The organism is Gulosibacter chungangensis, from assembly GCF_008831155.1.
GTDB lineage: Bacteria > Actinomycetota > Actinomycetes > Actinomycetales > Microbacteriaceae > Gulosibacter > Gulosibacter chungangensis.
On record NZ_WBKB01000002.1, the window covers coordinates 344,883 to 402,553 of the forward strand.

The 57,671-nt window shown below is 60.3% G+C and carries 52 protein-coding genes, 1 tRNA gene and 1 pseudogene (2 of these 54 cut by a window edge); 34 read left to right on the forward strand and 20 right to left on the reverse strand.

The window, feature by feature from the left end; genetic code table 11:
• Positions 1-633, forward strand: the 3' portion of a protein-coding gene (locus tag F8O05_RS04990) for an ABC transporter ATP-binding protein (RefSeq protein WP_158051643.1). 153 nt of this gene lie to the left of the window's left edge; the window shows 633 of its 786 coding nt (coding positions 154-786); its start codon lies beyond the left edge, outside the window; its stop codon occupies positions 631-633.
• Positions 634-794: 161 nt separating this feature from the next.
• Positions 795-1,052, forward strand: a complete 258-nt coding sequence (locus F8O05_RS04995; RefSeq protein ID WP_158051644.1) for a type B 50S ribosomal protein L31 — start codon at positions 795-797, stop codon at positions 1,050-1,052.
• Positions 1,053-1,130: 78 nt separating this feature from the next.
• On the opposite strand, the gene F8O05_RS05000 is transcribed toward F8O05_RS04995, so the two are convergent.
• Positions 1,131-1,817: an exonuclease domain-containing protein gene (locus tag F8O05_RS05000; RefSeq protein ID WP_158051645.1), complete on the reverse strand. Its 687-nt coding sequence runs from the start codon at positions 1,815-1,817 to the stop codon at positions 1,131-1,133.
• A gap of 83 nt (positions 1,818-1,900) precedes the next feature.
• On the opposite strand from F8O05_RS05000, the gene F8O05_RS05005 reads away from it, so the two are divergent.
• A complete protein-coding gene (locus F8O05_RS05005; RefSeq protein ID WP_158051646.1) occupies positions 1,901-2,809 on the forward strand; it encodes an alpha/beta fold hydrolase in 909 nt (302 codons plus the stop codon).
• On the forward strand, positions 2,802-3,521 hold the full coding sequence (locus F8O05_RS05010) for an NAD(P)H-binding protein (protein WP_158051647.1): 720 nt from the start codon (positions 2,802-2,804) through the stop codon (positions 3,519-3,521). Before F8O05_RS05005 ends, F8O05_RS05010 begins: the two co-directional genes overlap by 8 nt.
• A 28-nt stretch (positions 3,522-3,549) precedes the next feature.
• Here the strand turns inward: F8O05_RS05010 and F8O05_RS05015 are convergent, their stop codons facing one another.
• A complete protein-coding gene (locus F8O05_RS05015) occupies positions 3,550-4,392 on the reverse strand; it encodes a Sir2 family NAD-dependent protein deacetylase (protein ID WP_225735740.1) in 843 nt (280 codons plus the stop codon).
• Between the two features lie 84 nt (positions 4,393-4,476).
• Between F8O05_RS05015 and F8O05_RS05020 the strand changes: the two genes are divergently transcribed.
• Together F8O05_RS05020 and F8O05_RS05025 are read left to right on the forward strand one after the other, a co-directional pair.
• Positions 4,477-5,343, forward strand: a complete 867-nt coding sequence (locus F8O05_RS05020; protein ID WP_158051649.1) for a TrmH family RNA methyltransferase — start codon at positions 4,477-4,479, stop codon at positions 5,341-5,343.
• A gap of 50 nt (positions 5,344-5,393) precedes the next feature.
• The gene (locus F8O05_RS05025) at positions 5,394-7,193 is read left to right on the forward strand and encodes a DEAD/DEAH box helicase (protein ID WP_158051650.1); all 1,800 of its coding nucleotides are present in this window, start codon (positions 5,394-5,396) and stop codon (positions 7,191-7,193) included.
• Positions 7,194-7,274: 81 nt separating this feature from the next.
• Here the strand turns inward: F8O05_RS05025 and F8O05_RS05030 are convergent, their stop codons facing one another.
• The 3 genes from F8O05_RS05030 to F8O05_RS05040 all read right to left on the reverse strand — a co-directional run bounded on the left by F8O05_RS05030 (position 7,275) and on the right by F8O05_RS05040 (position 9,728).
• Entirely contained in the window at positions 7,275-7,955 is a 681-nt protein-coding gene (locus F8O05_RS05030; protein WP_225735741.1) for a DedA family protein, read from the reverse strand.
• A gap of 9 nt (positions 7,956-7,964) precedes the next feature.
• Positions 7,965-9,533 carry an RNB domain-containing ribonuclease gene (locus F8O05_RS05035; protein WP_225735742.1) on the reverse strand — a complete coding sequence of 523 codons (1,569 nt, stop codon included), beginning with the start codon at positions 9,531-9,533 and terminating at the stop codon, positions 7,965-7,967.
• Between the two features lie 109 nt (positions 9,534-9,642).
• A tRNA-Leu gene (locus F8O05_RS05040) sits at positions 9,643-9,728 on the reverse strand.
• A gap of 144 nt (positions 9,729-9,872) precedes the next feature.
• Here F8O05_RS05040 and F8O05_RS05045 point away from each other — a divergent pair.
• From F8O05_RS05045 to mshC, 3 genes are read left to right on the forward strand one after another with little or no spacing between them, the layout of a single operon-like run.
• Positions 9,873-11,189: a M20/M25/M40 family metallo-hydrolase gene (locus F8O05_RS05045; protein ID WP_158051651.1), complete on the forward strand. Its 1,317-nt coding sequence runs from the start codon at positions 9,873-9,875 to the stop codon at positions 11,187-11,189.
• 49 nt (positions 11,190-11,238) lie between these two features.
• Entirely contained in the window at positions 11,239-12,084 is an 846-nt protein-coding gene (locus F8O05_RS05050) for an undecaprenyl-diphosphate phosphatase (RefSeq protein ID WP_158051652.1), read from the forward strand.
• 20 nt (positions 12,085-12,104) lie between these two features.
• A complete protein-coding gene (mshC, locus tag F8O05_RS05055; RefSeq protein WP_225735743.1) occupies positions 12,105-13,358 on the forward strand; it encodes a cysteine--1-D-myo-inosityl 2-amino-2-deoxy-alpha-D-glucopyranoside ligase in 1,254 nt (417 codons plus the stop codon).
• Between the two features lie 102 nt (positions 13,359-13,460).
• Here mshC and F8O05_RS05060 read toward each other — a convergent pair whose 3' ends face one another.
• A complete protein-coding gene (locus tag F8O05_RS05060) occupies positions 13,461-14,381 on the reverse strand; it encodes a PAC2 family protein (protein WP_158051653.1) in 921 nt (306 codons plus the stop codon).
• A gap of 75 nt (positions 14,382-14,456) precedes the next feature.
• On the opposite strand from F8O05_RS05060, the gene F8O05_RS05065 reads away from it, so the two are divergent.
• The 11 genes from F8O05_RS05065 to lnt are packed head-to-tail and all read left to right on the forward strand — an operon-like array spanning position 14,457 to position 25,949.
• On the forward strand, positions 14,457-15,140 hold the full coding sequence (locus tag F8O05_RS05065; RefSeq protein WP_158051654.1) for an HAD family hydrolase: 684 nt from the start codon (positions 14,457-14,459) through the stop codon (positions 15,138-15,140).
• 51 nt (positions 15,141-15,191) lie between these two features.
• Complete coding sequence (locus tag F8O05_RS05070; RefSeq protein ID WP_158051655.1) at positions 15,192-16,286, forward strand: tRNA (adenine-N1)-methyltransferase; 1,095 nt, start codon at positions 15,192-15,194, stop codon at positions 16,284-16,286.
• Positions 16,283-17,224, forward strand: coding sequence for a hypothetical protein (locus F8O05_RS05075; RefSeq protein ID WP_158051656.1), 942 nt, complete (start codon positions 16,283-16,285; stop codon positions 17,222-17,224). The genes F8O05_RS05070 and F8O05_RS05075 overlap by 4 nt, the downstream gene beginning before the upstream one ends.
• 44 nt (positions 17,225-17,268) lie before the next feature.
• Complete coding sequence (locus F8O05_RS05080) at positions 17,269-18,240, forward strand: FKBP-type peptidyl-prolyl cis-trans isomerase (RefSeq protein WP_158051657.1); 972 nt, start codon at positions 17,269-17,271, stop codon at positions 18,238-18,240.
• A gap of 21 nt (positions 18,241-18,261) precedes the next feature.
• Positions 18,262-19,362, forward strand: coding sequence for a helix-turn-helix transcriptional regulator (locus tag F8O05_RS05085; protein ID WP_158051658.1), 1,101 nt, complete (start codon positions 18,262-18,264; stop codon positions 19,360-19,362).
• Complete coding sequence (locus F8O05_RS05090; protein ID WP_192497037.1) at positions 19,355-20,329, forward strand: WYL domain-containing protein; 975 nt, start codon at positions 19,355-19,357, stop codon at positions 20,327-20,329. Before F8O05_RS05085 ends, F8O05_RS05090 begins: the two co-directional genes overlap by 8 nt.
• Positions 20,330-20,340: 11 nt before the next feature.
• Positions 20,341-20,706 (forward strand): hypothetical protein, encoded by a 366-nt coding sequence (locus F8O05_RS05095; RefSeq protein ID WP_158051660.1) that lies wholly within the window; start codon positions 20,341-20,343, stop codon positions 20,704-20,706.
• Between the two features lie 3 nt (positions 20,707-20,709).
• Positions 20,710-21,033 (forward strand): Sec-independent protein translocase subunit TatA, encoded by a 324-nt coding sequence (gene tatA / locus F8O05_RS05100; protein WP_158051661.1) that lies wholly within the window; start codon positions 20,710-20,712, stop codon positions 21,031-21,033.
• 5 nt (positions 21,034-21,038) lie between these two features.
• Positions 21,039-21,875: a twin-arginine translocase subunit TatC gene (tatC, locus tag F8O05_RS05105; protein ID WP_225735744.1), complete on the forward strand. Its 837-nt coding sequence runs from the start codon at positions 21,039-21,041 to the stop codon at positions 21,873-21,875.
• 1 nt (position 21,876) lies between these two features.
• Positions 21,877-24,309, forward strand: coding sequence for a DEAD/DEAH box helicase (locus tag F8O05_RS05110; protein ID WP_158051662.1), 2,433 nt, complete (start codon positions 21,877-21,879; stop codon positions 24,307-24,309).
• Between the two features lie 5 nt (positions 24,310-24,314).
• On the forward strand, positions 24,315-25,949 hold the full coding sequence (gene lnt, locus F8O05_RS05115; RefSeq protein WP_158051663.1) for an apolipoprotein N-acyltransferase: 1,635 nt from the start codon (positions 24,315-24,317) through the stop codon (positions 25,947-25,949).
• A gap of 241 nt (positions 25,950-26,190) precedes the next feature.
• On the opposite strand, the pseudogene F8O05_RS05120 reads toward lnt, so the two are convergent.
• Positions 26,191-26,544, reverse strand: a pseudogene (locus F8O05_RS05120) (RNA polymerase-binding protein RbpA); the annotation flags it as partial.
• A 128-nt stretch (positions 26,545-26,672) separates the two neighbouring features.
• The gene (locus tag F8O05_RS05125) at positions 26,673-27,431 is read right to left on the reverse strand and encodes a glycerophosphodiester phosphodiesterase family protein (RefSeq protein ID WP_158051665.1); all 759 of its coding nucleotides are present in this window, start codon (positions 27,429-27,431) and stop codon (positions 26,673-26,675) included.
• Positions 27,432-27,515: 84 nt separating this feature from the next.
• Between F8O05_RS05125 and F8O05_RS05130 the strand changes: the two genes are divergently transcribed.
• Positions 27,516-28,292, forward strand: a complete 777-nt coding sequence (locus tag F8O05_RS05130) for an SDR family oxidoreductase (protein ID WP_225735745.1) — start codon at positions 27,516-27,518, stop codon at positions 28,290-28,292.
• 119 nt (positions 28,293-28,411) lie between these two features.
• Here the strand turns inward: F8O05_RS05130 and F8O05_RS05135 are convergent, their stop codons facing one another.
• Together F8O05_RS05135 and F8O05_RS05140 are read right to left on the reverse strand one after the other, a co-directional pair.
• Entirely contained in the window at positions 28,412-28,852 is a 441-nt protein-coding gene (locus tag F8O05_RS05135; protein WP_158051666.1) for an SRPBCC family protein, read from the reverse strand.
• A gap of 93 nt (positions 28,853-28,945) precedes the next feature.
• Positions 28,946-29,125: a hypothetical protein gene (locus F8O05_RS05140; protein WP_158051667.1), complete on the reverse strand. Its 180-nt coding sequence runs from the start codon at positions 29,123-29,125 to the stop codon at positions 28,946-28,948.
• Positions 29,126-29,419: 294 nt separating this feature from the next.
• Here F8O05_RS05140 and F8O05_RS05145 point away from each other — a divergent pair, with 294 nt between their 5' ends.
• Positions 29,420-31,534 (forward strand): acyltransferase family protein, encoded by a 2,115-nt coding sequence (locus F8O05_RS05145; RefSeq protein WP_158051668.1) that lies wholly within the window; start codon positions 29,420-29,422, stop codon positions 31,532-31,534.
• A gap of 41 nt (positions 31,535-31,575) precedes the next feature.
• Here the strand turns inward: F8O05_RS05145 and F8O05_RS05150 are convergent, their stop codons facing one another.
• On the reverse strand, positions 31,576-32,298 hold the full coding sequence (locus tag F8O05_RS05150; protein ID WP_158051669.1) for a M50 family metallopeptidase: 723 nt from the start codon (positions 32,296-32,298) through the stop codon (positions 31,576-31,578).
• Positions 32,299-32,330: 32 nt separating this feature from the next.
• Between F8O05_RS05150 and F8O05_RS05155 the strand changes: the two genes are divergently transcribed.
• Complete coding sequence (locus tag F8O05_RS05155) at positions 32,331-33,257, forward strand: DUF4031 domain-containing protein (RefSeq protein WP_158051670.1); 927 nt, start codon at positions 32,331-32,333, stop codon at positions 33,255-33,257.
• Between the two features lie 114 nt (positions 33,258-33,371).
• Here the strand turns inward: F8O05_RS05155 and F8O05_RS14755 are convergent, their stop codons facing one another.
• Positions 33,372-33,623: a hypothetical protein gene (locus F8O05_RS14755; RefSeq protein WP_192497038.1), complete on the reverse strand. Its 252-nt coding sequence runs from the start codon at positions 33,621-33,623 to the stop codon at positions 33,372-33,374.
• Between the two features lie 98 nt (positions 33,624-33,721).
• On the opposite strand from F8O05_RS14755, the gene F8O05_RS05160 reads away from it, so the two are divergent.
• From F8O05_RS05160 to F8O05_RS05175, 4 genes are all read left to right on the forward strand, one after another.
• Entirely contained in the window at positions 33,722-34,006 is a 285-nt protein-coding gene (locus tag F8O05_RS05160; RefSeq protein WP_158051671.1) for a hypothetical protein, read from the forward strand.
• Between the two features lie 47 nt (positions 34,007-34,053).
• Positions 34,054-35,391: a S1C family serine protease gene (locus F8O05_RS05165; RefSeq protein ID WP_225735746.1), complete on the forward strand. Its 1,338-nt coding sequence runs from the start codon at positions 34,054-34,056 to the stop codon at positions 35,389-35,391.
• An 87-nt stretch (positions 35,392-35,478) separates the two neighbouring features.
• Positions 35,479-36,405: a cation diffusion facilitator family transporter gene (locus F8O05_RS05170; protein WP_158051672.1), complete on the forward strand. Its 927-nt coding sequence runs from the start codon at positions 35,479-35,481 to the stop codon at positions 36,403-36,405.
• Positions 36,406-36,459: 54 nt separating this feature from the next.
• Positions 36,460-37,086, forward strand: a complete 627-nt coding sequence (locus tag F8O05_RS05175) for an HAD family hydrolase (protein ID WP_158051673.1) — start codon at positions 36,460-36,462, stop codon at positions 37,084-37,086.
• Positions 37,087-37,158: 72 nt separating this feature from the next.
• Here F8O05_RS05175 and F8O05_RS05180 read toward each other — a convergent pair whose 3' ends face one another.
• Complete coding sequence (locus F8O05_RS05180; RefSeq protein ID WP_158051770.1) at positions 37,159-39,246, reverse strand: DNA gyrase/topoisomerase IV subunit B; 2,088 nt, start codon at positions 39,244-39,246, stop codon at positions 37,159-37,161.
• A gap of 124 nt (positions 39,247-39,370) precedes the next feature.
• Here F8O05_RS05180 and F8O05_RS05185 point away from each other — a divergent pair, with 124 nt between their 5' ends.
• Genes F8O05_RS05185 through F8O05_RS05195 form a run of 3 tightly spaced genes read left to right on the forward strand, consistent with a single transcriptional unit; the run spans position 39,371 to position 42,177 of the window.
• On the forward strand, positions 39,371-40,048 hold the full coding sequence (locus F8O05_RS05185; protein WP_192497040.1) for an alanine racemase: 678 nt from the start codon (positions 39,371-39,373) through the stop codon (positions 40,046-40,048).
• Positions 40,045-41,163, forward strand: coding sequence for an alanine racemase (locus tag F8O05_RS05190; protein WP_158051675.1), 1,119 nt, complete (start codon positions 40,045-40,047; stop codon positions 41,161-41,163). Before F8O05_RS05185 ends, F8O05_RS05190 begins: the two co-directional genes overlap by 4 nt.
• A complete protein-coding gene (locus F8O05_RS05195) occupies positions 41,164-42,177 on the forward strand; it encodes a sugar-transfer associated ATP-grasp domain-containing protein (RefSeq protein ID WP_158051676.1) in 1,014 nt (337 codons plus the stop codon). It abuts the gene before it with no gap.
• A gap of 82 nt (positions 42,178-42,259) precedes the next feature.
• On the opposite strand, the gene ectB is transcribed toward F8O05_RS05195, so the two are convergent.
• The 5 genes from ectB to F8O05_RS05220 form a co-directional block, all read right to left on the reverse strand.
• Positions 42,260-43,522, reverse strand: coding sequence for a diaminobutyrate--2-oxoglutarate transaminase (gene ectB / locus F8O05_RS05200; protein ID WP_158051677.1), 1,263 nt, complete (start codon positions 43,520-43,522; stop codon positions 42,260-42,262).
• Positions 43,523-43,632: 110 nt separating this feature from the next.
• Positions 43,633-44,337 carry a coenzyme F420-0:L-glutamate ligase gene (locus tag F8O05_RS05205; protein ID WP_158051678.1) on the reverse strand — a complete coding sequence of 235 codons (705 nt, stop codon included), beginning with the start codon at positions 44,335-44,337 and terminating at the stop codon, positions 43,633-43,635.
• A gap of 48 nt (positions 44,338-44,385) precedes the next feature.
• Positions 44,386-45,837 (reverse strand): RNA polymerase sigma factor, encoded by a 1,452-nt coding sequence (locus F8O05_RS05210; RefSeq protein WP_158051679.1) that lies wholly within the window; start codon positions 45,835-45,837, stop codon positions 44,386-44,388.
• 151 nt (positions 45,838-45,988) lie between these two features.
• Positions 45,989-47,332, reverse strand: a complete 1,344-nt coding sequence (locus F8O05_RS05215; protein WP_158051680.1) for an MFS transporter — start codon at positions 47,330-47,332, stop codon at positions 45,989-45,991.
• A gap of 57 nt (positions 47,333-47,389) precedes the next feature.
• On the reverse strand, positions 47,390-48,319 hold the full coding sequence (locus tag F8O05_RS05220; RefSeq protein ID WP_158051681.1) for a proteasome assembly chaperone family protein: 930 nt from the start codon (positions 48,317-48,319) through the stop codon (positions 47,390-47,392).
• A gap of 103 nt (positions 48,320-48,422) precedes the next feature.
• Between F8O05_RS05220 and F8O05_RS05225 the strand changes: the two genes are divergently transcribed.
• The 3 genes from F8O05_RS05225 (at position 48,423) to sucB (ending at position 53,212) form a co-directional block, all read left to right on the forward strand.
• Entirely contained in the window at positions 48,423-49,901 is a 1,479-nt protein-coding gene (locus F8O05_RS05225) for a leucyl aminopeptidase (RefSeq protein WP_158051682.1), read from the forward strand.
• 186 nt (positions 49,902-50,087) lie between these two features.
• Positions 50,088-51,461, forward strand: a complete 1,374-nt coding sequence (lpdA, locus tag F8O05_RS05230; RefSeq protein ID WP_158051683.1) for a dihydrolipoyl dehydrogenase — start codon at positions 50,088-50,090, stop codon at positions 51,459-51,461.
• Between the two features lie 38 nt (positions 51,462-51,499).
• Positions 51,500-53,212 carry a 2-oxoglutarate dehydrogenase, E2 component, dihydrolipoamide succinyltransferase gene (gene sucB, locus F8O05_RS05235; RefSeq protein ID WP_158051684.1) on the forward strand — a complete coding sequence of 571 codons (1,713 nt, stop codon included), beginning with the start codon at positions 51,500-51,502 and terminating at the stop codon, positions 53,210-53,212.
• 141 nt (positions 53,213-53,353) lie between these two features.
• Here sucB and F8O05_RS05240 read toward each other — a convergent pair whose 3' ends face one another.
• Together F8O05_RS05240 and F8O05_RS05245 are read right to left on the reverse strand one after the other, a co-directional pair.
• Entirely contained in the window at positions 53,354-55,279 is a 1,926-nt protein-coding gene (locus F8O05_RS05240; protein ID WP_158051771.1) for an FAD-dependent monooxygenase, read from the reverse strand.
• Between the two features lie 157 nt (positions 55,280-55,436).
• Entirely contained in the window at positions 55,437-56,984 is a 1,548-nt protein-coding gene (locus F8O05_RS05245; protein ID WP_158051685.1) for a hypothetical protein, read from the reverse strand.
• A gap of 115 nt (positions 56,985-57,099) precedes the next feature.
• Here F8O05_RS05245 and F8O05_RS05250 point away from each other — a divergent pair, with 115 nt between their 5' ends.
• Positions 57,100-57,671, forward strand: partial view of a DUF4191 domain-containing protein gene (locus F8O05_RS05250; protein ID WP_192497041.1) — the 5' portion only. 136 nt of this gene lie beyond the right edge of the window; the window shows 572 of its 708 coding nt (coding positions 1-572); the start codon lies at positions 57,100-57,102; its stop codon lies off the right edge, out of view.

Sequence of the window (57,671 nt, forward strand, 5' to 3'; positions counted from 1 at the left end):
GCGCAGCTGCACCCAACTACGGGCACCGTGTCCGTTCTTGATGAAACGTTTGGCCGCACCGACCTTCGAGAACTCCGCCCGCGGATTGGTTTCGCTTCAAGTGCCATGGCTCGGTTGATTCCTGCCGATGAGACGGTGCGAAACGCAGTGCTTACGGCCAGCTACGCGGTGGCCGGTCGGTGGAACGAGCGCTATGACGAAATTGATCTTGAGCAGACCAATAGGGTGCTGGCTGAATGGCAGCTCGAGGGCCTTGCCGACCGCACATTTGGGACGCTTTCGGATGGTGAGCGTAAGCGCACGCTGATCGCTCGCGCGGTGATGACTGATCCGGAAATGCTCCTCCTGGACGAGCCCAGCGCATCCCTCGACCTCGGGGCGCGCGAAAACCTCTTGGCCTCGCTGACCACCTATGCCGCGAGCGAATTTGCACCCGCGATTGTGATGGTCACGCACCACGTGGAAGAAATCCCACTGGGAATCACCCACGCACTGCTGATTCGCGATGGCAGAATTGTTGCTGCCGGACCGCTCGATGACACGCTCACCGCAGCGAGCTTGACCGCTACCTTTGGCATTCCGCTGGAACTGGACTTCCACAATGGCCGTTATGCGGCTCGGGCGGCGCGCTAATCGCGACACGCCGGGCTGGCTAGGCAGACAGCTACTTCGCAATGAAGTTCTTGCGTGCTAGACTCTCTCCTTGGTTTGCCCTGGGTAATGACTAGCGCTTTAGCGCAGTATTTGCCCTGGCACTTGTATTTGTAACCCGACTTTTCGCAGAAGGAAACCCGATGAAGGCAGACATCCACCCCAACTATGACTACGTGGTGTTCAATGACCTCGCTTCGGGTGAGAAGTTCCTCACCCGTTCGACGGTGAAGTCCGAGAAGACCATCGAGTGGGAAGACGGCAACACCTACCCGGTGCTTGACGTTGAAATCTCGAGCGCCTCGCACCCGTTCTACACCGGTAAGCAGCGCATCATGGACTCGGCCGGTCGTGTCGAGAAGTTCAAGAACCGCTACGCAAAGTTCGGCAAGAAGAACTAGTTCTTTTCAGCAACGATGGCCCGGTGCTCAGCACTGGGCCATCCTTGCTTTCCAGGATTATTTCTGGCGCGGCCGGTTCTAGCCTCGTACCGGCCAGCGCCCGTCCGCGGTGAAGTTCGGGTCCTTAGTGCGCCGCATATATGCCTCGAAATCTTCCGCCGAGGCCTTCGCCCAGGCCACTTGCTTCGTGTGCAACTCGGCGAGGTCAATATCTACTTCCGCGGGATACTTGCGGGCAATAGCCTGTGCCAGGTGCCCGGCGGCAATGGCATCGGCTGCCGCATCGTGTGCGTCCAAGAGCTCGACGGCGTACACGGCGGCTGAGTCTCCGAGGGTGCGCTTGCCCTTCCGATAGCGGTCAACGGCTCGATCAATAACGAGTGGATCCACCACCTGCGGCCCAAGCTGTGGGGGAGTGATCCCGTGTCGACGACACTCCGAGGCAATCAGGGTGAGGTCAAATGGCGCGTTGTACACCACGAGTGCGAGGTTGTTTCGCGCGATCCAATTTAGGGATGCGACGACCTTTTCCAGCACATCCTTAATGGGTTCACCCTCGGCACGCGCAATTTCCGTGGTGATGCCATGCACAGCGGATGCTTGCTCCGGGATGTCGACGCCGGGGTCCGCGAGCCAGTCGGTGCCGCGCTCCAAATCGCCATTTGCATCCAGCATCCCAACAAAGGCGGTCACAAGCCTCGCCTCCGCGGGGTCAACGCCAGTGGTTTCAGTATCGAATACGGCGATTCTCTCGGTCCAGCTCACGGGGCCTCCTCGGGTCCTTCTACAGTGGTGACGTTCACGCAATGAGCAGGTCTCATACGGTTCGTCGCATACACTCTTCCACGATGCGTGCTTTGAACCCACTGCAAGCGCGGCTTGCCGAAATACCCGTCACGACTCGAGTGCATTCCATTCGCGGTAGCGCCACGAAAGTTTGGGAGTACGGTCCTGCCACAGCGCCACACACGGTGGTGCTCGTTCACGGTTTTCGGGGTACGCATCACGGGCTTGCTAATCTCATTGCCCTGCTTCCGGAAGTCCGCTTCTTGGCGCCGGACCTGCCAGGATTTGGCGAATCCACACCCCTAAACGCGGAACACTCGGTATCCGAGTACGCGAACTGGCTGCTGGAGTTTCTCGCAATCGAGGATCCCGCGGCGACGAGCACCGTGCTCGGTCACTCATTTGGTTCTATGCTCGTCGCGAGCGCCGCCTCGTGTTTGGACGGCCGGGATGTCATCTTGGTGAATCCCATCGCCGAAAACGCCCTCCACGGGCCGGAACGTCTGCTGACGAATCTCGGTGTGTTCTACTACTGGGCGGGCGCGGTGCTCCCGAAGCCGATCGGTAAAACAATACTTTCTTCGCCGGTGATCACCAGGGTGATGAGCGAAGTGATGGCCGTGACGAAAGACCGCGCATTGCGGCAGTGGATTCATGAAGAACACGATGAACACTTTTCGGAATTCGCCGATCGCGACGTCCTCTTGGAAGCTTTTCGCGCATCCGTTTCCACGGATGTGCGCGCATTCGCCAATGCCTTACCGTCCGACACAACGTTAATTGCGGGTGAGCGGGACCTCATCGCGCCGCTGGATGCGACCAAGCGCCTGCACGCGGCAATGCCCGGAGCAAAACTGCATGTGATTCAGGGCGTCGGGCACCTGATCCACTACGAAACACCGAAACCTCTCGCCCGTCTGGTTCGCCAGCATCTCAATGAACAAGCTATCGAAGGAGCGTCTCATGACTGAACTCTCACTCTCCCTGGCAGGAAAGCTTCCTGCCGAAGTCGCAATTGTCGGCGGTAGCGGCAAGATCGCCAGGATCCTCACCGAATTACTGGTCGCCGACGGGGTCGACGTGCGCTCGATCGTGCGCAGCGAAAAGCACGCAGAAGGACTGCGGGCACTCGGCGCCACACCCGTGCTCTGTGACATTGAGGCGACGCACGCCGATGAACTCGCGAATGCCTTCGGGGATGCTGAGGCCGTGGTCTTTGCTGCCGGTGCGGGGCCGGGCTCGGGGGCCGCGCGCAAGCTGACGGTTGACCTCGAAGGGTCCAAGAAATCGGCGGATGCGGCGCTCCTTTCCGGTGCCATGCGCTTCGTGCAGATCAGCTTTATTGGTGCGCAGGAGCCGACCCCCGAGATCGAGGATGCGGTGTTCGCGGCCTATTGGGACGCAAAGCGGGAAGCCGATGAGTATCTTCGCAGCGTTGCCCTGGACTGGACCATTGTGAAGCCGGGCGGGTTGACCGATGATCCGGCAACCGGTCGTGGCGAGGTGACCTTTGCGGAGATGGACCGTGGCGTGAAGACGCGACGGGCTGACGTAGCCGAACTCATCCGCCTTACGCTCGCGGATCAGCGCACGGTGTGGCGGGACTTGAGCGTCGCCGAAGGGGACACTCCGCTTGACGAAGCCATTACCGCGGCTGTGCAGGCAGCGCCGCAGTCGCACTAGCGCGGCGGGACGCCTGCGCGAGCAACCCTTAGGCGGCCAAGAGCTTGGCCGCACCGGCGAGGACTTCGCTGATCCCTGCATCCACCCGAAAGGCTGCGAGGTGATCCAGCGGGGTCGCGCCGCGGTTGACCATCGCAATCGGTTTGCCCTGTCGATGCGCTCGATGCAGCAATCTCACGGCGGTGTTTACCGCTAGGGATGAGCCAACCACCAGTATCGAATCGGATTCGTTCACGAGGTGCTCTGCGGCTCGGGAATCCTCGGGGCGAACGAACTGACCGAACATCACCACATTCGGGGCGAGCATCCCACCGCAGACCGCGCAGGTCGGGATCACGAAGTTCGCCACTACCGCCTCGTCGACCTGTGCGTCGCCGTCGGGGTTCTCTGTGGCAGTCTGCGCAAGGGAAGCGAGATCGGGGTTGTCGGCAAGGATGCGGGTCACAATGTCTTGCCGCGACACTTCCGTGCCGCAGTCGAGGCAGCGCACAGTGCGCAGATGACCGTGGAGCTCGATTACTCGCTGGGAGCCGGCCCTCTGGTGCAGCCCATCCACGTTCTGCGTGGCGATCCCCGAAATTCTGCCGACGGATTCCAAGTCGGCAAGCGCGAAGTGGCCGGGATTCGGGGCGAACCGATCAAATCTCGGCCAGCCGAGTGCGGCTCCGGACCAGTACCGGCGGCGGCGCTCAGCGGATGCCTGAAACGCGTCCCAGGTCATCGGGGTGCGTATCGGTGCACCGGGGGAGCGATAGTCAGGGATGCCCGAATCGGTCGAAAGCCCGGCGCCGGTGATGACCGCGGCAGTGCGGGCTGCAAGAAAATCAGCCAGCTCTTCGGCGCCTGCGCGTACATATCCGCTGTGATCCACGCTGGACTCCTTTCGGCGTATCGGCACCATCTGTCTACAAACATACGTGTGACCCTGAGACGAGCCTCGTGAGAAGATGCTCGGATGCGCATTATCCCGATTAGCTCGCTCGAGCATCCCGGACTTGAAGATTACGCGAGCCTCACCGATGTTGCGCTGCGTCGCAAACTCGAGCCGGCGGGTGGTCTGTATATGGCCGAGTCGGAGAAGGTCATTCGACGCGCACTCGAGGCGGGGCATCAGCCTCGGTCACTGCTCATTCAGGAGAAGTTTCTGCCGCAAGCGGAGTCGCTCTTCGCGGAGTTTCCGGAAGTGCCGGTGTTCCTTGGTAGTGCGGAGCTGCTTGAACAGCTCACTGGCTATCGGATGCATCGGGGTGTGATGGCGGCCATGCACCGCCCGGCAATGCCCGATCCCGCAGCTATCCTCCGCAGCGCGAAGACGGTGCTCGTACTTGAAGATATTGTCGATCACACCAACGTAGGGGCCGCGTTTCGCAATGCTGCCGGGATCGGTGCGGATGCGGTGTTCGTGACGCCGGAATGCGCTGATCCGCTCTATCGTCGCAGCGTGCGGGTGTCTATGGGTACGGTGCTGCAGGTGCCCTGGACCAGGCTCCCCAAGTGGTCCGAGGCGGGGCCGCTGTTTCGCGAGTACGGTTTTGAGATCGCAGCATTGGCGCTGGATGAGGATGCGGTGACGCTGCGGAATTTTGCGGCGAAACGCCCGGAAAAAGTCGCGCTGCTATTGGGAACAGAAGGCCACGGGCTCAGCCGTGCCGCGCTCGCCGAATCCGGGCATAAGATTGTCATTCCCATGCACCACGAGGTGGACTCGCTCAATGTCGCGGCTACCTCCGCCGTTGCCCTCTATGCGCTGCTTGACGATGATCCCACGGCATTCAAGACCGAAACGGACCTGTCGGTGGGTATGGATACGGTTGAAAAGTAAGTTCTTAGTTCACGAAAGCGAGGCCGAGTTTCTGCATGAGTAGCGTTCCGATGGCATCGAATCGTACAGCTCATCAGGTTGGTACCTACGCCGCCGAACACCTCTCGCCGGCGTTTCCAAACCGCGCACCCCGTGGCACCGCCGGAAGCCTGCGTGCCTGGCAACAGGAGGCGCTGGACCTCTACCTGCAGAAGAAGCCGCGCGACTTTCTCGCAACCGCGACGCCCGGCGCCGGTAAGACGACCTTCGCGCTTCGCATCGCGACAGAACTACTTGCCGACGCGACGGTCAATCGGGTGATTGTGGTAGCGCCGACCGACCACCTCAAGACGCAGTGGGCGGAGGCGGCCGCCCGCGTCGGTATTCGGCTCGATCCGAAGTTCAGCAATAACCAGGGTGGTGTCTCACGTGAGTACCACGGGGTGGCCGTGACCTACGCCCAAGTTGCGATGAAGCCCTATCTGCACGAACACCTGTGCGGTTCCGCCCGGACGCTGGTGATCATGGATGAGATTCACCACGGCGGTGACAGCCTCACCTGGGGTGATGCGCTGCACGATGCCTATGAGCACGCCGATCGGCGGCTGTCTCTGACCGGAACTCCGTTTCGTTCGGACACGGCACCGATTCCTTTCGTGCGCTACGAACGAGACGGTGAAGGTATCCGCGTCTCGCAGGCGGATTACACATACGGGTATGGAAATGCTCTTGCGGACGGTGTCGTGCGTCCGGTCATGTTCATGGCGTATTCCGGGAACGTGCGCTGGCGGGATACCTACGGTGAAGAGATGGCGGCGGGGCTCGCCGACGACAACACCAAAGACATCGTTTCGCAGGCCTGGCGCACGGCGCTTGACCCGAATGGTGACTGGATCCAGCAGGTCATTCAGGCAGCTGATCAACGGTTAACCGAAATTCGCCAGGACGTGCCGGATGCCGGTGGGCTCGTGATTGCCACCGATCACGAAGCGGCGCGTGGTTATGCGGCGCTGATCGAACACCTCACCGGTACCAAACCCGCGCTTATTTTGAGTGATGATCCCGGCGCCTCGGATCGTATTTCGAGTTTTGCCGCCTCGAACGAACGCTGGATGGTCGCGGTGCGGATGGTTTCCGAGGGTGTTGACGTGCCACGCTTGTGCGTGGGCGTCTATGCCACGAGCTCATCCACGCCGCTGTTCTTTGCGCAGGCAATTGGTCGATTCGTGCGGGCCCGGCGCAAGGGTGAAACCGCAACAGTGTTCATCCCTTCGGTCCCCAAGCTTGCGGCGCTCGCTCACGAGCTCGAACTCGAACGGGATCACGCGCTTGACCGGCGCACCAAAGAGGAAGAAAACCTCGGCGCGGGGATGACCGAAGAGGAGAGGGAACTCGCCGAAGCCCAAAAGGAAGATCAGGCTTCGAGTGAATTGACGACTTATAAGTTCGAGGCGCTCTCTTCAGAAGCGCAGTTTGAACGGGTGCTCTATGACGGCGGTGATTTTGGCTACGCGGCCGAAGTCGGCTCGCTTGAAGAGCTCGAGTACCTGGGCCTGCCGGGCATCCTGGAGGCAGAAGAAGTCTCTGCGGTTCTCGAGGCGAGGGCGAAAAAGCAGGAGAGCATCCAAGACGCCCGTGCCAATCGGAAGCTTCACGATGGGCACCAGACGGTGCAGCCGCTGCACCGCACCCTCAAGGAACAGCGCACGCTGCTGAATTCACTGGTGGGTCTCTATGCCCGGCAAAAAGAACTGCCGCACGGGAAGGTGCACGGTTGGTTGCGAGCCACCTGCGGAGGGCCGGCGGTGGCGCAGGCCACCTCGCACCAGATTCAACAGCGCATCGATCTGCTGCGCAAGAAGCTGCACTGAGTAGTAGCGAACGGGAAGCGGTGCCGAGAAGTTGCGCCGAGAGGCTGCAATACGCCCGGTGCTTGACCGCAGTGCTTCGGGCTACCGTTCAGCTTGATGTTCCCGTCGAGCCTTGCGGATCTTATGCACGATGTACCAGAGGATGACCGACGCCACGACGGCGATCACGATGTATTGGAACCAGCCCGCGGCTTGCTCGAGGACCTCCCAATTCGATCCGAGTGCGAATCCGCCGTACACGAAAATGGTGTTCCAGATTGCCGAGCCACAGAGGGTGAGGAGCCCAAACTTCCACCAGGACATTCGCTCCACACCGGCTGGAATCGAGATCAGCGAGCGAAAGATGGGCACCATGCGTCCGAAGAAGACGGTCCAATAGCCATGCTTATTGAACCAGCCGATGGTCTTATCAATGTCATCCCGATCGACCAGCGGCAACATACTGAGGAGCTTTACCGTACGGTCGTGGCCCAACCAGGCACCGAGCCCGTACAGCGCGTAAGCGCCTAATACCGAGCCCGCAGTTGCCCAGATGAGCGCAGCCACCCAGGTGAACTGCCCGGCGGCACTGCCAGCGGTAAAACCTGCGAGCGGCAAGATTATTTCCGAGGGGATGGGCGGGAACAGATTCTCGAGAAACACCAGTAATGCGACACCGGGTGCCCCGAGGAAGTTCATCAGGGACACCGCCCAATCGCCGATGGCTCCAAACGCTGAGGGCTCGGTGGCGGATTGGCTGAGCACGGTGGTTAGGGAAGTCACTCGGCAAGCCTAGCCACGGGGAGTGTCTTGCACCCGGGGGTTTTCCGGAACCTTTGCTTCCGTCGTTGTTGCCGGGGGAGTGTCCGCGGGATAAGCAAATCGAACCCGTCTTTCGGCCACATTGGCTTCGACGAGCCGAACGCGGATGCGCTTGCCGTGTGGAACATCGCCGCGGCACTGTGCAATTACCGGCGGCTGATAGACGAAGATTTCAGCATGGTGATCACCATCGCCGCCGCGGAGTAGACCCGCGTCAAACACTTCGTTCACGGAGTCTCGTAGGGCCACTGCCTCGGCGAGATTGATGGCTTCATTCTCCACTGCAGCGGAGCGCTGTCCGGAGGACTGCAGCAGACCGGGTAGCTCCGGTAACGCTTCGAGTATCTCCGGCGGCACACTACCGGTGATTGAGAGATCTTTCTCGCGCAGATCTACCCAGTGCTCGCCGTAGCTAAGGCACGCTTCGCTGACAAAGCGGTCGCCAAGCCTGCGGATGGGTGCAGTGGCATGCGCGTATTCACTTGCGACCCCGGCATGCCAGGTGGATTCGGCCGTTGGACGTTCAGTGAAGGCTAGGTATCCTGATCCACGCAATAGTCTTGTCGCCGCCGAATTGAGCGCGAGGGTAGCCGGATCCGTCGGGTCAAGGCTTGCCAAAAGCATGCCGGGGGAGTCGGCTGAATTTACGCGGATGCCGAGAGCCCGAGCAGCGCGAAAGAATCGCGCCACGGTTTCGTCATCGGGGGCCGGTAGCGTCCGCAACAGGCCTACGCCACCGGCGAGCATGATGCGCGCGGCAGCGAATCCCGTTGCGAGCGAGCACTCGGCATTCCACGCATCCATCCGTGTGCGTGGCTCGAGCCGCAACTGCCACGCGGTGCCATCGAATTCCAGATCCTGCTCGGGCAATTGCAATTCAATTGCGCCGCGGGCACGGCCCCGTTCCTCGCGCAGGGCACCAAATTCGGGAAGCAGAGCTATCGGCTCGGGAAGACGCTCACCGAGGTCATACTGCCCCTGCAGCGTGGGGTAGTCGAGACGTTCGCGCACGTGGATGAGCGCGCGGCGTACGCGAGCACGTGTGAGCGCCGCGGTGCTGTCAAACTCGAGTTGCCACAGTACGGCGGGCCGATCTTCACTGGCAACCAGGCTGGCGATTGATTCGCTCAGGATGCGCGGATGCAGTGGCACGTTGCCATCGGGAAGATAGACGGTTTCACCGCGCCGACGAGCCTCAACATCAACCGGATCACCGGGGCGGACAAACGCGCCCACATCAGCGATAGCGTAGTAGAGCGTGAACCCCTCGGACGCTACTTCGGTACCGCGGCGAATCAGCACCGCCTGGTCGAGGTCCTTGGAACCCGGTGGATCAATGGTGACAAAGGGCAGATCGCGTGCATCCACGCGGGCATCGGCGAACGCATCCTGAGCCCGCGCAGCGGCAGTCTCCACTGCCTCCGGGAACTCTGTGGCGAGGTCGTATTTCTCACGAATCGGCCCAAAGTCAAGGTCGGCAATGGTCATTGTTGCTGACGACTGACTATTCTCAGGGTGTGCGCTTGAGGTCTCACTCATGTCGCGAGGCTAGCGCAACCGAATCTCGCCGCACTGGCAATGCCGTCCACGGAGGAAATGGAATTGGCCCCGGAGAGATTCTCATCTCTCCGGGGCCAACTGCTCCGCGTGCGCGAAGGGGGACTTGAACCCCCACGACCTAATACGGTCACTAGCACCTCAAGCTAGCGCGTCTACCAATTCCGCCACCCGCGCGAAGTGTGTTTCCATTTGCTTTTCAACTCCTGGGCACGAAGGAATACATTAGCAATACTTTTCGGGAGCACGCAAATCGAAGTTTCCGTGTCGGCGTGTTGCGTTGTAAATATGGGAAACACGCCGATTCATTAGGCTAGGGCCATGACCTCGGAAAACGCACTTCTTCAGGACCCAACAGTGGTCGCTACCCGCGACCTGATTCGTATCAACACCACCAACTGGGGTGGTGGCAAGAGCGAGGGGGAGCGGGAAGCCGCCGAGTATTTGGAAGCCCGACTGAAGGGCATGGGGCTCGAGACCACGGTCTTCGAGTCCGAGCCGCGACGCACCTCCGTGGTTGCGCGGGTTGCAGGGCGGAATCCAGACAAGCCCGCCTTGGTCGTGCACGGGCACACGGATGTGGTGCCGAGTAACGCGGCCGACTGGAGCGTTGATCCCTTCCGTGCCGAGGTAAAGGACGGTTGCATCTGGGGCCGCGGCGCCGTGGACATGAAAAATATGGATGCCATGATCGTCACGGCTCTCGAGCAGATTCAGGCGCAGGGCCAGCAGCCCGAGCGGGATCTCATCATCGCGTTCTTCGCCGATGAAGAAGACGGCGGCAAGCTTGGGGCTCACTATGCGGTAACCGAATTCCCCGAGCTCTTTGCCGGAGCCACCGAAGCGATTAGCGAGGTGGGCGGTTATTCCGTCGCGGTGGATGGCAAGCGCGCATATCTCCTGCAGACCGGCGAAAAGGGGATGCTGTGGTTCCGGCTGCGATCGAAGCGGCTCGCCGGACACGGCTCGCGGTTTATCGCCCGCGAGGACAATGCCGTCACCGCTCTCGCTGAGGCGCTGGTGCGACTCACCAAGCATGACTGGTCCATGCGTCTTACGGAGACCACCCGGGGCACCATCGAAGCGTTGTGTGTGCTCACCGGTGAGGACCCTACGCAAATTTCCCCGGATGAAATTGTGCTGCGCACGGGTTCCGCATCCAGTTGGCTGACCGCATCCCTGCGAACCACCGTGAACCCGACCATGCTCGATGCCGGCTACAAGGTCAACGTGATTCCCGCTGAGGCGATGGTGGCGATTGACGCGCGACCCCTGCCAGGGGAGGAAGGCGCGTTTCTCGAGCAGGTACGCGAGATCGTCGGTCCGGACATCGAGGTGGAAATCGATTGGGAGTTCCTCGGTACCGAGGCACCGTCCTCGGGGCCGCTGGTGGATGCCGCGCTCGGCGCGCTGGACCGTCACGATCCGGGAGCGATCATCATTCCGTATCTGCTGCCAGCCGGCACCGACAATAAGTCCCTGGCGCGGCTGGGGATCAACGGCTACGGCTTTGCGCCGCTGAAGCTCCCGCTCGACTTGGACTTCCCAGCGATGTTCCACGGTGTCGACGAACGTGTGCCGCTCGAATCGCTCGTCTTCGGTCGTGAGGTGCTGGCAGACTTTTTGCTGAGCTACTAGGGGCGTACACTTACCCGCTGGTGTTGAAGCAATCGAAAAGGTCGGGTGCATGAGCTGGTTTGATGCAATCGTGTTGGCGATCGTCCAGGGACTCACGGAGTTCCTTCCGATCTCATCCAGCGCCCACGTGCGCATTGTTGGTGAGTGGATCGGTAATGCTGATCCCGGCGCGACGTTTACGGCCATCATCCAGATCGGTACCGAACTCGCGGTGCTCGTGTTCTTCTGGCAAGACATCGTGCGGGTGATTCGCCATTGGTGGGGTTCGCTGCGCGGCAAGGTGCCGAAAAACGATCCGGATGCACGGATGGGGTGGCTCATCATCATCGGTTCGATCCCGATCGTGCTGCTCGGAGTGCTGCTGCAGGACTTCATCCGCTCACAGTTCCGCTCGCTGTGGATCGTGGCGACCACGCTGATCGTCTTCGGGATCATCTTGGGAATCGCGGATGTGCTCGGCAAACGAGAGAAGCAACTCGACAAGCTCGATGTGAAAGACGGCATCATTTACGGGTTCGCTCAAGCACTCTCGCTGATCCCCGGGGTATCTCGTTCTGGCGGCACGATTACCGCGGGCCGACTCATGGGCTACGACCGTCCCTCAGCGGCACGATATTCCTTCCTGCTGGCGATTCCAGCCGTCCTCGGCTCCGGAGGTTACGAGCTCTACAACGCCTTGACGGAGTCATCGGATGCCACCGCAATCGCGTGGGGTCCCACGATCCTGGCCACGATCATCGCGTTCATAGTGGGCTGGGTGGTCATTAAGTTCCTCATGAAGTGGGTGGAAACCAGAAGCTTCATGCCGTTTGTGATCTATCGAATCGCGCTGGGAACGCTGCTGTTCGTGCTGCTCGCGTTCGGGGCAATTGACCCGCTTTCAGGAGCCGCCTAACAACTGCGTAAACTGGGCGCGTGATTCTCGCAAAAACATGGACTTCGCCCGAAGTGCCGACGCTTACCGGCACCCCCATCCCAGTGACACTGTTCAACACCGCAACCGAACAAGTTGAGGTGGTGAAGACTCAGGATGGAGTTGCGCGGCTCTATGTTTGTGGCATCACGCCCTATGACGCCACGCACTTGGGCCACGCCGCCACCTACCTGGCGTTCGACACGCTGGTCCGTGCCTTGAAGCAGGCAGGCGTACCGGTGGAGTACTCGCAGAACATCACGGATGTGGATGACCCGCTGTTCGAGCGCGCTGACGCCACGAACGTGGACTGGCGACAGCTCGCGGCTGACCAGACCGACCTTTTCCGAAGTGACATGGCTGCGCTTCGGGTGATCGCCCCGAACTCCTATGTGCGGGTGCAGGATGTCATCGCCGAGATCGCGGCGGGCGTGGGGGTACTCCTCGAGAGCGGTATCGGGTATACCGTCCCCACCGAGGATGCCGAGGGTGAAGACGTGTACTTCGACCTCAGCGCGAGCCAAAATAGCGATCTGTACACGCTTGGTGGCATGAGCCATTTCTCACCACAGCAACTTGATGAAGCCTTTGTTGAGTTCGGCGGAGACCCGAACCGCCCCGGCAAGCGCTCACCGCTAGACCCGCTGCTGTGGCGGGCACGCCGTGATGGTGAGCCGAGTTGGCCTTCCCCCGCGGGCGAGGGTCGACCCGGCTGGCACGTCGAATGTGCGGTCATCGCGACCGGCACGCTGGGCAACACCGTCAGCGTGCAGGCCGGAGGGCGTGACCTGCGTTTTCCGCACCATGAAATGACGGCGGCGCACGCTTCGGCCATCACCAATGAGCCCTTCACCGAGCACTATGCCCATGCTGGGCTTGTTGCCTACGAGGGCACCAAGATGTCCAAATCGTTGGGGAACCTCGTACTCGTGTCGAAGCTCATCGAAGCCGGTCACGACCCCGCTGCGGTGCGCCTCACTGTGCTGGCTCACCACTACCGGGAAAATTGGGAGTGGTTTGACGCCGAACTCGACGCGGCCACGGAGCGACTGCGCACGTGGCGTGAGGCAGCCGACCGAGCGGAGGCATCGCATCCCGCCTCGGACTACCCGCAGCAAATTCGCGAGGCAGTTGCCTCCGATCTCAACACCCCAAAGGCAATCGAGCTTGTGGATGCTTGGGCACTCGAAACGCAGCCTGACTCGGCAGTTCTTGACGTAGTCGACGCGCTTTTGGGTATTTCGCTTACAGCGTAGGGAGCTTGAAGCGGCGCATCCTGTCCCGAGGAATCGGGGTCGGGTTGCGCCGCTTTGCTGTCTACCAGATCGCTGTCTGGCGAATCGCTGTCCGCCGAACCGCTAACTGCGGGGTCGGTTGTCGCGGTCGCCATCCTCGTCAGAGTCCTGATCTTTCGCCAGGAAACGCTCAAACTCCGCCGCAATGGCCTCGCCGGTGGCGGCCTCAGAATCGACCACATCACGGGCCTCTTCTAGGTACCGGACATAGGTTTTCAGATCCTCATCCGCATCCACCGCATCGGTAATCTGCTGTTCCCAGGTGATCGCTTCCGCGAGCAGTTCGCTGCGGTCATAGTCGAACCCGAGTAGCTCGGTGAGCTTGTCCATGATCGCGAGCTGCGCCTTCGGCGAAGAATGGTCGGCATTGCTCGTGTAATGGGGGACGGATGCCCACATCGAGACCACCTGTACGCCAGCTTCGCGCGCGGCGTGCGCAAGGACTCCGGGAATTCCAGTCGGGCCTTCATATTTGGAGGCCTCGATGTGGAGGCTATTGCGCACCTGGGCGTCATCGCTCGTGAGGAACACCTGAATGTCCCGCGTGTGTGGAGTGTCGGCCAGCAGTGCCCCGACAATCACCACGCGCGTGATGGACTCGCGCTCGATGACCTCGATGATTTCTTGCGCATAGCTGCGCCACCGCAGTGAGGGTTCACTGCCGGTGAGGGTGTAAATCCGGTGCACATCGGGGTTCGTTTCGGCTTCATCAATTGGCTGAGGAATGATTGGGCCGGTAATCGTCGATGCCGGCCAGCGGATGACGCGGTCCCCATTCACGTCGAACTCGGACCGCGGCCGCATTGCCGAGAAGTCGTAGTAGTCCTCATCATCGATTCTTCGGACCACTCGGTTCACGCCAATGTGGCGTTGCAGCTCATTTACCGCCTCGCTTGCAGCCTCACCGGCATCGCTCCATCCGAGCATCGCCAGCACCAGGGTCCGGCCAGCACGAAATGGGGTAGGGCGCGAGGAATCCGTCACGATGTGTACTCCTGAAAATTGGGAACGCTTCTATCAAGCCTACGATGCGAACCAAGCCACGTAGACTAGAAGGATATGACCGCGAACACTCCCGCGGCCGTTCTTTGGGATATGGACGGCACGCTTGTCGAAACCGAACGCTATTGGATCATGGCCCAGTCCGGCTTGATGGTGCGTCACGGCTTACCGCCCCTGACCCCTGAACAAGACGAAGCCCTCGTGGGTTCATCGCTGCAGAGTGCGGCGGCAATGTTCCGCGATCTTGGTGTGCCACTGAGCATTCCAGAAATCATGGACACTGTCTCCAACGAAGTGATTGAGCTCGTGGGAAACGGGGTGAGTCTGCGACCGGGTGCGCTGGAGCTCTTGAATGACCTGCACAAGCACGAGATTCCCACGGCAATCGTCACCAACTCCGGCCGGGACCTGGTGGATGCGGTGCTTCCGCACCTGGGTGGCCACGAATTTTCGCAGATCGTGACATTCGAAGATGTTGAACATGGCAAACCCCACCCCGAGGGCTACCTCCTCGCAGCCGAGAAACTCGGAGTCGCGAGCGAGCACTGCATCGTGCTGGAAGACTCGGTAAACGGCCTCGGGGGAGCGATCGCGGCAGGCTCAGTGCCGATCGGGATCCCCTTCGAACTCGATCTGCAGCCCAACGAAAGCTTCATCCGCCTCGAAACGCTCGCGGGCATCGGCTGGCGCGACCTGCAGTCGCTCTTTGCCGAGTTCCGCAACGCGACGGCTCGACGCTAGCCGCGCATCCACCACCACGATTCTCAAATCGCCGCTTAAGAAACGAGATTAATGCACGCTGCGCCAGCATCCGGCCCCTTCCGCGCAGGCGAACGGGTACAGCTCACCGACCCCAAGGGTCGCCCGACCACTGTGTGGCTCGAACCCGGTTCGGCAATGCACTCGCACCAGGGCACAATCCGCCACGAACAGCTCATTGGGCTTTCGGACGGCTCCGTGGTTGAAACGAGTGAGGGGGTGCCGTTTCTCGCTTTGCGACCCTTGCTCTGGGATGTGGTGATGTCGATGCCGCGCGGCGCGGCAATCATCTATCCCAAGGATGCCGCAATGATCCTCGCGAAGGCCGATATTCGTCCCGGCGTTCGGGTGGTCGAAGCGGGTGTGGGCTCGGGCGGGCTATCGATGTGGATTCTGCGGGCGCTTGCCGGCACGGGTGAACTCAAGAGCTTTGAACGGCGCCCGGAATTTGCCGAAGTAGCCCACGGCAATGTCGTCAGCGTCATTGGCGAGGAACCGCAGAACTGGGAAATTGTGCTGGGTGACCTTGCGGATGCGCTGCCGGAGACCTACGCTCCCGGCACGGTGGATCGCGTGGTGCTCGACATGTTGGCGCCGTGGGAATGTCTGCCTGCGGTTTCGGAGGCGCTCGTCGCCGGTGGGGTGCTGCTGTGCTACGTGGCCACCGCCACCCAGCTCTCGCGCGTGGCCGAAGAGATTCGTGCCACCGGGATGTTTACCGAACCGGAAGCTGACGAAACGATGGTGCGTGGTTGGCACGTGCAGGGATTAGCCGTACGGCCTGACCACCGTATGGTGGCCCACACTGGCTTCTTGATCACGGCACGAAGGCTCGCGCCGGGTACCGTGCTGCCAGCGAAGCAGGTGCGTGGGTCAAAGACGCCAGCCTCGCTCGAAGACACCGAGGCCTGGACGCCCAGTGATGACGCAGCCTGGAACCCGGAAGCGGTCGGGGAGCGACAGGCGAGTGATCGCATCCTCCGCAAGCGTGGACGCGAGGCACAACAGGGCGCGGCGGCAGCAGTTGCCGCGCAATCAGCGGCTGCTTCACCTGCGGAGGACATAATGGACAGCGGCAATTCACCGGAAGACGGTGCCGAAATTCAAGAAGGAAAGGCGACCGAGTGACCGCCACAGCAATCCGTAAGTCCGCCCTCGCCGGGCTCGGCATCGTTTCGATCCTCGCCCTGAGCGCGTGTGCTCAGGTTCCCGCGAGCGATCAGGTGTCCGCCTGCGAACCGACGACAAACTTCCAGGTTGAGCGCAGCGGTGAGGGTGACGGACAGGTGATTACCGAAGGGGCAATCACTGCGTTTGACCTCACTGTGGCCTTCGAAGACGGCACCGAAATCATTCCGCAGACGGCAGTCGTGGATATGGGTGACGGCACTGCGAGCCCCGCGAATCTCAACTACCTCTCGGCCTTCCCTCTGGCAGCCTTCGGCGGTATGAGCGTGGACTTGTCCTCGGTGGGCGAAGCCCTGCGCTGTGCTCAAGCCGGCCAGCAGGTCAATGCCACTATGCGAGTGGACCAATTCTTCCCGGAAGAGCTTTCCGCATCCATGGGTGATGATCTGAACAGCCAGAACGTCATCGTGACGGCAAATATCGACTCGGTCTACCATTCGGCGGCCACCGGGCGAATCAATCCGCAGCAGAACGGTATTCCCGCCGTGGTGAGCGCCCCGGACGGTACCCCGGGCGTAACGATGCCGCAGGAATCCGCGCCGACTGAGCAGCGCGTGGGCGTAACGATTAACGGATTCGGCGCACCGGTGACCGAAGGCCAAAAACTCACCCTGCATTTGAGCGCCTTTACCTGGACCGACAGCACGCAGATTTTGACCACCTGGGGTAATGCCGGTCCGGCACTGCAGCTGCTGGCGGGTGCCGGTGACGGGTTCTACGACATCAGCACGGAATTGATCGGCAAGAGCGTGGGTTCGCAAGTGGTAATCGTGCTGCCAGCCAGCACGATCGCTGCCGACACGGAAAGCGACTTTGGGAGCGACCTCGGCTCCGGCGACGCGGTCGTCTTCGTCATCGACATTCTCGGCGCGGAATAATCTCCCACACTTTTTGACTCCTTAGAGAATAGAAATTGCTACCTATGCGTTCACGCTCTTCTCTGCTGCTGGCTAGCGCTCTCAGCCTCGCGTTGCTTCTGAGCGGCTGCTCAGGCAGCTCCAATCCGGAAGCCTCCGCTCCCGCCGTCGAAGACACCGGAGTCGCACCGAGTTATGAGGTCGTCGACGGAGGCGATGCAATCGCTGCCGCCACGATTTCCGAGAACTTCGGTGATACGCCAGAGGTAACTGCTCCGGGTGCGGATCTTGTGGGGGAACTCATGGAGCGAACCATCGTCGTGGACGGGGGCGGCGAGGCGATCACGAGCGAGTCGACCGTGGTCTGGAAGGAACAGATCTACGACCTCGGAACCGGCGAAGCCGCCACCGAGTTCTCGAGTCAAGGCCCGATTGATCTCAGCAATCCGGAGCTACCCGAATACGTGGTCGCGGCTTTGGATGGTGTGCCCTCGAATTCTCGAATCGGTCTGGTTATCCCTGCCGCAGTCATGCTCGGCACGACGACCGGCTCCGAAAACGTGGACCCGATGCTCCTCATCCTCGACGTGCAAAGCATCGAAGACGGTGCCGCCGCCAATGGCACACCACAGGAAGCCACCCAGTCACTCGTGACCACCTCGGCGAATCCGGGCGAAGCACCCACGATTGAAGTGCACTCAGACCAGCCAGAACCCACCGAACAGGTCATTGACGTGACCATCAAGGGAGACGGCGCCACGGTGGAAGCCGGCGACTACGTCACCGTGCAGTACACGGGGCTCCTCTTTAGCGACGGGACCGAGTTCGACTCGAGTTGGACCAGGGGCGGCACCCCGATTTCCTTCTCGACCACGGGCGTCGTCGAAGGCTTTGCGAACGCGCTGGTCGGTCAGACGGTCGGCTCGCGCATCACGACGGTGTTCCCAGCGGAGCTTGGCTATGGTGACAGCGAATCTGCGTCGATCCCGGCCGGATCCACACTCGTGTTCGTAGTCGACATTATCGAGACGCTCTAGCGAGGAACCACAACGTCACCCATGGCAGCATCTTCCCCGGTAAGACGAGCTCTGTCGCCCAATCACGCGCGACAGGTGCGGCTACTGATTCGGCTATTGGAGTCACCGCGGCCGCTTTCGGCGCGGGAGATCTATACCTCGGTGGATGAGTACCGCGAGCGGTTCAACCCGCAAGGGGATAACTCGAGTCTCGAGAAGATGTTTGAGCGGGATCGGGAAGCGCTCGCCCAAACGGGGATTGAGATTGGTACGGTACCTGACCCTAAGACTCCTGGCGATCGGGCCCAGTGGCGCTATGCCGTGGTGCAGGATGCTGCCGGTGGCGCCAGCGTTGACCTCACGGCCGAAGAGGTACTGCTGGTGGATGAGGCCACGGCAGCCTGGCTTGACCCGAGCCTGCACAGCGATGCGCGATTGACCTATGTCAAGTTACTTGGGCAGGCCGATTCCGGGGCGACGCCGGCGGGCTCGGTGCCTCGAACTGTTATCTCGACGCCGCCGGTATTCGGGGCGCTCCGGGATGCGGTCGCGCGGTCACAGCAGATTCGCTTTGACTACCTCAAACATCGGGCGAGCCAGCCCGAAACCCGGCAGGTCGACGCACTAGCGCTCTTCAGCCACCGCGGGCGCTGGCTCCTGCACGGTTATGATCACCTTCGCGAGGCACCTCGTAACTTCCTGCTCAAGCGCATCCTCTCGGACGTTGTAGAAGTGGGCAGCCACAATCGCCAGCAGGTTGACACCGGCGCCCTCATCGCAAGCCTTGAAGAGATCGCGGCCCGGCAGGCGGTCACCGTGCAAGTCAAGGCGAATAGCGAAGCTGAGGTGAGACTGCGAGCCCGCGCACAGTCAACGACTGCAGCTCCCGATCCCGCCCAGGGCACGCAGCCGCAGGACCGCGCCACCACCTGGCATGAACTGGTTATTCACGATTGGGATCTCGGGCTCCTTGCGGATGAACTCGCCGGGATGGGGACCGCAGTGCGCGTCCTCTCGCCCGATGAGGTGGTCGAAGGTGTGCGTGAGCGGCTAACCCGGATGCTGGGTGAGCATCGAGATGCGACCGCCACGGGAAATCAGGCAGCTGCGAAACAGGACGGCGTGGAGGACGCGGATGGCTGAATCAACCAAGGTCGACCCGGTTCTGGTGACCTCGGTGCTCGACTATCTTCGTCGTAGCGAGCACGGTTACGACCTCGACGAGATGGCGGAACATTTTGGTCTCCCCGCCACGCGGATGATCGGGATTATTGACTTTCTCTGGACGCTGGAGTTCCCCGATTCCTCGCTCAACGGGCATGAGCACATGTTCGACTTCGACGCGGACGGCCTGGCAGCAGAGGACCCGTGGGTAAAACTGACGCACGATCCCGCGGCGAAAGTAACCCGGAGGTTTCAGCCGCAAGAGCTTGCCACGGTGCTCACCGGGCTGTCGACACTTCGAGACTTTCGGAACCCCGAGGAGACCGAAATCCTCGACCGGCTTACCGCGAAGCTCCTCGGCCAAGAAGCTTCCGATAGTGTGGCCGAGAAAATTGAGGCACCGGTAGTCGCGGCGATGCGTCGAGCGCTTGACCGGAGCACGCAACTGCAATTCAGCTACTTCCGGGAGTTTGCGGATGCTCCCGAGACCCGTACCGTCGACCCACTACGCATCGAGGTGCGCGGTGCCATGGTGTACTTACTGGCGTATTGCCACTTGCGCGAGGGGATGCGCTGGTTCCGGCACGATCGCATCCTCACCTTCACCGAACTCGATGAGCCGATCGGACAGTATTCGGAGCAGGATCGCAATCAACCGCTGCAGGTGCGTGGCCAGGGGCTGCAGCGAGTCGACGCCGCCATCGCTCCGTGCGTGTTTGCCGCGCTGCGCCCCTATCTGGATGCACGGGATTTTCCACCGTTGGACAGCGATGGTTTCTCTCGCTGCTCGATTGTGTTTCGATCCCTGCACGTGGCTGCCCGCTTGGCCGCCGAAAATGCGGGAGCGTTCATGATTGAAGGGCCCGCCGAGGCAAGAAGCTTCATGGTTCGCTGGGCGCAAGAGGCGCTCAGCGGTGGCAGCACGCTTTCGAGCCCGAAGGCGTAGACTTGAGCATTATGCCGTGGTGGTCTTGGGTACTGATTTGGGTGGGACTCGTGGTCCTGCTCCTTGCCGTACTCGTCGTCGGCGCAATCTGGTTGTGGCGAAAGCTCAATGCCGTCCTGCCTGAGATCGAGCGACTTGATCTCATCCAGCAGGAACTTGCCGAAGTCGCTGAACAAGCGACGGTTCCGTATGAACCCCGGAAATCCGCGATACTGCGCCCAACGCGACAGGTTCTGGATGAACGGGAAGCCTTCGTCGAAGCAAGAGACGACCGCCGCGAAGCGCGCCGAGAAGAAAAACTCGAACGTGCCAATGCACTGATCCACGCCAACCCGATGCAGTTTAAGCATCTGGCCACGCACCCTAAGAAGGGATAACTCATGCCTTTTGGCAACCTCAGTGGATGGACCTTCGTCATCATCCTGATTATCGTGCTGCTCCTTTTTGGCGCACCGAAGTTGCCGAAGCTCGCCAAGAGCCTCGGTGAGTCAATGCGAATCTTCAAGGGTGAAATGAGCACCATGAAAAAGGAATCGAATGATCGCGCTGCGGGGGATTCGGAGCAAGACGGTTCGAATGTGTCCGGTGCAGATCGAGGCGCAACCAGCACACCGCCAGCAAGCACGCCACCAGCAAATACCCCACTATCCGATACACCACCGTCGAACACCCAGGCCGACGGTAACGACAACTCCACGAGGTAGTCGCCATGGCGGCTACGCCGCGGAACCGGTCAGCTACGTCGCGGAAGCGCAATCCCGAAGGCCGGATGCGGCTTGTTGAGCACCTGATTGAGTTCCGCAACCGGCTGATCATTTCTGCGATTGCCATCGCCATAGGCATGGTCGCAGGGTTCTTCCTCACGGATATCGTTCTTGACCTCATTCGTCGACCCATTGAGACACTGCAGGAGACTCGCGAGGGCCGCGTTTCAATTAACTTCGGCAACGTCACCACCGGGTTCGATCTGCGGCTGCAGATCGCGCTCACGCTCGGCATCGTGGTGTCTTCACCGGTCTGGCTCTATCAGACCTGGATGTTCCTCATGCCCGGCCTCAAGAAGGGGGAGCGGCGCTACATCATCGGCTTCCTCGGAGCTGCCATTCCGCTATTCCTTGGTGGCGTTGCGCTCGGCTTCATCCTGATGCCACGGATGATCGAGGTGATGGCGATGTTCGTTCCTGAGAAAGACACGGTCTTCTACGACGCCAAGACCTATTACTCCTTTGTACTGACACTCTGCCTAGCCGTGGGCGTAGCCTTCGTGGTCCCCGTCATCCTGGTGATGCTGAACTTCGCGGGGATACTCGCCGGCAAGACGATCCTTGGTGGCTGGCGTTGGGCAATCTTGATCGCGGCACTCTTCGGCGGGATTTCAACCCCTGCCGCCGATGTTCTCAGCATGGTGCTGCTCATGTTGCCTATGATCGCGCTGTATTTCGCTGCGGTCGGAATCGCGCTGCTGCATGACAAGCGACAGGCCAAACGGGATGCGAAACTGAGGGAAAACCTACTGGGGTCCAGTGAGATGAGCAGGGGAGACTAGCTTGACGGAGCTCAGCGCCGCGGAACGATTCGCGCGAGCGAAAAAACGCAGTCGATTTCCGGAGTTCGAGCTGTTCAAGAGCCTGCAGCGCTTCGATCTCGACGAATTTCAGGCGCACGCCTGCGAATCCCTCGAGGAAGGCAATTCGGTGCTGGTCGCCGCGCCCACCGGAGCTGGAAAAACGATCGTCGCCGAGTTCGCGGTTTTTCTGGCGATGCGCGATCCGAACGCAAAGATCTTCTATACCGCGCCCATCAAGGCACTCTCGAATCAGAAGTATCGCGAATTCGTTGCCGACTACGGGGCCAGCGAAGTGGGTCTGCTTACTGGCGACGTGAATATCAACTCGCAAGCGCGCATTGTGGTGATGACGACCGAAGTGCTGCGCAACATGATCTACGCGGGCAGCGATCTGATGCACGACCTCGCCTATGTGGTGATGGACGAGGTCCACTATCTGGCCGATCGTTTTCGCGGCGCGGTGTGGGAAGAGATCATCATCCACCTGCCGAGTGAGGTGCGGTTGGTGTCCCTGTCGGCGACGGTGTCCAACGCCGAGGAATTCGGCGACTGGCTGCAGGCGGTCCGCGGCGATACGCAGGTCATCGTTTCCGAAATTCGACCGACTCCGCTGTATCAACACGTGCTCGTGGGGTCGCAACTACACGATCTTTTTCGCACAAAACGGGATCAGCTCACCGATCAGGTGAATCCCGACCTCGTACGGGCGGTCCAACAGTTTCGCGGCACCGGGGGTCACGGGCGATCGCGTCGCGGTGGCAGGGCCGGGCAAGTCGCACGGTACACCCCAAGGCTCGATCGGGGGCCATTCGTCGAGATGCTCGATGACTACGACCTCTTGCCGGCAATCTTCTTTATTTTCTCGCGCGCCGGTTGCGATGCTGCGGTGCAGCAAGTCGTCAACTGGGGGGTACGGCTCACGACCAGGCAGGAAGCCGACGAAATTCGGTGGATCGTGGAGGAGCGCACGCGGAACATCCTGGAGGAAGACCTCACCGCGCTCGGCTTTTGGGAATGGCGGGATGCGCTCGAACGCGGCGTGGCTGCGCACCACGCGGGCCTGCTGCCCGCGTTTAAGGAGATTGTCGAAGAACTGTTCCAAGGCAAGCTCGTGAAGGTCGTCTTCGCGACCGAAACCCTCGCGCTCGGTATTAACATGCCAGCACGCACGGTCGTGCTCGAAAACCTTGAGAAATTCAACGGCTTGTCACGGGTACCAATCACCCCTGGGGAGTACACCCAACTCACGGGGCGTGCCGGGCGTCGCGGCATCGATATTGAGGGCCACGCGATTGTGCAATGGCGCGATGGTGTGCAGCCGGAATACATCGCTTCGCTCGCCTCGAAGCGTTCGTATCCGATGAACTCCTCCTTCCGCCCCACGTACAACATGACGGTGAATCTGGTGGACAGGTTTGGCCGTGAGCGGACCCGGGCGCTGTTGGAGTCTTCCTTCGCGCAGTTCCAAGCTGATCGTGCCGTGGTGGATATTGCTCGTCGGGTGAAGCAGCAGCGTGAAGCCTTGGCGGGATATACAGAATCGATGCACTGTGATCACGGTGACTTCCATGAGTACTCCGAAATCCGCCGCAAGCTCAGCGAACTCGAGAAGCAACGCATTCTGAAGGATGATCCGCGTTTCCACGAGCTCCGCGAGACCCGCAGCAAGGAGCTCCAGGCCCTTCGGGACCAGTTGAAGCGCCACGGCTGCCACGACTGCCCCAAGCGGGAAGATCACGCGCGCTGGGCGGAGCGATACTGGAAGCTGCAGCGGGACACCGAGAAGCTCACCACTGAGATTTCGCGTCGTACAGGTGCCGTGGCGCGCACCTTCGACCGGCTCACGGACATGCTCTTAGAACTTGGCTATCTCAAGCACGGTGACGTGGAAGACGAAGTGCACACCACCGCGCACGGGCAGCGGCTCAAACGAATCTTCGGTGAGCGGGATCTGCTGGTTGCAGAATGCATCCGTCGTCAGGTTTGGCTGGGACTCGAACCGGCAGCCCTTGCGGCAATGGCCTGCGCGCTCACCTATGAGCCGCGTCGCGATGAAGAGAATCCGCCCGTAGGCCATCTTCCCAAAGGTGGCTTCCGAGAGTCACTCGAACAGACCGAGGCGATTTGGGAACGACTGGACGGCCTCGAACGCGAACATCGGGTGCCGCGCACGAACCCACTTGCGACCGGTTTGGTGCCGGCCATGTTCCGCTGGGCGAGTGGCTCACCGCTCGAGCGGGTGCTTGAGCGGGCGGATCTTGCCGCCGGTGACTTCGTACGCTGGTGCAAACAGGCCATCGATCTGCTTGACCAAATCTCGCAGGTTGAAACCGGCAAGCTCGCAAAGGCCGCCCAGGAGGCCAGTAATCTGCTGCGCCATGGCATCGTGGCATATTCGGGAGCCGAGAATTGAGCGTAATGCTCACCAAACTGCATCGTTCAACCCGCACGGTACTCCCGAAGAACAACCGGGCGCAGTCGCAAGCGCTTTCTCGCCCCGCGGCACTTGTCACCGCACTTGCCGGGGCACTCATGTTGCCCTTGGCCTTCCCGGATCGAGGTTGGTGGCCCTGCGCCTTTATCGGGGTAGCGCTCATTCTCTGGAGCGTCCGCGGCCAAAAACCAGGCTTTGCCGCGGGCCTGGGGTTCTTGGCCGGGCTTGCGTTCTATCTGCAGCACGTGCTGTGGACCTCACTCTTCCTTGGGCCACTGCCCTGGATTGCGCTGTGCGTGCTGATGGGGCTGTGGTGGGCCGCCGTGTTTCCCCTGATTGCGCTCGCCTATCGTCGCCTGCCGAGTCGTAGCGGAGTTCTTCGGGCATTCGGTGCCCTACCGCTTGCCGTGGCGTCCCTCTGGACTCTGCGCGAGGTGCTCTCGGCGAATTTTCCCTACGGTGGATTCGCGTGGGGACGGCTCGCACAGTCACAGTCCAACTCACCGTTTGTGGAGTTGGTCTCCTGGTTTGGCCTGAGCGGGCTCAGCTTTGTGATCGTGTGGTTTTGTGCCTTTGCGATTGAGCTCATTGCGCGCTCGTCACCAGATCGGATCACTCGAATGGCTCGGTTGGGCGAAGCGTCATATCGCGTCGGCACGCTCATCCTAATCCTTATGTTGCTGGCCGTCTGGCCGCCGTGGCCGACGCCGCAGACCGGCACAGTGCGCATCCTCGCAGTACAGGGCGATACCCCGGGTGCCAGCTATTTCATTCCCTCCGAGCGGGGCGAAATCCTGCTGGCGCACGCCGATCAGACCCTCGCTGCCGAAGACCTGGATGACATCGACCTGGTGCTGTGGCCCGAAGGGTCAGTGGATGTGAGCCCCTGGTATTCGGACTCGGCCGCGGCAATTCTTGACGAGGTGTCGGAGTATGTCGGTGCGCCGATCCTCGCTAATACCGTGACGATGGACGGCGAATTTGACGCACCGGACACGCACTACTACAACACTCAGTTTCTGTGGGTGCCCGGCGCAGGGGCAGTCTCCGGCTACGATAAGGCACACCCGATTCCGTTCGGCGAATATGTGCCAGACCGGGAGTTCTTTATGGCATTGGCGCCGGATCTGATCGGTCTGATCCAGCGGGAATACACTCCGGGCACGCGCAGCAACGTGATCGCGGTGAACGGCAGCAAGTTCGGCGTATTTATTTGCTATGACATTGTTGACGACTCGCTGATCCGCGCGGCAATTGCGGATGGTGCCGAAGTGCTCCTTACCCCCACCAATAATGCTGATTTTGGTCGGACGGAGGAGTCTGGACAACAGATTGCGACGGCAAGGCTACGGGCGGTGGAGACCGGGCGTTCGGTCGTGCAAGCTTCCACCGTGGGCTGGTCTGCTGCTTACCTGCCGGACGGCACCGAAGTGGCGGCCCTGGACTGGTACGAACCCGGTTCCTTCACGGTGGAATTACCCACCGCATCCGCCTCGACCCTGGCCCTTATCTGGGGACGGGACCTGGAGATCTTGCTCGCTGGCATCGGCATCGCACTGCTGCTCACCGCCCCGCGCGCTACTCCGAAGCCAACACGCGTCCGACGGTACGTCTGGTAGGCACGCAAAACGCCCCGCTCGTTTACCGATTGGTAGGGGAGCGGGGCGTTGTGGCCTAAGGTTACTTCTTCTTGGCTGCGGCGGCCTTCTTACGCTTGGCTGCCTTGGCGGCCTTTTCTTCGGCTTCCTTTTCGGCTGCGGTCAGCGCGCGGGCGCGGTTCGCGATGTCCGGAACCTTGGTGAGGTCGGTAGCCCGACCGGAGGTCTGCGGCGCACCTGCGGTGGGCTCACGGCGGTCGTCACGCTGAGTACCGCGACGCTCGCGCAGATAGTCGAGTCGAACCTGCAGGACTTCCTCGAGTTCTTCCGCGGTGCGGCGCTCGAGCAGCATGTCCCAGTGGGTGCGCTGTGCCTTCTGCTCGGGAGCTTCGTAGGGAACGAGGTCTCCCTCTTCGTCGAGGAGACGACCTTCGACACCGGTCTTCGGCGAAACCCACACCTCGGGGGCCTCGGCATCGGCGGCGAACGTCACGACGAAACGCTGGCCGTCCTCACTAACATATGTACGGAGCTGGTGGTCAACGAGAACCACGCCCTCGTCGCTCTGCAGGCTCTGCGATCCGAGTCGCATGCCGCGCAAGCTGCGATCTGCCATTGCGGAACTCCTTTCAAATCAAAATGTGCGGCCGAGACGGTGACCGCACACACATCCACTAAGTCTAAACGGTTTCGCGCCGCGGCGTATTCCGCAGTCCACCAGAATGGGACGCCGCATCGGGTGCATCATGGAGAGTTTGAGGGAAATCGGCTCACCAACGGGATACCGCGATCCGCTCGGTCGGTGACGACACCGTCGACCCCGGCGTCTAGCCACTGCTGCATCTCGGCCGGATCATTGATCGTCCACACGTGCACTTCTTTCACGTGTCGCTTATATGCGGCCAACCGGCGCGGGGTGAGTAATTCAATGCGCGCCATTTTGGGAGGCACCTGGATGGCATCGCAGTCGCTGAGGAGCTTAGCCAAATGACGCTCATCTCGACGGGCAATGGCAAAGAGGGCCTTGGCTATGCGTTGCCAGGATGCCCCGTGATAGGACAGCGGCAGGAGTTTGCGCAACTCGCGGCAGGTGCGTTCGCTGAACGCCGTCAAGAGCACGCGCTGTTCCGCCTCGACCCATTTGATGCCGTCACACACTGCTGCAGCGGCATCCGGATCTTTCACATCGATATTGAATTTCGCTTCCGGGAGCGTCTCGAGCGCTTCCGCCACGGTAGAAATCTGCTGACCCTGGCGAGTGCGTCGCTGCAATTCGCCGAGTGTGAGATCGCGGATGCGCGTCTTCGTGCCGTCCCAACGTTCGAGCGACTCGTCGTGCCACAGCACGGCCACATCGTCCTTCGTGACCTGCGCATCAGTTTCCATGTGGGTGACCCCGACATCGAAGGCAGCCCGGAACGCGGCCAGGGTGTTCTCTGGAACGTCAATCGCCAGCCCGCGATGCGCCAGGATGCGCGGGGGAGCCGGCTCAAAATAACCCATGGGCTTAGTCTGCCCTGATTCCTCGCAGAACCGGTCTCGACGCGCCTCCCGAGGCGCAGTCCGTGGCCAAGTAGAATCGCATTCATGTCTGAAGCAATTGAAAATCCGCTCGCACCCGCATCCTTGACGGGTAAGCGCGTGCTCGTGACCGGCTCATCCCGTGGCGTTGGTGCCGACACGATTCGCTATTTCGCCAAGGCCGGGGCCAGTGTCGTGGTGAATTATCGGAATAAAGAAGCCCGTGCGCTCAAGCTCGTAAATGAGATTAAGGATGCTGGCGGTACGGCAATTGCGGTTGGCGCAGACTTGACCGATGCCGATTCTGTGAAGGCAATGATCGACACCATTCGAGATGAATTCGGTGGCCTCGACATTCTTGTGCTGAATGCCTCGGGCGGCATGGAGTCGAACATGGGGGAGGACTACGCGCTGCGCCTCAATCGCGATGCCCAGGTGGGTATGTTGCAGGCGGCTCGCGAGATCCTCAGTGAGAATTCCCGCGTGGTGTTCGTTACGAGCCACCAGGCTCACTTTATTAAGACCACCCCAACGATGCCGGAATACGAACCGGTGGCACGTTCCAAGCGAGCCGGTGAGGATGCACTACTTGAGTTGGTGCCGGAGCTCAAGGCGAACGCGATTGATTTCGTTGTGGTCTCAGGGGACATGATCGAGGGGACGATTACCGCAACGCTCCTGAACCGATTGAGCCCGGGGGCTATCGAGCAGCGTCGGGAACAGGCCGGGAAGCTCTACAACGTGGCTGAATTTGCGGCTGAGGTTGCCAAGGCGACGGTTGAGCCGATTCCGGCGGACAATATTCGGCTCGTCGGTGACGTTTCGAGCTTCAACGTCGCGTAGGTCTGCGCCGCAGAATCATTTCTGCCCGGCCGGATAATCCACAATCTAGTCATTATGACAGTGAGTGCCCGGTTGTGTCCTAGTGCGCAACCGGGCACCGGTCTTCCTATCCGGCATGCCTAAGGTGTGGCACCGTCCACGTACTCGCTGATTGCAGACAGCGCCGTTCGCCACGCTTCTCGACATTCCGTGACGATTTGATGGCTGCTGCCATTGTCGGGCAGCCCGGATTCCACCACGCGCAATCGAGACTTGTGCTTGAGCTGGGAAAGGTAGATGTGGACTACCGAGTCGAACGCGCCGGGCTCTGAATGTAACTTCAGTCGAATTTCCTCGTGCGGCACGATTTTGAGGATCTTAATCTTGACTCGTTGACGTGATTTCGGCGGTGCGCCCGGCCCGGCGTTGACGGTGAACTTATCGCCACCGGGCCTCTTGATGCGCATCCGAAAGGCGGGCCACCATTTGGCAACGGCCTGTTCGTCGGTCAGCGCTGACCAGACTTCGGTTGCGGGCGCTTTGAAGCGAATAGAAATATCCAGTGAGGGATCAAAGGGCATGCCATCGGGGTGGAGCGGTCGCAGGGTCTGGGGTATGAGTAATGCGCCACCGGCGAGAGCTAGTGACGCATTATTGGGGATTGGCCCGGAAGGCTACTTACGGCTGTGACCGACGATCTGCCATGGGATGTAGAACGCGAGGCTGTTGAGCAGCACACCCGCGGTGAACACAAGCAGCGAAAGCATGTCGTTGTCCAGGTGGAATGCGAGCGGATAGCAGGCAATACCGGCTGCAAAGACGATCATGCAGACAATGGCGATGAGGGCGCTCACAGAGATTCTCCCAACGTGATGATTAGACACTTCTTCGCCAGTCACTGGCGCTACTGGACATACTACGCGATTTCACAGGAACCGATCGCATCGGCAGGCCGCGCGCCGACCGCTTCTGAGCACCTGAGCAATATCCGATAATGCACATTATGACAATTCAGCAATCTTGCGTCGCACTCCCGACCAACCTGCACGACTCATCGCGGCGCCTCGACGCCTACCCCGCTCCAACGCGACGTTCAGTCTTTCTTGGTTCACTTGCGGCTTTCGCTTTTCCGTCAAGAGAGAGACAAGATGACCGCCACCCGCGAAACCCTTCGCGATGCACAACAGCATGGAGCCGATAGCGAGGCGGCGGCTGCGGCGTCCAAGGCTGCCGCGTTCCGGCCGGACTTGCAGGGATTGCGTGCCATCGCCGTTGGCGTGGTGCTTCTCTACCACGCGGGAATTCCACTGTTTTCCGGCGGATTCATCGGCGTGGACGTGTTTTTCGTGATTTCGGGATATCTGATCACGACTGGACTGCTGCGCTCAAGCCTTCGCGAGGGGCGCATCCACCTGGCCGATTTCTATGCCAAGCGCGTCCGGCGCATCCTGCCTGCCGCGACGTTGGTACTCCTCTTCGTCGGCGTGATGACCCTCACGGTACTTCCGATGACACGATGGCAGTCCATCGGGCAAGATCTCATCGGTAGCGCCCTATACGTTGCGAATTGGAACTTTGCCGCCGGCACCGACTACCTCAACGCAGATCGTGCAGCCAGTCCCCTGCAACACTTCTGGACACTCTCGGTTGAGGAACAGTTCTATCTGGTGTGGCCGGTGATCATGATCATTGGCCTGTGGTCTGCGAAGCGACAATCCCAGCGCCGTGCAGAGCCGGTTGCTGACCCCGAACGCATCCGGCGCTACTTCCAGTGGGGTGTTTGGCTGATTATTCTGCCGTCACTGGCTTGGTCGGTGTATGAAACTGCGGTGAATCCCTCCCCCGCGTATTTTCACACCACCGCGCGACTCTGGGAGCTCGGCATCGGTGCCGCGGTGGCGATTTACGCGACCCGGCTGGCACGAATCAGTGATCGATTTGGCTATCTGCTCGGTGCCCTCGGCATGGGCGCCATCCTCACTTCGGCAGTGTGGTTCAGTGCGCAGGCTCCGGCCTTCCCCGGTGCTGCGGCAATGTTGCCAACTCTGGGAGCAGCTGCGGTGATTGTTGGCGGAATGGCAGGCCGAGCAAGCACCGGAATCGGCTATTGGCTCTCCCTTGGCCCGATGCGGTGGGTGGGTGACCTGTCATATTCCCTCTATCTGTGGCACTGGCCGCTCATTGTGCTCGCTACCTTCTGGCTCGGTGGCGAACTGAATCCGTGGGCTGGCCTCGTAGTCGTGACGATCTCCTTCCTTCCCGCCTGGTTGAGTTACCACTTCGTAGAGACACCATTTCGAAACTGGCGGTTGCTCAAAACGCGGATCAGCTCGGCCCTGCAGCTCGGCGCTGCGATGATGCTCGGATCCGCGATGGTTGGTGCGAGCCTCAACGCGATCCCTGCCCAGTACGCGGTATCAGCCCAGGATGTTGCGGGTGCGGAGGCGCTTGTCTCGGACCCGAATGCCGGGGAACCGATTCAACATGCGAGTGCCTTTGCCCCATCCTTCGGCGAGGTTGCGGATGATCTGCCCGCGCTCTATGCGGACGGTTGTGGGGAATCCTCGCCGGCGGCTGTGGCAAAGCCCTGCATCTATGGCGATCCGGATGGTGACACCACGGTTGCCCTGGTCGGTGATTCGCACGCGGCGCAGTGGTTCCCGGCGCTGGAACCGATTGCGAAGCAGCAGGGATGGCGCCTTGAAATCTATACAAAATCATCCTGCCCCTTCGCAACCGTGTCGGTATTAGACGGCCACGATCAGCGAAATAGCGGCTGTGATGACTGGAATGATCAGGTCACCGAAGCCCTCACGGGTGAGCGCAAACCCAACCACGTGATCGTAAGTTCCTACGGATATCGAACCGTGAATGATGAGTCCTATGCCGACGGGCTCGCGCAGGCATGGCAAACAGTCTTGGACGCCGAGATCGAGCTCACGGTGCTTGTCGATCCGCCGGCTGCAGGAATTGATGTGCCCGAGTGCGTTGCCACGCATCTGGACTCGCTCAACAGCTGCACGCTCCCCCAAGGCCAGGGAAATTCAGGCGGTGCGGATGCACAACTCGAGGCAGCAACCGAGGTAGACGTTTCGACGGTCGACATGAGTGAACTGGTGTGCCCGGAAGACGAGTGCTCGCCGATCATCGGTGACGTACTTACCTTCCGCGATCAGCATCACCTCACGGCTACCTATGTGACGACCCTCACCGAGCCCCTCGAAGCTGCCCTGCGAGAAGATTCGACGCTCCCCCTCGACTGAGGCGTCCAACAGGCCTGATCACCCGAGTCGAAGCAGCACAACTACCGAATGAGTATCGCGAATTCCGCCGCAACGACCCAAGTTGCTAGGCCACAGATCACCGCAAAACTCAGATTCCACACCAGTTTTGGCACGCCGGTGAGCTGTGCCAAAACACCGGGGTCGCTTTGCGAGCCGCCACCAAGCAGGACCGCCCCGAGGTGTCGCCACGCTCCTACGACGAGCACAGCGCCCAGACCCAACAGCACTGGCGCCTGAATCGCATCCACACGCCACCACCACAGGGCAGCAAAAGCCGCGATCGCAATGACCATCACCAATCCGGTCAGCAGCGATCTGATTCTGAACAGCGCAATCAAAAGAATCAGCAGCACCATGCTGATCACCGGTGCAGCCCATCCCTCACCGCTCAGCCAAGCGAAGGCCGCCCCGATAACTGCCGGTGCGGGATAACCGGCCCAAGTCGTGATGACTCGTCCAAACCCGCGAACCGGGCCAACGGTTACCGCCGCGCCGGACATATCCCCTCGCAATACGAAACCGGTGAACTTTCGTCCTACCAGCATCCCAATAATTGCGTGCCCGAGTTCGTGTACGAGTGTCACCAGCAGTCGGAAACGCAGCCAGACGAAAGGAACCCCGACGGCAATCGCGGCGACAACGAGCACAATGATCAGTGTCTGCACCGACAGGGCCGCGGGCGACGCCGCCGGAATCACTCGCTCCCACAGCTCCTGAAACCACGCACTCTCAAAGAAATTCACGAGGCACGAGGCTAGCCAACTACCCTGGGGCGATGGCGATATTGATTGACCCGCCCAGGTGGCCGGCACACGGTTACCGCTGGAGCCACCTCGTGTCGGATGTGAGTCTTGACGAATTGCACGCCTTCGCTCGGAGCCTCGGACTCCCCCGACGTAGTTTCGATCTCGACCACTATGACGTTGCTGAATTTAACTATGACCGGGCGATATCAGCTGGCGCTGTGCCGGTTTCCGGCCACGCACTGGTACGCGCCCTACGCGCTTCCGGCTTAAGAGTGCGACAGGTAGACCGCGGGAAGATCAAGTCCGTGCGCCGGGAAGAATTCTTGCTGCGTGAATGGTCACGGCTTGGGGAGCGCCTCCAGCTTGGTGAGGATACGCGTTGGACTGCGCTTGGGTGGGAGCTCCTTGGCCGCTGGAACGAGCCGCATCGCAGCTACCACGACCAACGCCATCTCGAAGACGTACTCTTAGCGCTCGACCAGCTTGCGATTGCGGGCGAGCAAATCCAACCGGTAACGCTGCTCGCGGCGTGGTTTCATGATGCGGTCTACGCGGGTGCGCTCGGAGAAGATGAGCGCGCCTCCGCCGAACTTGCCCAGTCGCAACTTGTCTCGCTGGGCGTGCCCGTGCGACTTATCGAGGAAGTCCACGATTGTATTTTGGCAACGACTCCGGAAACACCATTCGCCGAGGTGTCGCGGCCATTCGCGCAGATGCTCGACGCTGATCTGGCAATCTTTGCCGCTGGTGAACGACGCTACGCAGAATACGCCGAAGCGGTTCGTGTCGAATACGCGCATGTCAGCGAGCCAGATTTTCGACGGGGACGTGCGCAAATTCTGCGCCGATACTTAGCGCGCCCGAGGATCTACCGCCTCGAATCTGCAAACACGATCTGGGAAGCCCGCGCGCGACATAACCTCAACGCTGAGGTGCAAAAGCTTTCTGCGAACTAACTGGATCCACAGTGCTTAAAGACGTCGAGGTGGCGACCGCAAGATGTGCGACCCCACCTCGACGTCTTGCCTGACCGCAAGGAATTGCGGATCCGGCAAGGAAGCCTCTTGGAGTTACTTCTTCTTGTTCTTCTTCTTGGCCTTCGACTTCTTAGCGGCCTTCGACTTGGCGCCCTTCTTGACGGCCTTGACCTTCTTCGAAACGGCCTTTTCAGCCTTCTTCGCGGTCTTCTTGGCGTCCTTCTTCGCGGCCTTGGCCTTCTTTTCGGCCTTCTTCTCTGCCTTTGCTGCGAGCTTCTCGGCCTTCGCCGCCTGCTTCTTCGTCAGCTTGGCGACCTTGTCGTCCTTTTTGGTCTTCTTCGCCATGTTTCACGCCTTTCGGTGATTTTCGTGGATGGCTAGAGTCAACCAACTCTTGACGAAAGTGTCAACCCTTCGTTGCCATCACTTGGTACTCTTGGAGTGTGGTTGAACGTGATCTCGACTCCCCCGGCGAACTGCGACGCAAGCTCATTGAGGCGTTGCTGGCCTATGAGCGCGCGGAAACGGAACTCGAAGAGCTCGCGGCCGCACGTCAGGCGCGTGAACTTGCCGATGCCATGGAGTTCGAAGCCATTCGCTCCGCGCGGGATGCGCGGGTGTCTTGGGCGAAAATCGGTACCGTGTACGGGCTCACCAAGCAGGGCGCGCAGCAGCGGTTTGGGGAAAAACTCGCTGCCGCGCCAGACCCGGACATAGCAAATTCTTAAGTTGGCTCCAGGGTTCCTTAATCGTTCGGCGACTAAGTTTTTGAGTCATGACTGCTGACGACTCGCAATGCGGTGCCCCAGACCACGGGATGCCGCCCTTGCCTCCTTTGGATCCGCAATACGGCGTGCCACAGACCCCGTACGGCCAGGTGGGTCAGCAGCAGACTGTCTACGGGCAGCCGGCCCCGCGCCATGACAACGGCGGCTATGGCGAGCCGCCGCAATTCGGCCAACAGCACTCCCCCTTGGCCGGACCGCAACCGTATTTTGCTGGATCGGGTTCGACACGCGCGAAGAAACCACGCCGCGCACCGGGATGGACGCCAATCATTGTCACTGCCGCCGTCGTTGGCCTGATTGCCGGTGGCGCAAGTGCCTACGCGATTAATCTTTCGCAGCCGTATATTGCCGGGTCCTCTCCCGCTGTGGTGCAGGTCGAGGGCGCGGATATCGATTGGACTGCTGTGGCCGAAGCGGTGTCGAATTCGGTGGTTTCAATTCAGGTCTCGAGCTCCGCTGGAACCGGTCAAGGCTCAGGTGTGGTTTGGGACGATCAGGGCCACGTGGTGACGAACCATCACGTTGTCGAGACCGCTGCCGATGGTGGTCAGATCGTTGTAATGGTCGGTAACCACGCCTATCCAGCAACGCTGGTGGGATCGGACGCCGCCACGGATCTTGCGGTCATCCAACTCGAAGAAATCCCGGCTGGTCTCGCAGCACTCGCTCGCGGAGACTCGACCAGCCTTGAGGTCGGCGCCGAGGTGATGGCAGTCGGTAGCCCACTGGGGCTCTCCGGTTCGGTCACCACGGGTATCGTCTCGGCGCTTGATCGACCGGTTTCGACCGGTCAAATTGAAAATAGCCTCATCGTGACGAACGCGATCCAGACCTCGGCTCCGCTCAACCCCGGGAATTCCGGAGGCGCCCTCGTTGATGCCGCGGGGCAACTGATCGGTATTAACTCATCCATTGCCACGCTGGGAAGCTCCGAGAGCACCTCCGGAAGCATCGGCATTGGCTTCGCGATTCCGGTGCAGTTGGCAGAGAATATTGCCAGTCAACTGATCGATACCGGCAAAGTGGAACACGCCTATCTCGGCACCTCAACCACAACCGGCCAAGCCGATCTGAGCGACGGTTCGGCCGTCGTTGGTGCGGATGTGAAGGATGTCGTGGAGGACGGCCCGGCAGAGGCTGCGGGAATCGAAGTCGGCGATTTGATTGTGGCAATCAACGACAAACAGATCACGAGTTCCGAGCATCTGGTCGGAACCGTTCGCGCACTGAAGGTGGGTGAAACCGCCTCCTTCACGGTGATTCGCAACGGTAAGGAGCAGACGGTCGAGGTCACCATGGGTGTCTCCCCCGATTTGGGTGGCTAGGCCACACCTGGCCGATGTAGGTGGCTTTGCTGCGTCAGATAGGGCTCTAGCCGCTTCGTGCAGCAGACGGGCTACCCTGGCAAGACCATGAGCCACGATCATTCGCACCACGCCACCAACCGCACTCGACTGGCGATTGCCTTCGGCATCACCACCGCGATTCTGATCGCGGAAGTGGTCGGGGCGGTGCTGACCGGCTCACTTGCGCTCTTGGTGGATGCGGGTCACATGGTGGTGGATGCGGGCGGTTTGCTGATGGCGCTGACTGCCGCCTCGCTCATGCTGAAGCCACCAACTGACCGTCATACTTGGGGTTTTCGCCGCGCTGAGGTAATTGCCGCTGCAATGCAAGCCGCCGTGCTGCTCGTGGTCGGCCTCTATGCCGTGTACGAAGGCATCCGCAGGCTATTCAGCGAAGACGTCGAAATTCACTCCGGAGCACTGTTGATCTTCGGCGTTGTTGGTTTGATGGGCAACATTATTGCGATGCTGGTGCTCTCAGGTGGTCGGAGCAGCTCGCTCAATATGCGCGCAGCCTTCCTAGAAGTGTTCACGGATGCCTTGGGCTCCGTCGCGGTGATCATTTCGGCGATTGTGATCGCCACAACGGGATGGACCGGCATCGATGCAATCGTCGGTTTGCTGATCGCCGCACTGATCATCCCCCGGGCACTCAAGCTCTTGCGGGAATCGGGTGGGGTGCTGTTGGAAGAGACTCCCCCGGAACTCGACCTCGAGCAGGTGCGTCAGCACATCCTCGAGGTTGCCCACGTGATTGATGTGCACGACTTGCATGCCTCCAGAATCTCTACGGATCTGCCGGTGCTCACCGCCCATGTGGTGCTGGAAGACCAGTGCTTCCACGATGGGCACGCGACCGAAATTCTGCATGATCTTCAGGAGTGTGTGGCGAGCCACTTCCCCGTGTCAGTCAAGCACTCCACCTTCCAGCTCGAACCGCTGGGGATGGTCGACGTCGAAGATGCCTGCGCACCGAGTCACCAGCACGACTAACCTTTTGCCGAAAGTGTGACCTGATCGCCGGATAATTCGGCAACAATTAGGAACATGACTGTTCGACACGTGTTTTGGGATCTCGGCGGCACACTGGTGAATTCCTATCCGTCAATCCGCAAAGCGTTCCTCTCGGTATTGAATGGGACCGGAACTCGCATTTCCGAGTCGGAACTCCAGCAGATGTTGAACGTTTCGATTCAGAACACCATCGAGACACTCTCCTCCCGATTCGACATCGCGCCCGAGCGGTTCGACCAGGCCTACACGGCGCTGAAAGAAAAATGGGCACAGGGTGCGGCACCGTTGATGCCCGGAGCGGTCAGTGTCATGACGGAAATTAAGCGCATGCGCGGACTGAACTTGGTCGTCACCAATCGCGATGAACGCAGTGCAAAACTACTGGTGCGCGTGACGAAACTGCGCGTGGACGACATGATCTGTGCATCCGAGACCATGCCCCGCAAGCCTGACCCGACCATGCACTTGGAGCTGCTAAAGCGTCACAATCTTGACCCGGCTGAGTGTCTCGGGGTCGGCGACCGGGACATCGACACGATTGCCGCGCAGGCCGCCGGGATGCAGACGGTGCAGTTCGTTGGTAGTCCCGGCGCGCGGGTGCCCGTCGGGGTGCCGACCATCGGCTCCCTCATCGACCTGCACCACTATTTGCGGCCCTAGTCTTAGGTGTCGAGTCTTAGGTGTCGAGTCTTAGGTGTCGAGTCTTAGGTATCTAGTCTTAGGTGTCGAGTCTTAGGTATCGATCAGCTGCGCGTCGATCTCTTCGGCGCCTTCCACGATGAACTCGCGGCGGGGTGCGACCTCGCTGCCCATCAGCATCTCGAACACCGCTTCGGCCTCGGCAGCATCATGCATTGTCATGCGACGCAATAACCGATGCTCGGGGTTCATGGTGGTGTCCCAGAGCTGGTCCTCATCCATCTCACCGAGGCCCTTATAGCGTTGAATCGGCTCGACGTACTTCTTTCCGGAACGCTCGAGCTTCTTCAACAGCTGCTGTAGCTCCGCCTCAGAGTACGTGTAGACCGTGTCGTTGGGCTTCTTCCCTGGGTTTTGGACCACGACGCGGTGCAGGGGCGGTACCGCGGCAAAGACGCGGCCCTCATCAAGCATTGGCCGCATATAGCGGAAGAACAGGGTCAGCAGCAGCGTGCGGATGTGGGCCCCGTCAACATCCGCATCCGACATGATGATCACCTTGCCGTAGCGGATCTGCGAGACATCGAAAGTGCGGCCCGATCCCCCACCGAGCACCTGAATAATATTCGCGCATTCCGCGTTCTTGAGCATGTCGGCGAGCGACGCCTTTTGCACGTTGAGGATCTTGCCGCGAATCGGGAAGAGCGCCTGAAACTCAGAATTACGGGCCGGCTTTGCGGTGCCGAGTGCAGAGTCACCCTCAACAATGAAGAGCTCCGAGCGTTCGACGTCATTGGAACGGCAGTCGACGAGTTTCGCAGGTAAGGATGAATTCTCGAGCGCGGTCTTGCGGCGCTGGGTTTCTTTGTGTGCCCGAGCCGCGATGCGGCTCTTCATCTCCGTGACCACCTTTTCGAGCAGCATCGAGACCTCGGTCTTATCCTGCCGCTTGGTGGAAGAGAAGCGTTCCTTGAGCCCATCCGCGAGGGTCTTCTGGACAATATTGCGCGCCTGCGGGGTCCCGAGGACTTCCTTGGTCTGACCCTCAAACTGCGGCTCAGGGATGCGGACGGTCACCACGGCCGTGAGGCCGGCGAGGACATCATCCTTTTCAATCTTGTCGTTACCGACTTTCAGACGCCGGGCGTTTTTCTGCACCTCGTCGCGAACCGTGCGCAGCATCCCAGCTTCGAAACCTGCCACGTGAGTACCGCCCTTTGGCGTGGCAATAATGTTGACGTAGCTCTTCTGTACCGTCTCGTAACCGATCCCCCAGCGCAGTGCGAGATCCACTTGCATCTCACGTTCAACCTCGCGGGACACCATGTGGCCCGACTTCGGGTCCAACACCGGCACGGTCTCGGTGTAGCTGCCGCTTCCCTGGATGCGCCACGTGTCAGTGAGCGGTCCGTCCGGAGCGAGAAACTCCACGTACTCGGAGATACCTCCCTCGTATTTGAAATTCTCTACACTTGGTGCCTCCGGGTCGCGGAGGTCTTCGAGTTCAATTTCGAGGCCGGGCACGAGGAACGCAGTCTGCCGAGCCCGGTCACGCAGCTGCTCAATTTGGAAGTCTGCATCCCGCACGAAAATTTGCGGATCTGCCCAGTAACGAACCCGGGTGCCGGTGACGCCCTTTTTGGTCTTGCCGAGGATACGCAGCTCGGCTTTCCCCGGCTGCTCGGTGAAGGCTGCGTCAGGGCTCGGGTCCCCCGCATCCTGAAAGACCCCGGCGTGACCGCGCTGGAAGCTCATCGCGTGCGTCTTGCCGTTGCGGTCGACCTCCACGTCCAATCGTGAGGACAGCGCGTTGACCACCGAGGCACCGACGCCGTGGAGACCACCGGCGGCACCGTAGTTGGCGGAACCGAATTTGCCACCGGCGTGCAGCTTTGTGTACACCACCTGAACCCCGCTCCAACCGGTGCGAGGTTCAACATCGGTCGGGATTCCGCGACCCTGGTCACGAACCTCCACCGAGGAATCGGAGTGCAGGATGATGTCGATTCGCTTGCCGTAACCGGCGAGCGCCTCATCGACCGAGTTGTCGATGATTTCCCATAGGCAGTGCATGATGCCGCGTGAGTCCGTAGACCCGATGTACATACCGGGACGCTTCCGGACAGCTTCAAGTCCCTCGAGAACCTGCAGCTGTGTTGCCGAATACGATTCCGTCACGATGCCCCCTTGTGTCAAGCTCTCAGGCTATTCCATCCATTACGGGTGTTGCCGCACCCACACCGAAATTAGCGCCATGTCGCAACTGAAGCGATAGGATCGGCACTTCGGAAGGAACAGGATGAGCGTGACAGCACCCCCTCGAGTAGTCCGTATAGATATGACGGCGCTCGAACAGAATCTCCAGCGGCTCGCTCCCGAGGTCATTGATGTGCGTGCCGATGCCTATGGCCATGGCTTGAATAGGGTCCTCGCGACCGCCCGCGAAAGCCTTCCGGGGTTGCGCGGTGCCATTGTGAGTGAGGTGGAGCTCGCCAGCATCGATCGTGAGCTCTTGCACGGACTCGAGGTCAGCCATGCCGCTGATCCCCGCGTCGCGTCCGCGGCAGTGTATGGCCTGGACCCTAACGCGGACACTGTGCCGGTGATGGCCGTACGAGCACAGGTGGTGCTGCGGAAGCCCTTGAAAGCGGGCGAGGGCGTCTCCTACGGAGGTTCCTACCGGTGTGAAACCGATACGTCCATGGCACTGGTCGCGATTGGTTATTCTCAGGGCATTGCCCGCCGAGCGTCGAATCGCTGCTATGCCGCTGTGGCGGGGTCTCGCTGCCCCGTGGCGGGATCCATCTCAATGGATCTACTCAGCGTCGATGTTGGCGCATTACCGGTCGATCCCGGTGACTACGTAGAACTTTTCGGCAACCAGGTGCGCCTGACCGAGTGGTCGGCCGCCACTGGGATCGCTCCCCTGGCGCTCAGTAGCCGAATCCAACAGTCTGTTCCAAGAATCGAGGTGCGTGCATGACCGCTGTTGAACAGGCACAGTCTCGCGCGGTGCTGACCACCGATCTCGAAGCGATTGCCAAGAACCTGCGGAAACTGCGGGCTGATTTCGCACCCGCCCGCACGATGCTCGTGGTCAAGGCGGATGCATACGGTCACGGCCTCGTTGAGGTTACGAAGACCGCGATTGCCGAGGGCGTCACAGACTTTGCGGTGCTCGATATCGAAGCCGGTGCTGAGGCACGTCGGGCCGGTGCGGAAGGCACCATCTTCGCCTGGCGACTCACGCCCACGAGCGATCTTGCGCTCGCAAAGCGCGAGAAAATTGACCTCGGTGTGCAGAGCCTCGATCAGCTTGAATTGATTGCTGCCTCAGCGCCACTGGACGTGCCCGCGCGCATCCACCTCAAGCTTGATACTGGGCTCCACCGCGGCGGCGCGAACCCTGAAGAATGGGATGCGATCGTGGCCCGCGCCGTTGAGTTGGAGCGAGCCGGTGCCGTCGAAATTATCGGCGCTTGGACGCACTTCTCGGACAATACGATGGCTGAGGACGAGGCGTCCCTGGCGCTATTTCACCGGATGGTGCGCCGTGCGCAGCAGCAGGGCGCAAATTTCTCGGTGCTGCATGCCGCGGCGAGCGGCGCGGGGATTGACTTCCCCGAGTCACGGTTAGATTTTGTTCGACTCGGTCTTGGCGGATATGGAATCTCCCCCTTTGATGATCGCAGTGGCCTTGACCTTGGACTCTTTCCTGCCCTCACCCTCACCGCTCCGGTACGTGCGGTTGACGCCGATACCGCGACCGTTGCGATTGGCTATGGCGATGGCTTGCAAAGTGCCAGTGGTGTCGAAATGTGGCTCGCAATTAATGGCCAGCGGCATCCGATCCTCGCGGTCGGCGTTGACGAGACCACCGTCCGGAGGATTCCCGGTATCGAGATTGCTGCCAGTTCGGTAGCGTATTGCTTTGGAAATGGCGACCACGGTGAGGCAACCGCCGAGCAGTGGGCCGAAGCGTTTGGGACGGTGCCCGATGAGATCGTCACGGGTGTCACTGCAAGAGTGATGAGAACCTCCACCGCTCGAAATTCGGCCACCAGACCACACAGCAACGAAAATATAGAGAGCAGATAGTTGAGCAATCTTTCTACCCGCGTGGGGTATCTCATTGAGCGTGCCCGCGTATTGAATTTCGGGAGCGTCGTGGAACGCGCCAAGCAGACCGCGCAGCAGCATTCGAAGCGCTGGCCCATCGTGCTTGGCGACATGCTGATCGAATCCGCGGTCCACGGCACCAACTTCCAGGATTATGTCGACTGGGACTTCGCGCGGCTCAAGAACAAGGAACGACGCACCTACCTCACGAACGGCATCAGCGCCTACATCGTCGAGAAATACAACGATCCCGAGTACTTCAAATACCTCGAAGACAAGGTGGAGTTCAACAAGCGCTTCGGCGAGTATCTCCACCGGGAATGGTTCCTGGTAACCGAGCACACGGCCGAAGAACTGCGGGAATTCTTAACCCGACAGGAAAAGGTCATCGCGAAGGTTCCGGTGAGCAACTCCGGCTACGGCGTTGACCTGTACTTTGCGAAGGATGTTGAGAACTGGGAAGAGTTCCGCGAGTTTCTGATCAAGCGCGATCAGATCCTGCTCGAGGAATACATCATCCAGCACGATGCCCTCGCTGCGGTTGCACCGGGAGTGGTGAACACCACTCGCGTGACCAGCTTCTTCAAGGATGGGGAGTTCAACGTCGTCTCCTTCGCGCAGAAGTTCGGCGTTGGTAACGGTGCGAGTGACCAACAGTCCTTTGGCGGCTTCTTCGTGTTGCTGGATGAAAAGGGACACGCGGTGAGCCCCGGTTACGGTTCGCACCAGCACATTTACGCCAACCACCCGGAGACCGGAGCGTCAATTCCGGACTTCCAGCTCCCGCAGGTGGAAGACGTGCTGGCCCTCTGTGAGGAAGTCGCAAGGCAGATTCCCGAGATTCCCTATATTGCATGGGATGTTGTCGTGACACCTAAGGGCCCGGTGATCGTTGAGGGTAACCGCACCCCCGGCGCCTACGAAAACAAGCCCACGGCCACCGGCGTGTGGACGGGCTCACTCCCCCGCGTGCGCGAGTTCATCGACATCTAAACTTCCCGCACACGCGTTTGCCAAGCTGCAACAAGCGAGGGGCCCGGTTCAATTGAACCGGGCCCCTCGCTTGTTCGATGGGTTAGGCGGCCGCTACTGCGTTATCAACAGCCTGGTCGAGGAGATCCAGCCCCCTATTGAGGGTTTCATCGTCACCGATGAGTGCGGGCATCACCTTGACGACCTCATCGTGGGCACCGCTGACCTCGATGACGAGGCCGAGCTTGAACGCCTCGCGGGAGATCGCCGAACCGAGGTCGTTGTTCTGCTCAGACACCAGACCTCGCAGCAGGCCTAAGCCGCGCACGGAGAATTTTCCTTCGTGGCGAGCAGCGATCGCGTTGAGTCGGTCAACCACGATCTCCGAGCGGTGCGCAATGAGCTTCTCGGTGGTGTCATCGGACCAGAACTCTTCGAGTGAACGAGCCGCACCGACGAAGGCAATCGAGTTGCCGCGGAAGGTGCCGGTGTGCATCCCGGGCTTCCAGACGTCGAACTCGGGACGAATCAGTACCAGCGACATCGGGAACCCATAGCCGGAAATCGACTTTGAGAGCGTCACAATGTCGGGCACGATCCCGGCGTGTTCGAAGCTAAAGAATTTACCGGAGCGACCCACACCGATCTGGATATCGTCAACGATAAGCACGATTCCCTTTTCGGTGCACAGCTCACGAAGCTCCTGCAGCCATTGGTTGCTGGCAACATTGATGCCGCCTTCACCCTGGACGGTCTCCACGATAACTGCCGCTGGGAGATCAAGCCCGCTCGAGGGGTCTTCGATGTGCTTGCGGAGTAGGGCGACGGTGTTAATTTCCTCACCGTAGTAGCCGTCATAGGGGTGGAAGACGACATCGCTCAGCGGAACGCCCGCAGCATCCCGATACCAGCTGTTCGCGGTTGCGGCGAGAGCCCCCAGTGAAAGTCCGTGATATCCGTGTGTGAAAGCGACGATGGTACTCCGGCCGGTTGCCAGGCGCGCCACCTTCATCGCGGATTCAACGGCGTTCGCGCCGGTGGGGCCGGAAAACTGCAGTTTGTACTCGAGCCCACGGGGAGCCAGGATGTTGTCCCGGAACAGTTCGAGGAAACGCTTCTTGATCGAGGTTGCCATGTCCAGCGCGTGCTGGATTTTGTTCCCGCTGAGGTACTCAACGATCGACTTCTGCAGGACCGGGTGATTGTGACCGTAGTTTAGGGTGCCCGCGCCGCAGAAGAAGTCAATGTATTCGCGGCCTGCTTCATCGGTGAGGATGGAGCCCTGTGCGGTGTCGAACACCGTCGGGAATGCGCGAACATAGCTGCGTACTTCAGATTCCATAGTGGCGAAGACAGAGAGATCCACAACCACTCCTTTCATCATTAGCTTTGGCGGAGAGCTGTTCCCCGCCAAGCGAATTCAAGTCTCTACCCTAGCTACCCTCCCGCCGATCGGCTGGGAGGGTAGCTAGGTGATTAGTGGGTGGATTCGGGCTGTCGGAGTACACCCATCGGAGTCGACTGGTGGCCCTGACCGAGCGGATTGTCCTTGAGGACGCGTACCCAGTGGTCATTGAGATCCGCATCGAGGGTGGAGCCGAGGATGTTGCCGCCAATGTCGTTAATGTCGACAATGAGCACCTCAACCTTGTTCCCCAGCAGAATTTTCAGGTCCTGTGCAACAAGCTGCGGCGTCGCGGGACCGAGCACCACCGACTTGTTGTACGGCGGAATCGTTCCCGAGGTGGGGCCGTCAATCGCGCGTGCCTTTTCGCCGGCGATGCGATAGAAGTCACCCTTGCGGCCCATGGGCTTCGTGACCGCTGCCGCGGCAGCGGCGAAGAGGATGCGTGGAGTGCCGCACTCCTGCAGCGCCATTTCCATGGTCTCTGGCATGCCGAGACCAATCCCGTGCGGAGTCTTGGTGACGTACTTCGCGAGGAAGTTCGCAAGCGGTCGCGGCTCAATCTCCTCAAGCAACATCGAACGGCCCTGCGTGATCGCGACGATCTTTTCCGTCACGAACAGCACATCACCTTCCTGTACGACCGGTTCGGCGTACTTCCGAATAACCTGGCGAAGGTCGTCATCGGGCATCACGACATGGGTCTTGATGGGGATGCGCTGATAGGTCTTTCCGTCAACGGTCGATTCAAGGGTTTTGCCGTCGTTCGGCTGCATAGTCCTACTTTTCCTTCGAGGTCGTTCGAATGCGAGCTGCCCTAGAGATTACTCGAGGTAATCGCGCAGAGATTGAGAACGCGACGGGTGGCGCAGCTTTGCCATCGTCTTCGACTCGATCTGACGGATTCGCTCTCGAGTTACCCCAAACGTTTCACCGATCTGGTCGAGGGTCTTCGGCATGCCATCGCCAAGGCCGAAGCGCATCCGGATTACGCCGGCTTCGCGTTCAGAGAGCGAATCGAGCAGCGACTCCAACTGGCGCTGCAGCATGGTGAAGCTCACCGCGTCGGCCGGTACGACCGCTTCGGTGTCTTCGATGAGGTCACCGAATTCCGAATCGCCATCTTCACCGAGCGGGGTGTGCAGCGAAATTGGTTCGCGGCCGTACTTCTGCACCTCGACGACCTTTTCGGGGGTCATGTCGAGTTCGTGAGCCAGCTCTTCCGGGGTCGGTTCGCGGCCGAGGTCCTGCAGCATCTGCCGCTGTACGCGGGCGAGCTTATTGATGACTTCCACCATGTGCACCGGGATACGGATGGTACGTGCCTGGTCGGCCATGGCTCGGGTGATCGCCTGACGGATCCACCAGGTGGCATAGGTCGAGAACTTGAAGCCCTTGGTGTAGTCGAACTTCTCGACCGCACGGATGAGACCGAGGTTACCTTCCTGAATCAGGTCGAGGAACTGCATCCCACGGCCCGTATAGCGCTTCGCGAGAGAGACCACCAGACGAAGGTTAGCGCCGAGCAGGTGGCTCTTCGCGCGCTTGCCGTCGCGCATGATCCACTTGTATTCACGCTTGAGCTTTGGCTCGAGATCTGGATTCCGTAAGAGCTTGTCTTCGGCGTATAGACCGGCCTCGATACGCATCGCGAGGTCGACCTCTTCCGCAGCGTTCAGCAGCGGCACCTTACCGATCTGCTTGAGGTAGTCCTTCACCGGGTCAGCGGTGGCACCGGTGATCTGTGCGGAATACACCGGCGTGTCGTCGTCATCGGTGTTCTTCAAGACGAGTGCGCCGGCAGCCTTCACTGCAGATTCTGCCTTTACGGCATCCTCTTCCGGGTCCTCTGACTTCTCGTCGCGCTTGCCGAGGTCGTCATCATCGTCTTCCTCAGCGTGCTTTTCGTCGTCCTCAGAGGTCTCCAGGTCATCCTGGTCGACTTCGTGATCCTCGTCGAGGTCGATCACGACGTTCTCGTCGTCCTCGACATCGTCTTCACCGAGGCCCACGTCAGCCTTCTTAGCGGCTGTACCCTTGGCACCGCTCTTCTGAGCACCAGGCTTCGAGGCCTTGGCGGTGCCGCCTTCACCGGACTGGAACGCCAGTACGGCGTCGACAAGTTCGGCCTTCTTGAGTCCGGTCGTTCCGGCGAGACCAATTTCCTTTGCAAGCGTTCGCAGGTCAACAACCTTCATCGCGTTCAGCTCGGATTTAGAGTGCGTCATAGATTGTGCTGCCGAATCGTTAGCAGCGCCCTTCTTCGTTGTTGCCATGATCAACCCCTTCGCGTGGTTTTGGGCAAAAGGAATGCCCAAGTCAAGTTCTGCACGCGGCAGCACCTGTTGGGACAGACAACAAGTATTACACGTGGGCGGCGGGTTTTATTCCCGCGGCCCGCCAATTCGCTCTGACCGGACCGATTCGCTAGCGCTTTCGACGCCAGCGGCGCACGACGGCCGTCCACAATGGACCAACGACAACGCCCTCTTCTGCGGCGATTCGATTACGTGCTCGGTGCCGCTCTAACAACAAGCCAATCAGCCCAAGTCCGGTGACGATGGGGATCGCCCACATGGCAATCTGAAATGCGCTCCAATCGCGAACGCCGCCGTTGAGGTGGGTACCGAGGTCAACCCCCAACCCAACCAGGAGGAAGGTGACCGCGCTCGCCGTAAAACCGCCCACATTTACAATTCCCGAAGCCGAACCGTAGCTGGATACGGGGTTGAAGGTCCGCGCAAAATCAAAGCCAATCGTGGATCCGGTCGACCCCACGCCCATGACCGCCAACACCACAATGAAGAACCACAGCGGCGGTTGCCCAGGCCACAGCACCAGGATGATCCACCCGGCGGTGACCGCCAGCGCTGCGGCCATCACAATATTGGATCGACGCAGTGGGAACCGTGCCGTCAAAATCCCGAGCAGCGGCCCACAGGCTATGCCCGCCACTACGGGTATCAGCAGGAGTGAGGACGCCAGCGGAGTGCTTAGACCGAGCCCTTCAACCATGAGCGGATACCCCCACAACAGCGCAAAGATTGTCGCGGGAAACTGCGTGGTGAAGTGCGCCCAAAACCCGAGCCTTGTTCCGGGACGCGCGAAGGCCTCCCCCAGTTTCACGAAGGCACCGCGAAGCGACACCGGGCGCGATTCGAAGCGTCGGTTCGGAGAGTCACGCAATACGAGTGAGGCGACGATCACCACAATCACTGCCAAGGAAGCTGCCGAGAGAAAGGAGACCGTCCAGCCGCTAATTCCGAGCAAGATGGCGAAGGGTATTGACGAGAGGAACTGGCCAATCTGGCCGCCTGAGGCAAAGATCTGCTGCATGATCGGCACCTTGCGAGGCTTGAACCAGGCGCCAATGATGCGCAATCCGGATACGAAGGTTGTCGCATCCCCGATCCCCACGAGTACGCGAGCAATAACCGCCAATTCCAACGTCGGCGCGTAGGCGAGCATGACCTGGGCCACGGTCATCAGGATTGCGCCCACCAAAATGAGACGCGCGGCACCGAAACGGTCCAATAGCATGCCCACCGGGATCTGCATGAGCGCGTACACGGCGACCTGGGTGATCGCGAGCGTGGATAGTGCCGTAGCGCTTGCATCAAAACGTTCTGCAGCCGCGACACCTGCCACCGCGAGGGAAGACCGCTGCGCGACCGCAACGAGGTAGGCCACGAGCACGACGGTAAAAATGATGCCGGGCAGGCGCCTGGGGATTTGGCTGAGGGACTGGGTCGTTGGAATGGCTGCGGTCACACCAACAGTCTTACACCCAAAATGTGTTGTGCGCGGTTTGTCTCGAGGGTGCCAGAGCTATGAGTCCTGGTCCTGGTCGTGATCCCGATCGCGTCGTGCCGAGAGGTATCGCTCGAGTTCGGCGGCAATATCGTCTGCGGTGGGGAGTTCACCGTCCGCATCGGCGAAGGGGTTCTCTTGCGGGGTACCTTTGAGGAAACCGTCATGCTGGTTCTCTAAGAGCGATATCAACCGCTGCACTTCCTCGTTGCCGGCAATCTGTTCATCCACTTCGGCGCGGAACACCCGGTCGCGTTCGCGCAGGTCTTCCGTGGGGATGAGCAGTCCGGTTGCGGTGCCGAGCGCTTCAAGAAGCTTCAGTGGCCCCGCGGGAACAACCCCATCCGCTAAGTAATGCGGGACTAACACGACGAGGCTCGCCACCGGGTCGTCGGCTTCCATCAACTCATGTTCGAGTAAGTGCAAAGCGTGCGCGGGTGCTTCCACTCGCGCCTTCCATACTGAGAGTTGTTCGACGATGTCCTGTCGGTTTCCGGTGGCGGTAAGCCGCAGCGGCCGGGTGTGCGGGACCGGCATCGGAATGGCGTGCGCCCAGGTGGTGGTACTCACGGCGAAGTGACTGACTAGTGCCATCACGATCTTGGTGAATTCCTCCCAGCGGAAGTCTGGCTCGTAGCCGCTGAGCAGTAGGTATTTTTGGCCTATTGAGTCGCGTAGCATCCGCAAATCGAGCCTCGGGATGCGATACCCGCGGACTTCTGAACCGTCGATCGTGACGATGGGACGACGAGCGCGGTAGTCAAGCAGCGCATCCGGGCTGAAGGTGGCTACGACTTCGGCCTGACCGTGCTCAATCATGGTCTCCATCGTCTGCCGAACTGTGGCGCCGGAATCTCGATAGCCAGTGAGCAATACGACAAGCGGGAGCCCTGCGGGGACATCTGCCCACGCACTATCCGGTCGAAAAATCGCTCCCTGAGCACCCATGGTCCCCATCGTACGGGTCACGGCCTTGATTGCAGTGAGTGTTTCGCTCGCGGCGTGGCACAAGTCCCGATGAACTCAGCGAACTATATATAAGGTCGAAATCATGACCAATGTAGATTTTGTTCTAGACGCGAAACCATATGCTGCCGACACGCTCACCGTGGTACCCGTGCTGCAGGGTGAAGAGTTGGAGCTACTCGGCTCTTCCGACCTCGGTCTCGACGCGGAGCGCCTTGCGGCGCTTAACGTGAGCGCAAAAGCCGGCGCAACCCAGCGCATCCTTGTCGCTGCCGAGCATGGCGAGGGAGAAGCGCCGGTACTCCTGCTCGGAATTGGCGACGAGCGAACCCGCGAGTCACTTCGCCGTGCGGCGGGCGTTGCCGCGCGTGCGCTGAGCAATGTCAGTGACGTGACCTACGACTTGGCTGACGTTACCGCCGAAGAAGTGGAAGCGATCGCCACCGGTCATGCACTCGGTGGATATGTCTTCGACCGGTTTAAGTCGGCGCCGTCCGATGAAGCTGATTCAACCAGCGGGCAGCGCGTGGCGATTAATGCAGCTCCTGCTGAGGGCCAGGCTGCGCTGGCAAAGGCACGAGTCGTGAGCGAATCAGTCGCGCTGACTCGTAACCTCGTCAATACTCCCCCGAATGCCCTCGTGCCAGAAGAATTTGCGGACCGGGTGGCGGCTGAATTCGCCGATTCGGCGGTCTCGGTCGAGGTGTGGGACGAACCGCGACTTATCGAAGAAGGTTGCGGCGGCATCACTGGGGTCGGTCAGGGCTCGGCAAATGCTCCGCGATTGGTTCACCTGGAGTACACGCCGGAGAACCCGAAAGCCTATGTTGCGCTTGTCGGTAAGGGCATTACGTTCGACTCAGGAGGGCTTTCGCTCAAGCCGGCGGCATCCATGGTGGGCATGAAATTTGACATGTCGGGCGCTGCCTCGGTTGTCGGTGTCATCCGTGCGGTGGCTGCTCTGGAGCTCCCTGTCCGAGTGAGTGGTTGGTGCGCACTCGCCGAAAACATGCCGTCTGCTACGGCACTGAAACCGGACGACGTCATCACGATGCGCTCGAAGACTACCGTGGAAGTTACGAACACCGACGCCGAGGGAAGACTGGTCTTGGCTGATGCGCTCGCCTTGGCTTCAGAACAGCAACCCGATGTGATCATCGACATTGCCACGCTGACCGGTGCGCAGGTAATCGCGCTCGGAGATCGCACCACTGGCCTCATGGGTAACGAGGAACAGTGGCGCGAGCGCATCCTGAATGCGGCACGCACTGCGGGTGAGCCGACGTGGTCCATGCCAATTCCGGAAGAGATCGCCGAAAAGCTCGATTCGAATGTTGCCGACATTGTGAATGCCAAGCCGGGCGATCGTGCTGGCGGGATGCTCTTTGCCGCGGCTTTCCTCGAAAAGTTCATTGGCAAGGATGCTGAGGAGCAGTCGATCCCGTGGGTCCACCTTGACATTGCGGGGCCGGCTGACACGAAGTCCGCGTACGGCTATGTGCCTAAGGGCGCCTCGGGTGTCCCGGTGCGAACGCTCATCGAAGCGATTGCGGCGATTGCCTAAATCGACTCAGCGCACGTAGGTAGTTAATGGACTAGATCCATCATTAGCAGGCCTCGCCTCACTTATGGCGAACCCAAGATTCTTCATAACTGAGGTGTAGGCTTGCCTGTGGCTTTCGCCGCGCTTTTGCAGCAGGTAACCCCTGGTGCATGCGAACTGTTCGACTCTTATAGGGGAGCTTTCCGGGTGTCAGATCAAAACTTTGACCTTGTTGTCCTCGGCGGTGGTAGCGCAGGCTACGCTGCCGCCATCCGCGCTACACAGTTGGGCATGACCGCCGCTGTGATCGAGAAGGACAAGCTGGGTGGTACCTGCTTACACCGAGGGTGCATCCCAACCAAGGCGATGGTGCACAGTGCCGAACTCGCCGAGTCGGTTGCCGAGGGTGCTCGCGTTGGTGTCAACCTCACCCTTGACGGTGTGGATGCGGAAAAGGTAGCGGCATTCCGTGACGATATTGTCACCGGTAAATTTAAGGGGCTGCAGGGCCTACTCAAGGCGAAGAAGGTTTCGGTCATCAACGGTGAAGGCCGACTGACCTCCTCGACCACCGTGCAGGTCGGTACCGACACCATCACGGCGAAGAACATCGTGCTTGCCACCGGTTCCTACTCGAAGACCATTCCCGGTCTCGAAATCACCGGCAACGTCATCACCTCGGATCAGGCACTCCAGATGAACTGGATCCCGAAGCGCGCGGTCGTGCTCGGCGGTGGCGTGATCGGCCTCGAGTTCGCTAGCTTGTGGCGCTCTTTCGGTGCTGAGGTAACGATCATTGAGGGTCTGCCGCACCTTGCGCCCGCAGAAGATGAAGCGATCTCGAAGCAGCTCGAGCGTGCATACCGCAAGCGCGGCATCAACTTCCAGACCAACACGAAGTTCGATTCCGTCACCCAGGATGAATATGGCGTTCACGTCAAGACTGAAAAGGGTGAGGTTATCGATGGCGACGTTCTCCTCGTCGCAATCGGCCGCGGTCCGGTAACCGCGAATATCGGCCTCGAAGAAGTTGGAGTGCAGCTCGACCGCGGTTTTGTGACCGTTGACAAAACCCTGCAAACCACCGTCCCCGGCGTTTACGCAATCGGCGACATTGTTCCAGGGCTGCAGCTGGCACACCGCTCGTACCAGCACGGCATCTTCGTTGCCGAGCAGATCGCGGGTCAGAACCCCGTGCTCATTTCCGACGTGAACATCCCCAAGGTGACCTACTCGGAGCCGCAGATTGGTTCAATCGGCCTTTCGGAAGCCAAGGCGAAGGAAGAGCACGGCGCCGATGCAATTGAGGCGTATGAGTACAACCTCGCTGGCAACGGCAAGAGCTCGATTCTCGGGACCAGCGGCTCAGTCAAGGTAGTCCGAGTCAAGGACGGCCCCGTCATTGGTATTCACATGATCGGTGGTCGCATCGGCGAGCTCATCGGTGAAGCGCAGCTGATTGTGAATTGGGACGCATATCCCGAGGACGTCGCACAGCTCGTGCACGCACACCCGACACAGAACGAGTCCCTGGGCGAGGCGATGCTCAAGCTCGCTGGCAAGCCCCTTCACGCGCTCTAAGCCGCGTACGCGATTTTTCAGAACTAGGAGAAATTCTTATGAGTCAGGAAGTAACACTCCCGGCACTCGGTGAAAGCGTCACCGAAGGAACCGTTACCCGTTGGCTAAAGGCCGTCGGTGACACTGTCGCTGTTGATGAGGCACTGCTGGAAGTGTCGACCGACAAGGTTGACACCGAAGTCCCTTCGCCCGTTGCCGGTGTAATCGAAGAGATTCTCGTCCAAGAGGACGAGACCGTGGATGTCGGCGCTGTCTTGGTGCGTATTGGCGACGGTAGTGGCGCCGCAGCACCAGCTGCCCAAGAAGCTCCAGCGCAAGAAGCAGCGGTAGAAGAGACTCCCGCCCCTGCAGCCGAAGAAGCTCCGGCGCCGGCAGCAGAAGCAGCTGCCCCCGCGGGTGATGCTTCTGACGTGACGCTCCCGGCACTCGGCGAGAGTGTCACCGAAGGTACCGTGACCCGTTGGCTGAAGAACGTTGGTGACAGCGTTGAGGTGGATGAAGCACTCCTAGAGGTGTCGACGGACAAGGTTGACACCGAAGTTCCTTCGCCGGTCGCGGGTGTAGTGCAGGAAATCCTCGTGAAGGAAGATGAGACTGCCGAGGTTGGGACTGTGCTTGCTCGCATCGGTTCGGGCGCACCCGCCGCAGCAGCTCCTGCACCGGCAGCTGCACCTGCCCCCGAAGCAGCGCCTGCTCCGGCTCCCACCCCTGCTGCACCTGCCCCTGCTGCACCGGCCGCGCCTGCAGCACCGGCCGCTCCCAAAGCACCTGCTGCACCCGCAGCTCCGGCCACTCCCACGGCACCTGCGGCACCCACGGCTCCGGCGTCGAAGAGCGACCCTCGCTACGTCACCCCGATCGTGCGCAAGCTTGCGAACGAGCACGGCGTAGACCTCACGAAGGTTTCGGGCACCGGTGTAGGTGGCCGCATCCGCAAGGAGGATGTACTCGCCGCAGCGAAGGCGCAGAGCGCCGCTGCACCGGCAGCACCCGCGTCCGCAGCAGCTGAGGCTGCCCCCGTGCAGGTATCCGAACTCCGGGGCACTACCCAGAAGATGTCGCGCCTGCGTAAGGTCGTTGCCACGCGCGCGGTTGAGTCGATGACCGGCACCGCGCAGCTGACCACCGTGGTTGAGGTTGACGTCACGAAGATCGCCAACCTGCGCCAAGCCAAGAAGGAAGAGTTCCTGCAGAAGACCGGCTCGAAGCTCTCCTTCCTGCCCTTCTTCACGCTTGCCGCGATTGAAGCGCTGCAGACCTACCCGATTATCAACTCGCGCGTAGAGGGCGACTCGATCGTCTACCCCGCCACCGAGAACATCTCGATGGCAGTGGACACCGAACGGGGCCTGCTCACTCCGGTGATCAAGAACGCTGGCGGTAAGACGATTGCCGAGCTCGCGTCTGAGATCGACGACCTCGCGACCCGCAGCCGTGACAACAAGCTCACCCCCGATGACCTTGCCGGTGGCACGTTCACCGTCACGAACACCGGTTCACGCGGTGCACTCTTCGACACCCCGGTGGTGTTCCTCCCGCAGGAAGCGATCCTTGGCCTCGGTATCGTGACCAAGCGTCCGGTAGTAGTCAAGTCCGCGGATGGCGATGAAAGCATCGCAATCCGTTCGATGGTGTACCTCGCCCTGAGCTATGACCACCGCATCATTGATGGTGCCGACGCGGCTCGTTACCTTGGACAGGTAAAGCAGCGTCTGGAGGCGGGTGCTTTCGAGGGCAACCTCGGCATCTAAGTCCACGTCACGAAGGCGGGGTGCGACAACCGATGTTGTCGCACCCCGCCTTCGTTGAACGCACGCTCCCCCAACGTGCACAATCAATATGGCGGTGGGCACCGAGGTATATCGGTGCCCACCGCCATATTCGTGATGTGACTAGCGCTGTGCAGTCATCGACTGGGCAAAGAACTCGGTGAGTTCTTCACGTGCATCCAGCGGGAGGATGTGGGCGACGTACTGGTCGGGACGAACGATTACGATCGCACCATCTCGACTGATTTCGCGCAGGTCATAGATGTCTGGTTCCTGCTGGGCAGCTTCCATGTCATTGACGTCGCTAATCGTCCCCACAGAGTGAACACGGAAGTAGTCCTGGAGCTGATACGGCCCGTGGTCGGGACGGAACGCTTTGGGTATGTCGGTGAAATCAAATTCCGTATAGCGCTGCTGGTAGACGACATTAACCTCGAAGCGCGAGTTGAGGTCTGCACCCTCCGGGGTAAATCGAAGCAGCGGCGAGTCGGCCGAGGTTTGCAACCAGTCTGCCAAACGTTCAGTGGCCGAGTCGGTGCCGACCTTAGCTTGGTCTGCAAAGACGTAGATGCGGTATCGACCGTCTGCGAAAGCTTGGTGCCCGAGATAGATCGGGTTCACATCGGCGATACGAATCACCGGCGCCGCTTTGAATCGCTTACCAATTGGGTATCCCTTAGCGAGGTCCTGATACTTCGTATCACCGGTAATGATCGAAGGGCCATATTCGGTCATGAAGCCAGCCGGGAACTCAGCGGTTTTGACGTAGAACTCTTCAACTTCACCCGGGTTCTCAAAGTCCTCAGGTTTCTTGGCCATGAGACCTGACCACTGCTTGTCAAAGTTGATCAGATCGACGGCAACCGACTGACGTTCAGCCGAGTAGGTGTCCAGCAACGATTCCGGTGCAAGACCGCTCAGTACCTGGCCAAGTTTCCACGAGATATTCCAGCCGTCCTGCATCGAGACATTCATACCTTGACCGGCCTTCGCACTGTGCGTGTGGCAGGCGTCACCGGTGATGAAGACCCGGGGGCTGCGCTGCCCTACCTCTTCTTCGGGCACATTGTCGAACTTGTCAGTGACGCGGTGGCCGACTTCGTAGACGCTGTGCCACGGTACGTCCTTCACATCGAGTGTGTAAGGGTGAAGGATTCCATTCGCCTTCTTAATGACGTCCTCGAGTGGGGTCTGGCGAATAGCGTGGTTGTCGTTTTCCGGCACCTCGCCGAGGTCGACGTAGATCCGTGAAAGGTGGCCTCCTTCACGTGGGATGTGCAGGATGCTCCCTGCGGATGCGTGGATGACCGACTTGATTCGTACGTCAGGGAAAGTGGTCTGTGCAAGCACATCCATCACACCCCAGGCATGGTTGGACACGTCCCCGACCAGGCGGCGGCCGATTGCTTTACGCACCTTACTCGCTGCGCCATCACAACCGATGACGTACTTCGCGCGTACCGTGCGCTCTTGGCCTTCGTGCTCGCCGGCTGTGCTGCGCACGGTGACAGTTACCGGATACTCGGCCCCATCGTCAATTTCAAGGGCCACAAACTCGTAACCGTAGTTTGGACTGATGCGACCGGGTGAGCGCTCGGCGAATTCAATGAAGTAGTCCAGCACGCGAGCCTGATTCACCACGATGTGCTGAAACTCGCTGATGTCTTGGCTATCGTCGGGCGTGCGGCCGGTGCGGATGATGTTTCCCGGATTCTTGGGGTCTGGATTCCAAAACGCCGTCTCCGTGATGCGGTACGCCTCAGACACGATGCGCTCTTCGAATCCAAAGCAGTGGAATGTCTCCACAGTCCGTGCCTGGACACCATCGGCCTGGCCCAACTTCAGGCGGCTATCACGACGCTCAATAATGTGAGTGCGAATATCTGGGTACTGTGAGAGCTGCGCAGCCGCAATCACCCCTGCCGGACCGGTGCCCACAATCAAGACATCGAGTTCATCGGGCAGATCACTCGGGCGGCTCATGCCGTATCCGGCGGCGTTCTGCACGCGTGGCTCCTGCGACACGTATCCGTGATGGTGAAACTGAATGGTTGAACTCTGCATTGTGAAAATCCTCCTCGATCCCGCACGCAAGCTCAGAGGCGTATTGCGTGGCTTCCCGAGAAGATTAGCGCTTCTACGGGAAGCCCATTGAACTAATTCGCTAATTCCGCGAAAGGTTGGATCGCAACAGCCTTTCGCCGGATTAGCGGGACATATCGGGCAGCCAGATCTCTCGAAGCAGCCATCCATCAGGCGTTCGTTCTAGCGAGAGCGAGCCCGCTTCACTGCCGCTAATGAGCTCGATGTCCCCCAGGTCAGCAGCGAGTAGCCACTCCTGCTGTTCACTGAGCTGCAGTTCGTCATGCGAGTTACTGTTCGGTGCCTCCATCGCCTCGAGTGTATCCAAATCTGCCGCGAGCCCCGGAGCATCTGGGGCATAGAGCTCCGTTAGGCACTGGGGATCCCGGGCCGTTACACAGGCATTTCTTGCGGCGACTAATTCTGGTGCTGCCGCGATGGCAGTCTTGGGTGGTTCGGGCGGCGAGTCGGTAGCAAGATTCGTGTCGAAACCGGTTTCTGGACTCGTGAGACTCTCAGCGGCCTCAGCAGTCTCAGCGGCCTCGGCGGCGACGTGCGTGGATGGCTCGGGATTGGCAGTGCCAACACTCTGCGTGCTCATGAGCAGCGCACCTCCTAAGAGTACGAGCAGACCAACGATTCCCAGTCCCGCCCAGATAGCCGGACGGACGTTACCGACCCAGCCCGAGAGTCTGGCAAGGCCACTTTTCGCTGATTGAACACTGGTGAGCAAAAATCGGCGACCGCTCAAGGGTGTCGGCGGCGCAATGAGTGGTTCGTGTACCTCGTCTTCATTTGTGGTAAGTAAATGGAGGTCCCCCACTCCGGGTTCGCGATTGCCGCTCGTGCGGTTCGGAGAGTTCGTGGGTGACGGGTGCCCGCCCGGCAATGCCGCGACCGGGAGTGGTTCGGGTTCACACCATTGAAAGAGGGCGTCTATGAGCCTTCCTGCGGCATCCTTCGGAGTCACGCCATCGCAGAGGGCATCAACCAGTAGACGGAGCTGCTCGGTTGGCTCCTCGGTGCAAATGGCGAATAGCGCATCAGCAATCTTGCCTAATGCGCGTAAGTCGTTGCTGCGCGCGAGGTCCGCTTTGATTGTCGCAAGGTCAGCAAGTCGTACTGCTCTCCCCCAATCATCGAGTCCCGGTCTTCCCTGCTCGTCGATGAGGCAGGAATGCAGTGAGACCGTTCCGTGAGCAATGTCATTTTCGTGCGCGAGTTGGAGTGCTTCTACTACCGGGACCAATGCCGTGACTATTGCGCCAGCGGGAAAGTCGGTTTCTGTGGCCACAACCTCGGACCAAGTTCGGACTCGTCGGATCGGAAATATCGCAATCCGGTGGGGGCCGTCAACGAGTGTCTCCTCGGCAAGTTCCACGAACTCAGAGCCAATTTCATCCCGCAATGAACATTCCTCCGCGAGCTTCGCGCAGGCACTGGGCTCACTAGCAATCACAATGCGTCGGTGTTGCAGCCGCGGACGTGCGGATGCGCCAAACCCAAACCAGTGGTCGCTGCCGCTGGTGGCGACAGTATTCGGGAATTCCGCCACCCCAACAAACTCTCGATGATCCTGAGTCAGCGGGCGCACCAGACGCCAACCGGCGACCGTGTCACCAGGGCTCAGGGAGGTGCTGATCTCGTCTTTCGGATTGCGATCAAGGAACATGTGAGCATATTGCCCTAGGTCAGTGGCCATAGACGCTCGTGCCAGGGCCACCTGTTGATAACTCTTGCTTTCGGGAATCCTGTGGATGGTTTTGGCCGGGTATTCTAGAAGTACTATGGCGAAAACTTCCGACGCAGCTCCCAAGGAGCCGGGCCGCATCCGGCAACTCATTGACGTCTTCAAGATGACCGCGAAGTACGACAAGGCGGGTGTCGTCCTGATCACTGCGGGACTCGTCCTGCCGATCCTTCTCGCGGTCGTACTCTGTCTGGTGACGGGCGCAAACTGGATCATGTGGATCCTCTACGTCGTGCTGGGCTTTGTCTTCGGACTGCTCATCGCGATGCTGCTACTGAACTGGCGAGCAGAACGAGTTGCCTTCAATCAACTTGAAGGCCGACAGGGTGCATCAGGAGCGGTGCTGAGTTCGGCCATGCGCGGAACCTGGCGCACCAGTGACCAGCCCGTAGCGTTCAACGCGAAGACTCAAGACTTCGTGTTTAGAGCCATTGGTAAGCCGGGCGTGGTGTTGATTACTGAGTCCAACAGTGCCGCGACGAAGCGGTTGCTCAATGATGAACGCCGCAAGACCGAGCGACTGGTCCCCACCGTGACGGTGCACCACGTGCTTGTCGGTGAACAGGCCGGTGGCGTGAAACTGGCGGATCTCAAGCGGTCGCTCAAGAA

Coding starts and splice junctions, on each gene's coding strand:
- F8O05_RS04995 (WP_158051644.1), top strand. CDS start 795: ATGAAGGCAGACATCCACCCCAACTATGACTACGTGGTGTTCAATGAC.
- F8O05_RS05005 (WP_158051646.1), top strand. CDS start 1,901: ATGCGTGCTTTGAACCCACTGCAAGCGCGGCTTGCCGAAATACCCGTC.
- F8O05_RS05010 (WP_158051647.1), top strand. CDS start 2,802: ATGACTGAACTCTCACTCTCCCTGGCAGGAAAGCTTCCTGCCGAAGTC.
- F8O05_RS05020 (WP_158051649.1), top strand. CDS start 4,477: ATGCGCATTATCCCGATTAGCTCGCTCGAGCATCCCGGACTTGAAGAT.
- F8O05_RS05025 (WP_158051650.1), top strand. CDS start 5,394: ATGGCATCGAATCGTACAGCTCATCAGGTTGGTACCTACGCCGCCGAA.
- F8O05_RS05035 (WP_225735742.1), bottom strand. CDS start 9,533: ATGAGTGAGACCTCAAGCGCACACCCTGAGAATAGTCAGTCGTCAGCA.
- F8O05_RS05045 (WP_158051651.1), top strand. CDS start 9,873: ATGACCTCGGAAAACGCACTTCTTCAGGACCCAACAGTGGTCGCTACC.
- F8O05_RS05050 (WP_158051652.1), top strand. CDS start 11,239: ATGAGCTGGTTTGATGCAATCGTGTTGGCGATCGTCCAGGGACTCACG.
- F8O05_RS05065 (WP_158051654.1), top strand. CDS start 14,457: ATGACCGCGAACACTCCCGCGGCCGTTCTTTGGGATATGGACGGCACG.
- F8O05_RS05070 (WP_158051655.1), top strand. CDS start 15,192: ATGCACGCTGCGCCAGCATCCGGCCCCTTCCGCGCAGGCGAACGGGTA.
- F8O05_RS05080 (WP_158051657.1), top strand. CDS start 17,269: ATGCGTTCACGCTCTTCTCTGCTGCTGGCTAGCGCTCTCAGCCTCGCG.
- F8O05_RS05085 (WP_158051658.1), top strand. CDS start 18,262: ATGGCAGCATCTTCCCCGGTAAGACGAGCTCTGTCGCCCAATCACGCG.
- F8O05_RS05090 (WP_192497037.1), top strand. CDS start 19,355: ATGGCTGAATCAACCAAGGTCGACCCGGTTCTGGTGACCTCGGTGCTC.
- F8O05_RS05095 (WP_158051660.1), top strand. CDS start 20,341: ATGCCGTGGTGGTCTTGGGTACTGATTTGGGTGGGACTCGTGGTCCTG.
- tatA (WP_158051661.1), top strand. CDS start 20,710: ATGCCTTTTGGCAACCTCAGTGGATGGACCTTCGTCATCATCCTGATT.
- tatC (WP_225735744.1), top strand. CDS start 21,039: ATGGCGGCTACGCCGCGGAACCGGTCAGCTACGTCGCGGAAGCGCAAT.
- lnt (WP_158051663.1), top strand. CDS start 24,315: ATGCTCACCAAACTGCATCGTTCAACCCGCACGGTACTCCCGAAGAAC.
- F8O05_RS05125 (WP_158051665.1), bottom strand. CDS start 27,431: ATGGGTTATTTTGAGCCGGCTCCCCCGCGCATCCTGGCGCATCGCGGG.
- F8O05_RS05130 (WP_225735745.1), top strand. CDS start 27,516: ATGTCTGAAGCAATTGAAAATCCGCTCGCACCCGCATCCTTGACGGGT.
- F8O05_RS05135 (WP_158051666.1), bottom strand. CDS start 28,852: ATGCCCTTTGATCCCTCACTGGATATTTCTATTCGCTTCAAAGCGCCC.
- F8O05_RS05145 (WP_158051668.1), top strand. CDS start 29,420: ATGACCGCCACCCGCGAAACCCTTCGCGATGCACAACAGCATGGAGCC.
- F8O05_RS05155 (WP_158051670.1), top strand. CDS start 32,331: ATGGCGATATTGATTGACCCGCCCAGGTGGCCGGCACACGGTTACCGC.
- F8O05_RS14755 (WP_192497038.1), bottom strand. CDS start 33,623: ATGGCGAAGAAGACCAAAAAGGACGACAAGGTCGCCAAGCTGACGAAG.
- F8O05_RS05165 (WP_225735746.1), top strand. CDS start 34,054: ATGACTGCTGACGACTCGCAATGCGGTGCCCCAGACCACGGGATGCCG.
- F8O05_RS05170 (WP_158051672.1), top strand. CDS start 35,479: ATGAGCCACGATCATTCGCACCACGCCACCAACCGCACTCGACTGGCG.
- F8O05_RS05175 (WP_158051673.1), top strand. CDS start 36,460: ATGACTGTTCGACACGTGTTTTGGGATCTCGGCGGCACACTGGTGAAT.
- F8O05_RS05190 (WP_158051675.1), top strand. CDS start 40,045: ATGACCGCTGTTGAACAGGCACAGTCTCGCGCGGTGCTGACCACCGAT.
- F8O05_RS05205 (WP_158051678.1), bottom strand. CDS start 44,337: ATGCAGCCGAACGACGGCAAAACCCTTGAATCGACCGTTGACGGAAAG.
- F8O05_RS05210 (WP_158051679.1), bottom strand. CDS start 45,837: ATGGCAACAACGAAGAAGGGCGCTGCTAACGATTCGGCAGCACAATCT.
- F8O05_RS05220 (WP_158051681.1), bottom strand. CDS start 48,319: ATGGGTGCTCAGGGAGCGATTTTTCGACCGGATAGTGCGTGGGCAGAT.
- F8O05_RS05225 (WP_158051682.1), top strand. CDS start 48,423: ATGACCAATGTAGATTTTGTTCTAGACGCGAAACCATATGCTGCCGAC.
- sucB (WP_158051684.1), top strand. CDS start 51,500: ATGAGTCAGGAAGTAACACTCCCGGCACTCGGTGAAAGCGTCACCGAA.
- F8O05_RS05245 (WP_158051685.1), bottom strand. CDS start 56,984: ATGTTCCTTGATCGCAATCCGAAAGACGAGATCAGCACCTCCCTGAGC.